The following is a 57,671-nucleotide window of genomic DNA, read 5'->3' on the forward strand; positions in this document are numbered from 1 at the left end:
CAGTTTACGTCAATACCAATGTTTCCAGCCTCAACGGCCGCAGATACCTCAACAACGTACAGAATCAGCTCACTACCACATACCAGAGACTCTCTTCAGGTCTGAGAATTAATTCTGCCAAGGACGATGCTGCCGGCCTGCAGATCTCCAGCCGTTTAACCACCCAGATTAATGGCCTCAACCAGGGTAACCGTAACAGCGCCGATGGTATTGCTGTTGCTCAGACTATTGAAGGTGCTATGGACGAAATGTCCGGCATGCTCCAGAAGATCCGTACTCTGGCTGTACAGGCCAAGAACGGCACCAACACCCTGGACGACCGTAAGGCTCTTGCCAAAGAGGCAACCTCTCTGGCTCAGGAAATTACCCGTATCGCCAAGGACACAACTTTCGGTGGTGCAACCGTTCTCGACGGCGCCGGCGGCTTACTGACCAAGCTTGCAGGCGGTCAGACCGGTGCCTCTGTAGGTGAGCTTATCCTTCAGGTAGGCGCTAACAACGGCGACACAATCTCTTTCCAGGTTCAGTCCATGAAGTTCTCCCAGATTGCACTGGGTGGCGGTATTGCTGATACTGCTCTGAAGAACTTCTACTCCAAGGATAATGCCGTAATTACATTCAGCGATGCAGCAAAGATTGATGATGCTATTTCAGGTATGGACAAGATGATTGCTCTTGTTGACAGCCAGCGTGCTGGACTAGGTGCAATCCAGAACCGACTTGAGAGCTCAATCCGCAACCAGGCTAACGTTTCTGCCAACCAGTCTGATGCCCGTTCACGTATTCGCGACGCAGACTTCGCCGAAGAGTCCGCCAATCTGTCTCAGCAATCCATCATTCAGCAGGCTGCCACTTCCATGCTGATGCAGGCCAATACCCGCCCACAGCTGGGTCTGTCCCTGCTGGGCTAATCTGAGCCTTACAGCTAATCCGAGCTCGGCACTAAGCTGAGCTGCCACGCAAAGCCCCTGACCTTATGGTCGGGGGCTTTGTTTTTTTTCTGGACGGCGGAACATGGACTGGGACAAAATAAATACTACTGATAGCACAAAGTCCCGTACCGTGTTAGTATAATTTATCAGTTTTCCTGCGACCCGGCCCATGCGCACGGGCTTTATACAGGTACCAGCAATGATTGTTTGCACTGTACCATGAGCTGTTTCAGACCTGATCCACAGCTGACCAGGGCCTACAGCAGCGCTGTTCTTTATGCGTGAGGGATTAAGCCATGCTGCCCTGTATCTCAGGCTGCATGAAAGCGGGGCCACGAACTAAGACACTACATCACAGTAGCCTGCCCGCTGAACACCAGTATTCCTCTGTGTTTGCTGGTATGCAGCAGCAAATATACACACAGTAAGCCAGTAACACCGGATTTGCCTTAACTGTCCGGTATAGCCCGTCTTTTCCTGACTGTCAGTCCTACATGTCAAACTCTTCAGTACCAGCACAGCCATATGTCTGGCCAAAGCCCGCTTATGGGCCGGTCCTGCACATTGACAGTGACAGCGGTGTGCCTGAAAGCCAGACATCAGCTATGGCAAAGGTATTTCCCCTGATCTGTCTGACCGGGGTTGGCAGCTGAGTCTGGTGCGCATGCTGCACCTGATTCTGGTGCGCGTGCTGCAGCTGACTCTGGCGCGCGTGCTGCAGCTGACTCTGGCGCGAGTACTGTGGCTGAGTCTTGTGGGCGCACTGTGACGGTACAATACTGATCAGGAGTGTTTTGTTGGCTGTTCAGGTCTGGCCGGCATGAGCAGGGCAGCAATTTTGGACCGGGCGGGGAATGACTGAAAGTTAAGGCATATTGTCCGGGAGTGGCACGCGTCTACGGCGGCAGCACTTTGGTGCTGCCAGGCTGGCGCGCCCTGTAATTACAGGCAGCGCAGCTTACAGACATGGCAGCTGACGGGCGGGCTCAGGTCGGCATGGCACGGCATGGAATGGCACGGCACGGTATGGCATGGCATTGCAGTTATGCTGTGCCCCTGATGCATGCAGGATTAACAGGGAGGCAAAACAGATGCGCAGAGCTAACAAGGCAGCTTTTACCAGCAGACGCTACCGCGAGCTGATGCAGAACAATCGTTTTGAATGCTATAAGCACCTTGATACCAATCCGAGCGAAGACGTAGCCATTTGCCCGCATCATCATGCCTTCTACGAAATTATTTTTGTGGTCGAGGGCGACTTCTTCTATGAGGTAGAGGGACGTCCTTATCACCTCTCTCACGGCGATGTCATTCTCATTGACGAGCTGCAGTTCCATCACGGCCTTATCTACCACACCAAAGGCTATGAGCGCTACGCTCTGTGGATCCACCCAAAGTACATGCAGCGTCTTGCCCGCCGTTTCCCCAAGCTCGATCCTCAGTACTGTTTCCTGCAACTCAATTCGGACAATAACAACATCATCCATCTGGACGATACCACTTTCTCCGAGCTTCAGCAGGACCTCTCCTGTCTCTTTGAAAGCTTCTGGTCCAAGACCCCATCTGATGAAGTGCTCTCCGAGAGCTACTTTGCCATTATCCTGACCAAGCTCAATCAGATTGTGCACCGCCAGCACAGCGCCCAGGAAATCCCTGTTATCAGCGCCACCTCCTCGCATGTCAGCACAGTCTCATCAAGTCTTGATAATGATGCCTTTGCTGGCATGTACAATCAGCCGCGCTACAGCAATATGCCTCCTATTACCCACAGCGCCCAGGCGCTGCAGGAGGCTATTAACCTCAAGGCAGCCGTAGCTGACAGCTCAGTGTCAGGCGGCAGCCTGCAGGGCATGCAGGCTGGCAGCACAGGTCTTGTGATGCCCGATGGCAGCCCGCTGCGCACTACTCTTTCTACCCGTCCAGATCTTTCCAACACCAACTGCAGCACCTCAACTGTGCTTACCAGTGGCACTGAGGGCTACGGCACCGGTATGGAGCCAGGCTCTGACGTGGGCAATTACGGCTACAGTTCCATCTCATCTGTAGGTGTTCATCTGACCAATATAGGATCAGGCATGAACAGTGAGAACCGCGCAGGGACCTGCTCAGCTGCTGCAAGTGCTGCAGCGGGCAGTAATGCCACAGATGGGTTCGTGGCCGGAAATGCAGCTTCCGGAGCAGATGCTGAGTCAGCTCGTGCCTCAGGCGGGCAGCCAGGCGACGGGCAGCCAGGAGGCGATATCGCTGGCGGCGGTACCGCCGGCGCATCCGGGCCAGCAAGGCAGGCTGCAGCTCGTGGTGCTGTGGCTGCTGAGCTTGAGCATCACGAGGGCAGTGAGCCGCCACGTCCTGACTTTATGGCCATCCAGTCAATGGATGACATGCTGGCTGTGGTTAATGCTCAGCATCATCTGCACCCGGAGCAGGTAGGTTATCTCAATGGTATGCCTCTGCAGTATGCCACCGGCAATACCAGTGACGGCATTGAGCATGTCTTTGACCAGGGCCGAGAAATTCTGCCTGACAGCATTGCAGGTTCAGGCAGAAATGAAAGTGTTACACCTTTTGGCTTTAACTCGTCCCTGTGCAGCCAGAGGCCTTGCTTTGCCCAGAGCGGGGGGCTTAACGAAGCCCTGCTTTCAACCCTGTATACAGGTTCATCTCTGGTGTCCTTTGCGCCGTCTTTCAGGGAGGGAGCATCAGCTGAGGATGTTTCCTTCTTTGATCCTGATCCTGAGCTTGATGTGCCTCTGGTATCTGACGGTGCTGGTAACCCAGGGGATGCAGATGAAATTGCGGCTCTTGAATCCCTGCAGGCCGGCTCAAGAGCCGGTCCTCTGCCAGGATGCTCTCAGGGAAAGAACGTTATCAGCAACTGCCCTGGTGCCGCTGCTGCCCGTGCTGCCATGTCCTCTCAGGTCACCAGTGACGATGGCAGCATCACTGGAGTAGACAGTGCATCCTCGCTGGCCGCTGCCAATTCTCGTCTTAAGACCAGAGGACGCAGCCGCTCCCCTGTACCAGGAGCTGGCGCTGCTGGCGCCCACGGCGCTGGTAAACCAGGCGCTGCCGGTACTGGCCGACCAGGACACACTGATATGGCTGCCATGGCGGCCGCCATGGGGGCTGAAACCTCTCCGGGAGCCTCTGTAACTGCCGGTGATGAGGAGGCCATTAATGCAGCTGCTGCAGCTGCTGCGGCTGTAGCTGCGTCAGCAAAACCTGCGCAGGAGAGCGGCAGCTCCGGCGGACGCAGGCGTTCTGACAGTTACGCTACGGATGGCTCTGTATCAGCAGCTGGTGCCGATAAGGACAGTGGGCGTGAGCGTAATGGGCATGACTTCCAGACTCTGATTATGCAGGGAGAGGGACTTACCCCTGCTCCTGTAGTTGGCGATGGCGAGACTGCAGATTTTGAGATACCTGGAGACGATGATGAAATGCATCTTAATCTCAAGCTTTCAGAGAGTCTCAAGCTGTCGGCCTTGCTTAAGTTCATCAATCTTAATATCAATGAAAACCTCAGTCTGGATGAGATTTCCCAGCGCTTTAATCTGAGCAAGTTCTACCTGACCCGTCGCTTTAAGGAGCTTACCGGTCTGTCCCTGCATCAGTTTATTGTCAAAAAGCGTCTGACCCGTGCCCGCTATCTGATTTCAGTAGGAATGGACCCCTATCGTGCTGCCGTGGAAGCCGGATTTAACAACTACTCCCACTTCTCCCGCACCTTTAAGTCCTACTTTGGCCAGAACCCGAGCACTATCCCTCAGGCTAAGAACATTCACGTAAAGAGCGCCACCGCAGCTACCGATACCCCAGTCCCGTCACGAGTGGACCAGGATATCAGAATACGCGACTGACGGGCTATGGTCCCAGAGGATCCAGCGCAGCGCTGCCGTGCTGCGCGCGGCCAGCAGAACTAATAAGCAAAGGCACTGCCCTGCGGACAGTGCCTTTGCTGTCTGCAGCCCCGCCAAAAGCAGTGGCTGTAACGTCCAGGCCTGTTGAGACCGGGCCGACCTTGACCTGTAGAGAGTCTGGACTGTGGCTGACTTTACAGGGCTTGTGATGGACATGCTTACGAAGGCTGCAAGCCTGTCTCTGCTTGTCTCAGCATGCTGCGCCCTATGGCGCCCTTGCGTATGCCTGGCGTCAAGCCAGGGACAGTCAATGGTGCAGCTTACAGGGCCAGTTTACTGCTGCCACTGCCGCAGGAAAAAGGCAGTCTGTCCTTTTCCTCTATGCAGGCCTTTTATGATGGGCATTTGCGTGCCTTATGAGCGTGCCGGGCTGCTTTGTCCGTCACATTGCCGCTATCAGGCTCTATGCAGTATTGCCATATGTGTTTAGAATAAGGCAGCACGCGGCACGGCACGGCCGGGCCGTTCAGGCAGCGGCTTTATTGAACACTGGTCCTGGGAGCCAAAAGCTCCCTTTCTGATTATCCATAGTGACCGGACTGATGTATCCGTCAGACTCCGGGCCGATGGAAGCCGGTGGCTTCGGTGTGATTGAACATATTGTCTTCGGGCCGAAGGAACCAGGTGGCTTCTTGTCCCGGAGCCACATTATGGTAAGCCGTATGCCGGGCGTGCACATTGTTTTGTTATTGGCGGAGAGTGAGCATGTACCCACAAAATCGCGATCAGATCATTGAAGGCCTCAACAGGCTCAATGACACCCTGTCCCGTATGATCGAAGCCCGCGACAAGTCCGATGAGGTCGACGCTGACATTCTTGAGGTCAGAGTCAAGGCCATCAAGGGCATTGTGATGCAGGTTGATAACTCCCTGGGCGAACTGCGTGACCTGCTGGACACCATGGAACACTATGAGGATGAGCGTCATGAAGAGACCCGCCGTATAGTGGACCAGATTGAAGAATCCACGGCCGAGCTGGTCAACTACCTGCGCACTCTCGGCCGCTATTAACAGCACGCCATGAAAGGCAGGCCACACATGCTCACAGCCAGGCTCTATTCGGCCCTCCTGTGGCTTTGAGCGCCTCAGCCCAGGACAGTAGCCATTAAGCCAGCCATAGCCCAGGCTGCAGGGATCCTCCGGCACACACCATATAATGGTTAGCCCTCCTGTGGCTTTGAGGGCCTCAGCTCAGGACAGTAGCCGTTAAGCCAGCCATAGCCCAGGCTGCAGGGATCCTCCGGCACACACCATATAATGGTTAGCCCTCATGTCCAGTACAGACTGAGCTCGTATATCCAGTGCTCATACAGGAGCTGACCGGGCAGGAGCTGGGCAAACAGGTGGCAGCGCCTGGCAGGCAGGGAGTTAAGGCTGGGGCTGCTGTTTGTTGTGAGGACTGGTGGATGGCAATGGCGCCTTTGGGGCGCTTTTTTGTTGATGGCTGCGTCTTATTTCGGTGCATTCACGGCGGTGCAAACGTTACCAGTCATGGTGGCTGCGCTAAAAAGATCCACGACAAAATGGCTTAAACTTGCCTGTGCTGTGCGCTGAGCGCGAAAAATGGCAGTTTTGGAGTGCCCTGGCCAGATGAGTTTCAGATATGCTCTTTGTGGTATTTTTCAGGGCTGCAACGGTATCTTTTGTAACGGGGCGGATTTTTCGTCAGGCGCTGCCAGGATACTGTGCTATTTTGGTGCAAGCGTTACAAGCCGCTTAATTAGCCGCCTGTAATAAGATAAGCTACAATTGCTTTCGTGCATAAATGGCTGTCGCATCAGCTGTTCAGGGCCTGAAGGACCATACTGGTCTGACAGGACTGGTGTCCAGAGGTTGCTCCAGACACAGGAACGCAATGTTTGCCGGGCACTATATATGTGAAATATGCAAACAGCACATATGAACAGCCAGGTTTGTAATGCACCCGATTTATTTGAGAGTTCTGTCAGAGTGCTTTCAGGCCAATTTCAGATTTCTCTCGATTTCTGTCATAGTGCTTTCAGCCCTCTTTGAGATTTCTCCAGATTTCTTTCAGACCGGTTTTGGCCGCGTCTGGCAGACTCAGAGCCGCTCTGAACTCTGACCGGGGTCAGGGGCGGCACTGAGCCCTGCCATGGTACCTGGCTGCCACCTTGTGTGGCTGCCCAGGTACCGGTCAGCAGCTGCTGACCGACTCAATATCCGGAAAACATGTCAGCGTCTCTGCAGCGCCTTACCGGGCAGCAGATAACGCACAGACTTTCGGATGATCTTCCCAGCATGCTGCCTTACAGGTGGCATTGAGTTTTTCGCAGCCCCTGATGGGGCTGAGCTGTCCGGCCCGGGAGGAGCTTTCCTTACAGGCTGGGCTACAGGCTGAATACTTTTTCAGCTTTGTACAGCTCAGGACGTGCGCGTCGACACAAACTGCAACAGACAGCTTCCAGCCTGAAAGGGTTTTTATGGAGGCTGAGCCGGTCCGCAACGGCCGGCAGGCTCGACTCACACATGCTCTGCCTTATGGCATTGGGCATGCTGCAGGCCGGGCTGCCCTGACGGGCTGTTGCCCGGACATGGCGGTGCAGTCAGCAAAGGCTGTGCAGCTGCCAGTTCCCATGTTCTGGCCGCTGCCGCCCGAGAAAAGCTCACATCAACTTGGAATGTAAGTTTACTCATGTGTTCTATTTTTGGCATCTTCGATATTAAAGAGAACCCACAGTCCCTGCGTAACCAGGCTCTGGAATGCTCCAGGCTGCAGTTACACCGTGGTCCTGACTGGGAAGGTATTTATCAGGGCGAGCACGCTATTATCGTGCACGAGCGTTTATCCATTGTCGATCCTGGCAATGGTGCTCAGCCTCTTTACAATGATGACAAGACCCAGGTCCTGGCTGCCAATGGTGAGATCTACAATCACGTGCAGCTCAAGAGCGAGCTCAAAGAGCCTTACAATTTCAAGACCGGTTCTGACTGTGAAGTGCTGCTCCCTCTGTACCAGGAGTTCAAGCGCACCGGTGAGGTATTCCTCGACCGTCTGGTAGGCGACTTTGCCTTTGCCATTTATGACGCCCAGGACAACACCTACTTCATCGCCCGTGACCACATGGGTATCGTCCCATGCTATATCGGCTCTGACAAGCATGGTCACTTCTATGTAGCCTCCGAGATGAAGGCCCTGACCCCTGTATGTGATACCGTCAAGGAATTCCCACCAGGCCACTACCTGTACTCAAAGCAGGATCTTGAGTTCCATCCTTACTACAAGCGTGACTGGATGGAGTACGACAATGTCAAGGACAACACCACCTCCATTGCCGATCTCAAGGAAGCCTTAATGGACAGCGTCAAGCGCCAGCTGATGTGCGACGTTCCTTACGGCGTTCTGCTCTCCGGCGGTCTTGACTCCTCAGTTATCTCCGCCATTGCCAAGCTCTTCTCTGAGCGCCGTGTTGAAGACGGTGGCAAGAGCGAGGCCTGGTACCCACGTCTGCACTCCTTTGCCATTGGCTTAAAGGATGCTCCGGACCTCAAGAAGGCCCGTGTTGTTGCTGATTACCTGGGCACTGTGCACCACGAAATCAACTACACCATCGAAGAGGGTATCGATGCCCTGCGTGATGTTATCTACCACATCGAGACCTATGACGTAACCACCATCCGTGCCTCTACCCCTATGTACCTGATGGCCCGTTACATCAAGGCCATGGGTATCAAGATGGTACTGTCAGGCGAAGGCTCTGACGAGATCTTCGGCGGCTACCTCTACTTCCACAAGGCACCTGATGCCAAGGAGTTCCACGAGGAGCTGGTACGCAAGCTCTCCCAGCTGCACTTATATGACTGCCTGCGCGCCAACAAGTCCCTGATGTCATGGGGTGTTGAGGGCCGTGTTCCATTCCTGGACAAGAAGTTCCTGGATGTGGCCATGCGTCTGAACCCACAGGACAAGATGTGCCCTGGCAAGACCATTGAGAAGAAGGTTCTGCGTGAGGCCTTTGAGGGCATGCTCCCAGAGGAAGTACTGTGGCGTCAGAAGGAGCAGTTCTCCGATGGCGTAGGCTACTCCTGGATTGATGCCTTACGTGATCACGCTGAGAAGAACGTCTCCGATCGCAAGTTTGCTCAGGCTGCTGACCGCTTCCCTGTCAACACTCCACTTACCAAGGAAGCCTACCTGTACCGTGAGATCTTCGAGGAGCTCTTCAAGCTGCCATCTGCTGTTAAGACTGTTCCTTACGGCAAGTCCGTAGCCTGCTCCACCGAGACCGCCATTGCATGGGACGAGAAGTTCAAGAACATGGCTGACCCATCTGGCCGTGCCGTGACCGACGTTCACGACTCAGCCTACGAAATGGGCCACAAGCTCTAATATCACCAGAGCAGAACCGCCAGGACCACAGCACCTGACGGGCACAGGCAGGGCAGGCTTACGCCTGCCCTGCTCCCCAGCCACCTCACAGCTCTCACCGGGAGCTGTGAGGTGGCTGTGTCATTTTCAGGCCACTGTAAAATCGCGCCCCATCAGCCGGTTCTTACCGCCCCAAGGCCATTACGTCAGCCCGGGCTTTGCTGGTATCATATCCCGGCCACGCAGCCCACAGCCGCCGGCAGGGCCGACAAGGCAGGCCCTGCCGGTCGGCTGGTCAGGCGCTGCTTTCTTTTCACCCCCAACAGTCAAGGACAAATCATGGCCAAACAGGGACTGGTACGCATACCTTTTTATCCTCAGCTCAACTGCCTCAGGGATCTGGGCAGTGATATTCCCCTGGTCATGTCAGCTCTGCTGTTCTGGATGAGCCGCGCCAAAGAGCCCACCTTCTGTCCTAAAAGACATAATCATCAGATAGCCCTGCATCTTGGCATGGACCATCAGTCCTTTGCCTCAGCTTTTGAAAAGCTCAATGCTCAGGGTATTTTCTGCCGTCATGAAAAGTTCATTGAGCCCAAGGAAAAAACTGAGGACTCCAGGGTCAAGGTCGAAGAACTCTACGATCTGAACTTTTCAGCCTGCCAGCAGCTGCTGGCGCAGCATGGGTTTGACATCAGCCTCAAGCTGCTTATTAACGCCGCTGATGACAGCTTTGACTGTTATGACGTCATTGAAGAAAAATTTCTGCCGACCATACAGAGCCTGCATGGCTTTTTAAGCGGCGCCGACTATGAGCGCGCTGCCCTCGATATGGCTGCACTTACTGTCTATATCAACGAATTTCACGAAGACTTTGCCTTTAAGGCCATTGCCCCGGGCTGGAAACTGCTGCTGGCTATTCCAATGGGGGCTCAGTGGCAGGACTATGCCCGCGAGCTGTCAGTGCGCTTTATGCGCGCAGGCGAACGAGCCATAGACTTCAGTTTTACCGATGGCAATTTCTTTGTTCCTGACCATGCCGAAATCAAAAGCAAAATTCACATGGTCAAGCACTATGGCAATAAACACGAAGCCCGCATCATGGCGGCTGCCATGATGATGGCGCTTGCCTGCCGCTTCCCTGAACACCTGACCTTTACCTCAGAGCTCAGCGTGAGCCAGCTGATCCCAGCCCTTGCTTTGGTAAAAGAGGCCTTTACCGACCTTGATTTAAGCCCGGCCCTGCGTGAGGACTACTATACTTCCCGCCGCCTGAGCGTCCAGCAGCAGGCAAGCGAAGAGCAGCTCTTCGCCACCTGGCTTGCCTCCCGGACCGGCGCCTGACCGCCAACAGCTGCGCTGCCGCCGGCCATGTCCGGCCCGACCATGGCCCTGTCATGCCATGGCCAGCAGGGACAAGGCCGGGGGCTGACGGGCGTGCTGTAAAAACAAAAAAGCCCCACACTTGGGTAAGTGCAGGGCCATTGAGCATGACCGTTACAACTGTACAGTTTTGCGGTCATGCTGAAAAAATCGGGCCACTCTCCGGACCTTACGTCAGGCAAACGTTTGCACAAAAAGGCGCGTAGAGGTGTGTGATTATAATGGATAAAAAGCTGATGTATTGTTTGCTTACCGTTTACCAGGGCACTCAGTGCATACTGACGAGCCCTGCAAACTACCGGTTATCCGGCACGGCAGTCTGAGGCTGCATTAAGCCGCAATGCGGACATGAGCAGCCTTGTCAGTGCATGCGCACCGGGGCAGACTCTCCTGAGCCCGTTACTGTCAATCGAGCAGCAGACTCAACGACTGTGGGATGTCACAGCCATACTTCCTTACGACACCACAGGTGTAGTCTGATTGTCATGTCTGCAACAGCGAGGCTGATGACAGTGGCAAATCATATTAGATCCGGCAGCTTCATACCATACTGCAGGAAACAGAAACTCGTGTTGATTTGATTAAGTCAAGGAACATTTAACTTAAGAAGTGCCGGTGCCGCTCAGCGACACCGCCACTATATCCTTGTACTTTTTTGGAGTTGATCAAGTTGACCAATCAACTCGATACATATTTTGGCTCATTTACCATATTATTCAAAGCCCTGTTTATGACTTTTTTACAAAATCAGACCAAAAACAGGCAAAAATTAGCACTTTCATAACATCGTCAACTCACATAATTGCTCACAAAGCTGATATTTATCGTATTTGTTCCCGGTATCATCGTGCAAACAATTTATAAAAAAATTTTCACTTAGCACGCAGCAAAATGAAGTCACATCACACTGTCACCCTCATATTGGCATAACTAAATCAGTTTTTCCCTGTTATGTTTTCCGCACCGTCGTATCTGGTCAACGCCCCTGCCCAAAGCCCTCCAGCCCATCATTACCAGCCCCAATCCCCATACATCACCAGTACGTCAGTCATGCCTCAAGCAACACATGGGCACAGCTGACCGGTTCATGCAGCAGCCATTAAGCACGCCCCTGCACCATATTAGGAAGCGTGACCACGCGACAGAGGCTTTGCAGCCGATTCAACAGCGCGACAGAGCCCTTGCAGCGGACTCAACAGTGCAACACTGCAACAGTGCAACACTGCAACAGCACAACACGCCAAACTGCAAGGCTCTGACTCAGCAAATCAGCTGCAAGTGCATTGCAAATATAGGCAGCCTCATGGTCATACTGTCCCAGCTGTTCAGGGCCTCTATACTCAGTAACCACGGACTCTCTCACTGCCCTGCAAGTGCAGTTCTTGTCAGCATGACGGGCTACAGGCTTAAAGTAGCCGTAAAAACTTGCTGACGACCTCTATTGCTCAAGATAAAACAGCACTGTCTACCAGCCACCCTGCCTGCCTGCTTTCCTTCCTGCCAGCCCTCCTGCCTGCAAGTCAGTAAGCCATAGTGTTTCGTCAATGTTGCTGCATGCAAAAGCGTACTGCAGGGTGTGACAGGCGGCAGCTGGCACTTGCTCTTTAGTGCAGGCTGCTGCAGGCAGTTGAGACTGAGCCAGGGTACTTTCCTGGCAGCCTTGCCTGCTGCGGTCTGCAGCGGGAGGATACTGTACACTATGGCTTTTGCTGTCTGTTTGCAGTAATTGAGGTTCTGTTATTGCTGTTCACAGCCTGCTTACCGCAACCTGTCTGTATGACAACGTTTGCATAAATTTTTGCCTTGTGGCAAGTTCCTCCTGGGGCTGGGGAGCATGGTGCCTGTGGTGCCGGTGGCGGAGGGGTGGCTGGTTCCTGCGTGTTTTTTCTGATGCTTTGTCCGGCTTAAAGTGAAGTTTACACATGCTTGATTTCAGGACAATAATTTTGGCCACTGCGAGGGCCGTCGGCATAGCCATGGGTTATGCCTGAAAGTATGTCTTTATTTAAGAGTTTACATATATTTTCTTAAGTTCCGGGTCTGGGTGGCAACGTGTGGTGCTATCTGTAACCATATATGCTTTTTCATCAATGTGTGCACTGTGTCACCAAATGCATTTTATGCGGCAACAAAGCCCAATCGGATGCAGTTTGCAAGCTGTTTTATAGATATGAATGCTGATAGAATATATCTGTCTTTTTATGCGCTGTTAAGCCTGTTATGAAGCGATCTTGTGCACCAGGTTTCATCCTCTGGTAAATGATTTTGTATCGACCGTCACAAGATCGGACTATGCTGAAAAAAGACAGGTATTTTTTCGACCAGGATCATCTAAAATCATGGTTAGACATAAATAGTGAAATGGTCCCCTGTGCACGCATTTTCATTGGTCGGATGTCTGGCACTCAGCCACTCCACACGTGAGCGCAGTGGGCAACAAGTGCCGTATACCTCAGAGGCAAAGCTCACATGCACTCTTTGCAGCCATTGCATCAAAACTCACAACTCTGAGAACAGACAGTGATGTTTATCTTGCGCAACTGAAACTTCCTTATCTGTCATGCCCCATGCCTGATGCCTGCCCGTGGCACTGGCAGGGTTCAGGCTGTCTTGCCGCCTTGCAGTATGGTGACAGATATTCTTTCATTCACATGCCCTGGTGACATCAGATCACATGCCGGTAAAACTGCAAAGCTTACTGAAGTTACGACACTGATGCTGCAAATGTGACTGTACGCCTTTATCTGTTGAGAGGCGGCCAGCCCTGCCCAAACTGACATGTGAATATCGACTTCGTAAATCACCGTTGTACCTGACCTACAAAAGGAACTTTTTGCGTGTCTTAGCCCGCGCCTGCATAACCACTCACTTTTTGCTCTCTGCTTTTGAATATTACCGTTACTGCGTTGCCTGGATATCACCGCTTTACGGACATGCTGCCCTGAGCACAGCTGTCCCGTAACCGGCTGTGCTCAGGGCAGCAGTTTCAAGCCTTATCCCCGGCACAGGGCCTTATCCGGAGCCTGTGCCTGAGCGCCCAGGTTCCATGCCGGCCGCGCCAAAGTGCAGTTAACCAGACTGCACAAGTATTTTTGCAGGATAAAGATCGTGTTACCAAAGGATCAGCCAAGCCAGCAACAGACCGCCTCTGAGCAAAAGCTTCACAGCACAGCTCAGGACGGCTCTGCCGCCTCCCCTGATACTACCGTTGTCTGCCCTTCATCAGAGCAGCGCCAGTCCGCCTCATGCCCGGCAGCTGAGCATGTCACTGACGGCACAGCTGCAGGCCATGGCAATGGCAATGGCGAGCGCAATGGCTACGGCGACACCACCTGCAGTGACAGCACAGGCAACGCAGGTGGTGCTGCTGGTGACGCAGCCGGCAAGGCTGATGAGGCAGCAGGTGCTGCTGGTGGTGCTGGTGATTCTGATGATGCTGATGGCAGTGAGGGCGGAGCGCGGGGCAGCTGCCACAGTGGCCATGCCTCCTTTGATCCTGTGCTCAAGCGCGATTCTTTCAGCCAGTGGTTCTGTGTAGGTGCTCAGACCTGCCAGCACGAGTGCCTCTATGGCGACGGCCAGGTAAGCCCGGTACTCAACTGCATGCGCCGCAATCATCTGCTGGCCTCAGAAATTCTCAATGGTGCTGCTGACACTCATGCCCTCAATCTCTCTGCCAAGACTTTCCTGCCTCCTACCACCATAGCCGAGCTCAAGCAGGCTGCCATGGTGGCCTACGAATGGGCCCGTCAGATGGGCAATTACGGCAGTGGCTGTGCCGTCGACGAGGACAGCGGCACTGGCAGCGGCTATCAGCACAGATGCTACAGCTGCTCAAGCCTGCCATCATGCTCCCGTGGTCAGAGAATCATGGCTGATCGCCCGGATGACGACGATCTCTGGTCTGCCGTGCAAACCATTCCTTTTGCCCCTAAAAATACTTCATCCCTCAGCTCCGATACCCGGCTGCACATATCGGATCCTGCTGTGACCGTAACCGGAATTCCTCATGAAGCTCATGTTCAGGATAACTCCAGGGGCTCTGAATCTGGCGGAAATGTCGGCGTATCTGCACACTCAGCATCCGGAGCTGCCAGTGCTGTCGGCAGCGCTGCCATGGCCTGGCCCGGCAGTACTCTTGCCGGTGGCGGCACTCAGGCGGCTGCCCTTACTGATGCCCATGGTACTGTTATCCACAGCTCCCCTGCTATTGCTCAGGTCATCAGTCAGATGCCTCCTGAGGAGTTCATCAGAATTTCTACCTGCTCGCTGTCATCACGTGCTGCCGGTATTACTGACAGTATGACATCCCGCCCGACTGCCGGCAGTGATGCTGACGGCCTTGAGCACTGCCGCTGTGGCAATATTGGCATTCACTGCGCTCCTGAATCTCACAGCAGCCGTGAGGCAGCCTGCGTAAGCGGTGCAGCTGCCTCCTCACGCACAGTAGCAGCTTCAGAAGCTGCCCGTGACGCTGCTGCAGCAGTAGCTGCCGCAGGTGGTGCCTGTGACAAGGATTTATCCTGCAGCTCAGGCTGGGAGAGCCGCGCCAGCGACCGCTGTCAGGCCGACGGTGCCACTGGTGGCACCGGTGGCGGCTCTGGCGCCACAGGTACTGCAGGCGGCGCTGCAACAGGCGCAGATGATGGCGTGTCTGGTACTCTTTCAGAGCTGGCCGGTGCTGCCGCAGCTGCGGCTGTGCACAGCGCTGCCATGGCCCGCCGCAGTGCCCATCTGCACAAACGCGTATCCCCGCTGCGTGTCAGCGCCCGCGCCCGTGATCATGTGGTACGTCAGTCAGAATACAGCGCCTGGCCAGGTGTTCAAGAGCAGCCTGGCTGGCATGACCGTGGCCTGCATGGCAGCAGCGGCACGGCCGGCAATGGCAGCACTGGCGCTCATGGCAGTGAGCGTCACCAGAGCCCGCTGGGCGGCCGTCGTACCCGCGTGTCCAATATAGACTTTGAGCCTCATGATTTTATGGGACTGCTCTCCAGTGAGGAAAGAGCCGGTATTGATAAGAGCAATAAGGGACTGATTCCTGATCCTGAGAGTCAGCAGCTGGCTTCAGCCCTGCACTATCTGCAGCTCAGTCAGGCCATCAAGATTACCGAGCAGCTCACCGCCCGCTCCACCTTCAGTTTCAACATACCGGCCCGCAGCCCTCAGACCATGGATGCGCTCAAAAACGGCGCTGCCAATGAAAGCCGCAGCCAGGCCGCCCCGGCCCATGGCGCAGGCGCCAACGGTGCCACCGCAGGCGCCGCCGGTAGCGGCACTGATGGCAGTACCGGCAGCGATGCAGGCGTGGGTCAGTCAGGTCACAGCCATGACATGCAGGGTCAGTTTAGACCTGGTGCGGTAAGAACCATTGGCCAGAATGACCACCCGGACTACGTCCCTGCGTACACAGGGGATGACAGCTATCAGAGCCGCCTGATGGCTGCCAAAGCTATCTGGGAGGCTGCCGCACCGCCACATGCCCGCAAAGACAGCACAACCGGCACCACCGGCGCTGCCGGCTCTGCCGGGGCTGATACTGGCGCTGATGCCGGCGCAGCTTCAGGCTCATCAGGCCAGGCAGGCTCCGGTGCGGCCGGTGTACCGGCCGCAGCCGGGGGTGGCGCTCATGCGGCCGGTTTTGCTCATGAGCTCTTTGAAAAAGATGCCGCCCTGAAGCAGGCCAGTGAGTTTGACAGCCGTGCCGAAGAGCTCAACGCCCAGCGCTACATTCTTCAGCATGAAAAGAACAGAGCTGTACTGGATCGCTATACATGGTCAGATGACCACAGCCGTCCTCATATTGGCTCTGCCAATGTCAATGGCTCTTCACTCTTTAACAGTACTGATGCCCCGCAGGCGGCTCTGTCCGAGACTATTTTTGGCAGCCGTGCTCATACCCGTGCCCAGATGAATGTACTGCTGCGCTCCGAGCCTGGCTTTGCACCGGTCGTACCAGCAGCCGGTACCCCTGCCGATGCCGCCGCTGCGGCTGCGAGTGCGACTGCAGCAGCTGCTGACGCCCCGGCCGGTGTTACTGGCGGAGCCGGCACCAGCGGTGGCACATGCGGCACTGTACCTGACAGCCAGGGTTTTGGCTCCTTGCATTCCAGCAGCCTTGAGGGCATGGGCGAGGCCGTCTTTGACCGCCTGAGAAGCATTAACGCCGCCGCCGCCCGCGCCGGCAGTGCCGCCGCAGCTGATGACTCAGGGGCAGCCGCAGCTGGTGCCCCAGGTGCCGGCGCGGCTGGTGATTCAGGTGCCCCAGGTGCCGCCGGTGCCATTGCCGCAGGCACGGGAGCAGCCGCAGGGGCCGGTGTGGGTGCTGAGGTCCCCGGTGAGGCCATGGCCGGCTCGGAGATGGAGCTCAGTGGCAGCGACAGTGAAAATCAGCTGCGTCAGAATCTGCTTAACCTTGAGCACTCCATACATGTGCTGATGAGCCTGATTGGCTGTGGTGTTTATATCCAGGCCATTGGTGCTGACTGTCAGCGTCATCTGCTGTGGGGCAACAAGGGCTTTTATGACATCACAGGCTATGATCCGGCCTTCCTTATGGGCCTTGAGGGAGCTGAATTTGCCAGCAAGATCCTCCACCCTGATGATGTTGAGCAGTACTTCAGCACTTTCTCTCAGACCGGTGACAACTGTCAGAGCGTCAGCCTTGAGTACCGTATCCGTCATGGCCGCACAGGTGAGTACATCTGGCTTGAGGTCAAATCAGCCTTCCTTGGTATTGCCGGAGACAAGGGCCTGTACATGGGCATGATCACCGACATTACCGAGCAGAAGCTGCTCAACGACCGAATGGCCCGCTGGATACGCAAGAACGAGCTGCTGGCCGAGGCCTGTCAGGAAATGATTTTTGAATATGATCAGGACGATGATGTACTCGAGCGCTTTGGCAATTATCAGATTTATGTACCGGCCCGTGAGTCCATTCAGCCTCAGTTCCTCAACTATCTGAGTCAGCAGGACTATATGCATCCTGAAGACCGTGATCTCTTTGAGGGTATTTTCTCCGACCGCTCCCTGCGTGACGGTCATACCCGACGCACGGTCAAATTCAGAATGAAGCCTCAGGGTGTTGAAGAGTTTCAGTGGCACGAGCTTTCCGTAATCGGCTATACCGCTCAGAGTACCGGCCATACCATGCTCATTGGCAAACTGTACTCCATTCATGAGTATGAGATGAAAATTGCCGATCTCAATCATGAAAACATGCTTGATCCTATGACCAGGCTGCTCAACAAGAGCAGTATGGAGCAGCAGGTAGCACAGACCCTGCTCGAGCATCCATTTGAGCATCATGCCGTACTGATGATCGACATCGACGACTTCAAGAAGGTCAACGATACTCATGGCCATGCCTTTGGTGATGAAGTCATCATGATGATTGCCGAGTGCCTGAAAAATGCTTTCCGCAGCAGTGATCTGGTAGGACGCATGGGTGGTGACGAGTTTATGGTCATGCTCAAGAATGTCACTGTGGAGCAGGCTTCAGCTCTTGCCTGTCTGTACCATGAAATCATTCAGGAGGAGTGTCTCAAGCTCTCCATTCCATATCCGGTATCAAGCTCAGTAGGTATTGCCTTTGCCCCTGAGCATGGCAAGAACTACGCTGAGATTTACCACAGTGCCGACTGCGCCTTATACGAGGTCAAGCAGTTAAAGAAGGGCCAGATTGCCCTCTTTGACTTCACCAGTCCACTGCCAATGATCACAAAGCCAGCTACCCGCTCTCTTGGTAATTATGAAGAGCGTGTTGCCCGTCTGACCGCCCGCATGGAAAAGCAGCACCGCGCCTGGCTGCAGGCGCGTGCCGAAAAGGCCGCCCACGAAGAGCGTGCCGCCGCTCTGGCAAGCGGCAAGGCCCTGCCCTCCACCGACAGCCCGGCCACGGCCCTGTCCCAGGTTTCAGGCTCGAGCTCAGAGCCGGCGGCGCCCGCCCCGGCCACACAAGCCGACGGTGAACACGCCATCGAGGCCTGAGGCTCCGGCCCGCCACGGCACGGCACTAAGCCGCCTCCAGGCCACAGGCCAGCAGGCCCGCAGGCCTGCCTGACAGCCAGAGGGCCCTGGCAGGACAGGCAGTCAACTAAAACCTGACAGAGAGCAAATACTGTTTTGCTTTCAGTCAGGTTTTTGCTTTTCAGGCCTGAGCGCTCTATCACTCTGGTTACCACCGTCCTGATAACTCTGCTTACCCCACACCAGGAATTATTTATGGGCAAGGGATGCGTGCATATTGCTCTCATCCCTCCTGCTCCCTCATAAGCCCCCTGGTTACTCATAATAACCATGCCTCATGGCCCGCAGCATGACCCACGTCCGCCACAGGGAAACAGCCCTGAAGCTCCAGCAGCAAAGACAAGCGCCCCTTACCACTGACTCTTACTATAATATTTTGTAGAGTGTTTGATAAAACCAGTGCCACCCCATATGGTATGGCCTTTTACCATGAGGGCATACTGTGCACACCAGACATAAACTGCAGGCCTTACCTGATCTTACAGAACAGCAGTCCTGGTGACACCGTGTCCATGCGACCGGGGCATACTGTGCGCTAAAGGCAGTAATGCAGGCATGACTGCTGTCGAGTATGCCTTGAGGGCAGCTGTCATAGAAGAATGGAGGGCTGCCGCTGTCATGGCAGCATGGAGGGCTGCTGGCCATGCATCCTGAGGCAAATTGACTTTAAGTATCCCTGCAGCTGTCGTCGACAGTGTGCGGCCTGCCCTGCAGCTGCTCCTTGAAATGCTGTTCTCCTGTCCCGCTCCTGCTCGTCCTTTATTAACCTGAGCTGCAATTGCACAATGCTATCCTCCCGTGCCGGGAGCAGACTGCGTTCTGGCACTGCCATTGTGGCAGTGCCTGCCTTACGGAGGGCGTAAGACCAGCATGTCCATGTCTTCCTTTGGGTACATATGGCCTTTGGGGCGGCAGCAGCGTGCCGGTGAGCCATGGCTCAGTCAGGGTTGCATCTCTTAAAGATATCCCTTGCATCATGACAGCTGCATCATTTAACATGGATTAAATGTAAGGGGAGCATAACTGGATATTTTGAGATTATGCCCTCCTTAATCTCACGGGATCGCCATACTCCCGGCCTGTCAAACTGTGCCGGGAGCAAGGTAACAGTATGAGATAACAGTAACGCTGCCCTGCAGTGAGTCCTTACCTTAAGCACAGGTCATTACGTCCCTCAGGGGGATATTGTGACCCTGCCTGTGGAGAACCTGCCCATTGCGGCTGACCTCCACTGCAGACAGGTAACCATGCAGCAGCACTCAAACAGACATTTTCAGCAGCGGGCGGCTTTAATGGCCGCCCTGTAAGCTGCATACCAGGAGCAGGCTATGAACAGCCTTTGGTCGCGTTTTTCCCGCCTTTTTCCCCCTCACAAAAATCATGGGCCCTCAGATGCTCAGGAGATGTCATATGCCCCTGACTCCCCTGACTGCCCTGACATCCCTTATGGCTCTGGCACTCCTTATGGTCCTGACACCCCTTATGGCCATGACACGCCTTATGGTCCTGAGGCCCCTTATGGCTCCGGACCTGACAGCCAGGACTTTCATGATCACTGCACATCAGAGTATTTGCAGCCGCCAGGCCCTGATGCCATCCCAGGCACTGGCAGCAGCATGCCTTGCCCTGACATGCACTGCGGTCAAATGCGCCCTGAAACGCAGGCAGCTTCAGATAGAGCTCAATGGCCTCACGCTGCCTGCCCGAGCGGGCCAGAGCTCCATGGTCCGGCCGGCTCTGTTATCACTGACAATGCTGCCGCCTGTGACCATGGCGCCAACCTTGACCATGGCGCAGCACGTGGTCATGGCACAGCCTGTAGCCATGAAGCCAGGTTGCAAGGCTGTACATGGGAGCCTGAGTGCTCTGATGACTGTGCCAGTAATACCTCTAACAGCGCTGCATGGGACTATGCAGGGTTTGATGTTAATGGCCGTTCCTGTCATAACAGCAAAGGCACAGACAGTTATCAGGCTTGTGGCACTGGCCGCCCTGCTTCTGACAGCCATGATGCCTCTGCCAGTCGCACTGATTCTTTTGGCTCCCCTCATGCTGGCCACCAGACTCATGTCCATGGCGCTGCTGACCGATTGGCCAGTGACAGTTCCTGTAACGCTCCTTGCTGTGCAGGTAACGGCTCTGTGACAGCCACCAGCCATTACAGCCCGGCTAAAGGCTGCCAGGGCAGCAGCGCCCGAGCCCGGGCCTTGCCTTTCCGTGAGGGAGCTGACAGGGCGCAGCCGACCGCTTTGGCGGGCGCGTATCCTGTTACCATGGAGGGCATATGCGACCGTACAGACAGCGCACGCACTGCCAGTGGCTGGCCAGTTGAGCTGAGCGCCTTTGATCCTTTAATGCCTCCGGTTAAGAGCACCTTCTACAAGTGGAACCCGCAGTCCTTCCATGCCCTGTATGCACCGCCCCGCTTTGCTGTCTCACTAAAGCACAGAACCGAGCCTGACAGCTCATCTGAGCACACCATGGCCATCCCAACTGGCAAACGTATACCCCGCTCGTCACTGAAAAAGCTCCGTCCCAATGCCGCCGCCTCCCGCATCAAAAATGCCGGCCTCATGGCCTGTGCCCGGAATAATGATCAGCTCGAGCCAGGTGATCAGCTCACTGATAAGCTCAATCAGGTCAGCTCAGTTTCCTGCAGCGCTGACAGTCACAGCGCGCATCCGGCCACCCCGTCGATAATCGCAGTCGACCAGCTTTCAGCTGAACACACCTCCAGCACACCGGAGCTACCCCCAGATAACAGGCTTAATATTACTCAGGGCAGCTCCAGTGCCAACAGCACCTCTGTAACTCCCGATCAGCTCATGCCCGGCGCAGCCCCAGGAGCCGGGAAGCTGTCCGTACCACCGCATGCTGCTGCAAATGGTGCTGACAGTGTCGCGCAAGTAAGGTCCTCTACAGGCTCTGCTGCCCGGTCCAGTGCTGGCCCCGCCTCTGAATGCAAGTCCATAGCAGACTCTGAGTACGACTATGGTATTTCCCATACACCTGACTCACTATATGAGGGCAGTGATGACACTCTTTCTGAGGGCAGTGATGACACTCTTTCTGAGGGCAGTGCTGACGAGCTTTATGATCCACACGCTGACGCCCTTTGTGCCTCCTGCGCCGCCTCTCTGTCTGAAGGACTTCATGGCGGCTCTGGCAGCACCTCTGATGTCCGGTTCATGGCAGGCACTGCTGTCAGGTCAGGTGAAGGAGTCAGGCCGCAGGGCACCAGCACAGCTTATGGCCACCAGGACGCACAGTCCTGTGACTGTGGAGCCCATGGCGTTCAGCATGGCTCTGCAGATGCAGTCGGCGTCAGCACTGGCTCATGGCAAGCGGCCGGGGCTGACGCGACAGCTGCCGTGACCGGGTGCGGGGCCGGAGCTGCCATGGCCTTAAGGCCGGGCATGAACAGCACGGCCGATGATGAGGACATACTGCATTACAGTATGAGGGCCAGCAATTCTGAAAACCTGCAGGTCAGCCGCAGAGGCATACACCGCTATCGTGTTCTGAGCACACAGAGCATGATGGACATCATCAACTCTGAGGTCATGCTCATTAAAAGACTGATGCAGACTACTGATGAGGAAAACAGGCGCTTTATCGATCCCATGGTCAGAGCCATGGTGGAAATTGGCTCAAGCATGCCCAATTCAGCCTGGTATCACTGCGCCATGTTTATGGGCATAGTGCAGCACAGTGTTAATGTGGCTCTGTACAGTGTCAGTTACTATGCCTGGCGTCTGCGCGCCTCGACTTTAATGGCCCCTGAATATGCCTCAGGCAGGCTGCGCAGTCCCTTTGTATATCCTCCAGCACGACGAAGAGCCATTATTGACTCCAAGGCACGTCTGTACGCCTCCCTGCTCACCCGTTTGCCTGAGGAGCAGGCTGTTGAAGCCCTGCCACAGCTGGCCTGCACCTGTAGCTGCCCTGTGCCCCACCATGAGAACGGTGAGCGCTGGCAGGACGGCACCTTTATTGCCCGGGCCCTGCAGGCTGGTCTGTCGGCCGCCGCCCGTGGTCTGTCTCTAAAACAGCCTGAGCAGGCCATTCTGTCTGTAATCTCCTCATCAGCCCTGTCAGCCCGTAACAAGGCCCGCCTGCGTAGCCAGCACACGGCCGGCTCACAGCGCCACCCATACTGTGCCCCGGCTCCTGTCTCAGGCTCTGGTGCTGCCCCTTTCCCGGGCGCCGCCTCAGTCCCAGCAGCAGGCGCTGCCCCATGGCCAGGCTCTGGCGCAGGCCCAGCCTGCACCAGTCACGCTCATGCAGCTCCATGGTCCCCAGCAGCTGCAGGGGACTCTTTGGCCGTCACAGCTGGTGCAGCCCGTGCGGGCGGCCAGGGACGCTCTGCCCTGCGGCAGGGCAATGGCGCTGGCTGCGCTCCGGCGGCTGCAGCGGCCAGCTTATGGGCCGCTCAGAGCCGTAAGCTGGCCCTGAACTCCGGCGGGCACTGGGCCCTGGCAGCAGCCTCTGTCTGGAGCGGTGAGGCTGCTGATACTGTTGAGGTGGCTGATGCCCGCGCTTTCTGGCACCCGCTGTATAACAGCGCTCTGCCGGAAAGCTCCTATATGCCTGAGAATATCGCCACCTGGTATGGCCTTGATCTCTTTGAGCGGGCCCGTATCTGTGAGCTTATTTTTCTTACTCCGGCCTCAGGTGAGCACCTTGGGCTCTGCCGGGGACCTGCTCACACCAGAAGTGACTGGGCCTCAGGCGCTCACAGTCAGGCCTTTACCCAGGAGGCACAGCCTTACCATGAGGGCCGCGCCCCGGGCACTTATGCCCGGGCTCAAAACCGGACCGGCAACGGGGCTGGTGGACCAGGTGCTCGATGGCCGGGTACCGGCATCACTGGTGCCGGTGGCCCGGGCCTGACGGGCCGGAGCGAGGCTGTGGGCATGAGAGCTGATGGCAGCTGTGTTACCAGTCTGTGGGACCTGTTTGTAAGGCAGAGCATTGCCCAGATAGACCTTGATGTGGTGCATCATAAAGCTGACAAAAGGCCCTGGAAAGTACCTCCTTACAATAAGCGCAGCAAGCTGCGCAAAGGCCAGATCTTCATGCTCTTTGAAGCACGCATGCGCGCCCGGGGCCGCCTGTCTGAGCGTCAGATAAATATTGCCCTGCTGTCGGCCGTGCTGCTAAATGGCTTTTTGCATGACCTTGCCAAGGTGGATCTGCAGGTATTAATCACTGCTGAAAACGGCAGGCAGTATCAGGGCCTGACCTCAGGTATGACACTGCAGGAATTTGCGCAGATAAACGGCAGCCCCTGGCTGTATATGCGCCGCTGCAAAACAGCCCGTCCAGGCTGGCGCCGCCGTCGCCGCCGTGACAAGACCAGGTGGCGTCCCATGAACCACTGTGATGTCGGACACATGCACTGCATTGATATGCTTAAGCGCCTGTGCCCTGAGACTTTGTGGCTGGTAAATCAGGCCATGGATTTATACCGCTTTGACCGCAAGTGGTCAGGTCTCGATCGCATTACTAAATGTTACGACCATACCACTGACACCAGATATGCCCGCCGCCACTCAAAGCGCTGGGACTACCATATCAGAACCCTGATTCATGAGTATGTGCTGATGCGCACCCGCGCCCTTATCATGGTCAGCTCTGAGCTGCGCAGATGCACATCTGCCATGGCGCAGCTGCAGGGCGCCCGCGCCGACCTGCTTGGTCGCCTTGCAGCCGCCTCCGCCCATGCAGCTGCCGCTGACGCAGCCGCCGGCGCCTGTTCAGGCACGGGAGCCGGTCCAGCCGCAGGTACAGCTGCCGCCCCGGGCTGTGCAGCCAGGGGCCCTGAGAGAATACCGGGCAGGCCGGCAATGCGTGGCATGCTGAACACGAGCGGCATGCAGGCCATGCAGGGCACGGAGGGCGTCAAAGCCACAGGCAGCCGGGCTGAGCTCAATGGCCATGGGCGTGACAGTGGTCCATGGGAGCACTGCGTGCATATCAGGCGTGAGCTTAAGGCCGTGGAGAGGGAGCTGCAGCGCTGGAGGCAGGCCATGAGCATCTTTGAGCGCAGTGCCCAGGTGCTTACGGTTAACAAGGGCAGCTCCGATATCTTTATCAGGGGGCGTAATGTGCTGCTGCGCACTGGCAGTGCTGCCATGTACAGCCTGTTAAATACCATGTATGAGTTTATCTACGGCCCGTCCTTTGTCAGCCACTGCTCTGAGTGCTCCAGCATGAAAAAGGCCCTCGTGGAAATGAATCTGCAAAGCTACCGTCTGCTGGTCTACAGCAAAATCAAACGCTATGTGGTGGCGGCTCAGGATGAAATCACAGTACTGCAGGGCTACACTATCTCATCAGCCGGCCTCAACTACGGCCACAATGCCAGCTGGTACATCATTTCATCGCGTATGGATCAGTACTCAATGAGTGATGAGGACATACTGCAGAGCATATGCTCCAAACTTGCAGCCTACGGCATAAGACGTAAGGGCAATATTATCCACACGCCCCCAGGTCAGGCCCAGCGCCTGCTGCAGGCCTGGAGATTTGGCTGCGATCCCGAGGCCCTGGTCGCCAGAAACGAGGCCACAGCCTCAGCCGCAGCGGCCACCGGGGCTGACTCAGAAGCACCTCCCGGCACAGCATGCCCTGCAGCCCAGGCGGCCCCGGCAGACCATGCACCTCCGGCAGATCATGCAGATCCGGATGACTGTGTAGCAGATGCAGACCCGGCAGTACTTGCAGACTGTGCAGCTCCGGCACAGGCAGCTGACACCGCAGCTCCGGCACAGACAGCGGGGCGTGCCCATGCAGAGAACCCAGGAGGGGCGCACAGCCCTGTCCTTAAGGTCAGCAGCAGCGCAGCCCCAGGCAGGCTCTCAGGCCGCGACCGTACAGCGGCCGCTGTAAGCACTGGTGCCTCCCACTTTAAAGGTGCAGTGCCCGTCGCTGCAGAAGACAGTGACAGAGCTGTGCGTTCAGGTCAGGCAATCAGGCCCCATGGCGCCGTCCAGGGTGCTGCCGGGCCGGCTCCGGCTGTCAACAGCTCCCCGGCTGCGCCTGCAGGCAGCAGCGCCGCCCCTGCAGCCGGTACTGCAAGGGCTGCTGCATCGGCAACAGCCTCTGGCGGTGAGTTAAGCTTTGATGACAGTGGCATACCATCTTTTATCGATGATATCTGTCCTGATGATGAGTTTGACTCCGAGGGCCTGTGGACAGTGGTGGAGTAAAGCAAGGCCCGGGGCAGCACGTAAGTAATGGCAAGTCATGATCAGCACAGCCCGGCCATGCCAGCACATGCTGCCAGAGTCCCCTGCCGGGCAGTAAGGCAACCTGGTACAGCCCTGCAGAGCCCCTGATATGATATTGCCCTGCAGTGCCATATCTGTAAGCACCCGGCCACCAGACAGGGCCCGACTGTCATGGCTGCCTCGGCCAGTCATGGATCCTCCTACTGTCCAGTATGTCCTGCAGTTACGCCGGTAAAGGCATGCTCTGCTGTCTTTGAAGGTCACTTTTGCTCAATCTGCCCTCTGGCACAATGCAAGGCGCACCGTCTGGCCAGTACCGGGCAACATGGACGTCCTGCCCTGTAAGCTCATTGCAGGCAGTGCCGCCTGATGGTGCCGTAACCTGGACCGGGGCGCATGGCCCGAGAATGGCCGCATGGCTCGTTGGCCAGGAGATGGCATCATGGCCAGAGACTGGCAGCATGTCGGTATGGCTGCATGGCCGCATGGGCAGAGATGAGTCTGACCTGCTGACTGTCACTTATTCAGGCAGGCTCTGCTGTCAGCAGTGGTCCTGACCGCAGGCATCTGATGCGTAACCTGTATCCATGGCCGGGGCCGGGGGCTTTTGTGTATCCATGACAAGGGCCCTGGGTCGCTATGGGCCGGGCCTTATGCACAGCTTTGAGGCAAAGGCGTCCATTGCGGAGCATTTGAGCCGGGAGCGTGCACCTGGATGGCCCTTTGACTGGTCTGCAAAGCACTTTGTGCCTATACTTGCTCTACAAGGCAGGATCACCCGATCCTGCCTTAAGTTTATTTATGGATCTGTAACCTTTGCCCTCCCATTATGGATATGGCACCTGGTTTCTTTCCTGATCCTCAAATTCCCCTGATTTGTCTCCTGGCACCTGCGCCCTGTAATCAGGCAAGCGCAGGCCATCATGCCGCTGCAGCAGGCCGGCAGCGCTCTGCCGCGCCAAAGCACCCAGGCACAGCGCTGCGCGCTGCGCACATCCCGGCCCTGCCCAGCCCGGCACTGTCAGGGCTATGCCAATGGCCCGTGAACGGGACCGTGTCTGTGGTACGCAGGCAGCAGTCTCACAAGCTGCGGGTTGAAAAGCGCTGGCCTGACAGTGCCCCATAGCTGCTCATAACCCCACGGCCCAATGGCCCCATGGCCCTGAGGCCAGGGCAAAAGCTCAGGGCCCGGAGCACAGTGCAGCAAGGCTGCAGACATACCAGCACCGTGGCCAACAATGGCCACGGCCGGCTCACGTCCCTGCCAGGCTGTGGCAAAGCAGCAGCTTCGTGCTCTTTGAGCACTCAATGGGGCTGAGCATTTCCAGCTTCCGGTGCTGCCGGCAGCTGCCAGGTGCTGCCTTTACTGAGCTGTGCTGCCATGCCGGGCCTTGCTGAGGGCAGATCTGACGTGCCGTGCTGCCGGGCATAGTGCCGGTAACAGGGCATGGGGAAAGTGGATTTTGGGATTATGGGTACAGTGCTGCACAGTGCAGGTCGCACAGTGCATGTCTGACTGACAGGAGTTTATATGTTCTCTGAGTTCCGCCGTGGCTATTACACAGCTTTGCCGCTTATGCTGGGCTTTGTGCCTCTGGGCATGATTCTGGGTGCCCAGGCAAGTCAGGTAGGCCAGTCGGCTCTTACTACCTTTCTCATGTCAGCCATTAACCTTGCAGGTGGCAGTGAGTTTGCCGCCCTTGGTCTGTGGTCCTCTGCCCCGCCGGTGCTGATGATTGCCTTTACCACCTTCCTTATCAACTCCCGTCACATTGTCATGGGTGTTACCTTTGCCCCTTATATGAAGGATCAGAAAGGCTTTCGTCTGTACTTTGGTCACTTTCTGATGGTAGATGAGTCCTGGGCTCTGGACATGCAGGACATTCAGCGTCGCTCTCTTGAGGGCAAAGGCTTTTCCTACGGCTTTCACATAGGCTGTGGTGTTGGTCTGTGGATGGCCTGGGCCTTCAGCTGTTTTGCCGGCGGTATTCTGGGCAACAGCTTTGGTGATCTGTCCCGCTATGGCTTTATGGCAGCACTGCCAGCTACCTTTATTGCCCTTGCCATTGCCATGCGTCCCAGAATTCTCCCTGATATCAGGGCCCGCCTTGGCACCAGTGCCGGTGCGGCCCTGACATATGCCCCGGTAACGGCAAGCTTTTTGGGTGCCGGTCTGACCTCAGTATATGGCAATCCTCATTACTGTGTCGGTGCAGGCATTGTCTGTGGTCTGATCACAGCTTTTATCTGCCAGCTCATTAAAGAAAAGCTTAAAATAACACCCCCTGAGGGCGACACCTCCCTGAGCGCTGCCATGCCGTCCCCGCCAAGCAGTACGACTCAGGATGCCACCGCTGCGGCTGCACAGGCTCAGTCAGCCCATTCAGCCCAGTCGGCATCTGCTCCGGACAACAGCATTGCAACTGATACCAGTATCCCAGAGTCAAACAGGGTGAGCGCCAGCCAGGCTGACAGCACAACTTCCCGACCGGCTCCTGGTTCAGAGGAGAGCATTGCCGGCCCTGCGCTTAAGTAGGCTTATGATCCCAGGGATAATACCCTTGCGCACGGCCTGACCTGCAGGTCAGGCCCATAGCCGCTCCTCTGAGCTACAGTTCCTGTCTTGCAGTAACCTTGCAGGACCTGCGGACTGATGTCATGGTCAGCTCAGCCCCGATAATGAAACCATGCACAGAGAGGGCTCAGCCCTGCACAGTATGCTCCTGCCCTGAGCAGTGCAGACTGACTGTGCTCAGGACAGCAATGCTTATGCAGCTTCAGGCTCTTATCTGAAGTAACAGTGATGCAATAGCCAGCAGCTTACATATGGCTGCATCCGGCATGCTTAAATCAAGGTGAATCCATAAGCTTGCACATGGGTGCATCCAGCAGCCTGTACCAGGCTGCCAGCCATGCCGGGACCAGACACCAGTATTGAGCAAAGAATTAAGTAATGTCCTCCTTGCGGTATGCCTGACCGGGACGGGCCAAAGCGTCCGGGGCGGGCGCTGACAGGAATATCAGGTCGAAGACCTGCTGCCATTACGGCATAATACCTGATGGCAACTTGCCTGTCGGCCTCTGGCTGGAGTGCATATGACCGGACGGCATCTGCCCGGAAGCTTAAGGGCCTTCCTGGCAATACTGCACAGGGGACAGTCGGCTCAATAACAGCCATACTTACGCTTTACAGAATATTAAGGCGCGCAGCACGCCAGGGATAACCTCCAGGGTGCCCGAAGAGTGAAAAATCAGTTGCTGCGCGCGAACAGATGAATAAAAGGACAATGTCATGAGCTCTGTTTTTGCTTTGCCAAATATCTACGAAATGATTACCATTCTGGCCATGGCTACCGCCACCTACTCAACCCGCATCATGGGCTTTTTGTGGCTGCGCAAACGCACTCTCAGTGCCCGCGCCCGTGCCGTGCTTGACTCCAGCCCATGCTGTGTAATGGTAAGCGTGGCCGCTCCTGCCTTTATGACCACTGACTGGAAGATGCTGACCACTCTTTTTGTGGCTCTGGTCATGTCCTTTAAATTCAACCTGGGCATTACTATCTGCGCCAGTGTGGCTTTACTTGCCCTTTTACAGAACTTTATGTAACCAGGCAATACCTCGCAACGGCAAAGGCCCATGCCAGTCATGACAGCTCAAGCCCTGTTATGACAGGCTGTAGCCGGCTATGACGGTGCACACCTGGCCATATCAGACCAGGCCTTTAACTACAGGCCATATCAGGCCATACAGGGCAACCGCGCAAAAACACGCTGCGCTATTGCCTGCCATCATCCTGTGCAGCAGGGTGCAGTTTCTGATGGGCCAGCATGACTGATAACATGCCTGCTGTACTGACAGCAGTGTCTTATGAACAGGGGCTTACAGCCGGGCCTGCTGTTGACGGGCCGGCAAGCTGGAGAAATTGAGCGAGGCAGCATTGTAATGCCCTCTGGTTGCCCGAAGCAGCCGCATATGCAGCTGTATGGCTGTACCGGATAACAAACCCCCATAAGGGCAGCACCGCCAGCATGAGCTCATGACATGAGCTCCAGGCTGTGGACTCTGTGAGATAGCGGTTTGAGCTCGAGGCTGTTGATTCGGTGAGATAGTGGTATGAGCTCCAGGCTGTGGGTGCACAGTAAGAGCGTGGGAGCAGTTTGGCTGCACAGTGTCATGACTGGCCTGCTGAGGCAGCTTTTATTCAGGCAGGGTAACAGACAGTATGGATAATGACATTAAGGCAGGCGGGCAGGACAGTATCAAGGCGGGCCGCAGGCGGTGTTGAGCACAGGGCGTCAGGCGTGTATGTGGAAGCGGGTTATGGATGGGCCGGGTGCCTGTCATGTATATGGATGAGGGTTTGAGCCGTGACTGGGCTCCGAGGATGATGCATGGTGGGGCCGGGAGATTCTTTTGAGTGAAAGCTGATCAGATAATATTAGTGCCTTAAAGGAAATGCAGCGTGGTATTTATGACATGGTGCCCATTCTTATTACCATGTTGCCCTCTGTCATGATAATGAGAGGTAAGGCAGGCAGGTTGAGCTTGAGAGCCTCCCGGAGCTGCCAGGCACAGGGACAAATGGACAAAATCAATGCCCTGAGATGAGCTTTGGCGCTATACTTCATAACCCCAGTCTCAGGGTCAAGTCAGAGGCAGGACAGCAAGTGCCTGAATTTCTGGCCTCAACCTTTGCAGCGCTGTACCAGATTAGATTACATGCACCTTACCTGTCTGAGTAAGGCAGTGCTGCCATGCCTGAGAAGCAGGCATGCACCTTTTGCAAAGACCGATAATGTTAGAAAGCTCTCTGTTTGTAATTGCCCGACAGACTATTTGTTTCAGCTGCCTGGGTGCATGCCAGGATGCGACAGGATCATGCTGTGTGAATGCAAGCGTCCCTGGTCATACAAGCGTCGAGTACGTAGCCAGCTCATGGTATAAGCCCTGATATACGGCGTGAATATGCTTTACAGTGGCGTAACGATAATGCGGCATGAGCCGACTGAAATGTGGCATGTAGAGTATGCACTGTGCAGCCGGGCAGGAAAATATGCTCGAGGTCGTACAGAACAACAGGTCCGCAATAATACCTGCTGAGCTCCTGACGCAGTGACAGCTGAGCTTATGCGCAGGGCGGTAAAGGTGCTGAGCTTTGGCCACAGGGCCGAATGAATTCCTTAACTGTCCGGCCTGATGTCAGACTGGTCAGATATGATGCCTCAATGGCATGGCCCGGATGGCCTGCCTGCCCAGAGCTCAGGAGCCGGCTGCTGCAGAGCGGCTGCTGCAGATCCTTTAAATCATGAGCCATCAGCTCAGGAGCCTGCTGCTGCAGAGCATGCAGCTGATGATCCTTTGCTGCAGAGCATGCAGCTGATGTTCCTTAAGATGAAGAGCCTATGAGCCTTAACTTAGTTTGAGAGAAAGATGTGAGTAGAATTCAGGAAGAAATTCAGCATGCTCTGCTGGCTGTTGCCCCGCTGATGATGGGCCTTATTCCCCTGGCCCTGATTCTGGGTGCCCAGGCAAGTCATGTAGGACAGTCACCCCTTACCACCATGCTCATGACCGGCCTTAATGTTGCCGGCGGCAGTGAGTTTGCTGCTCTGGGTCTGTGGTCAGCGGCTCCTCCCATTATCATGATTGCCTTTACCACCTTTCTGATTAACTCCCGTCACATTGTGCTGAGCATGGCTCTGGCTCCTTACGTGCGTGAGCAGAAAGGCTGGCGCATTGGCCTGCTCTACTTTTTCATGGTAGATGAGGTATGGGCGCTTAACATGCAGGACCTCAACCGCCGCGCTCAGCGCGGTGAGGGCTTTTCCTTTGCCTTTTACATGACTCTTGGAATCAGCCTGTGGCTTGCCTGGGTGCTCTCAGCATTTATTGGCTGCATCATAGGCTCAAGCTTTGGCGATCTCTCCTCTTTTGGCTTTACCGCTGCCCTGCCTGCTACCTTTATTGCCCTGGCTGTAGCCATGCGTCCGCGTGCCCGTCTGCGTACCCTGAATCTGATTGCCTATGTTCCCATTGCCGCAAGCTTCACGGCTTCTGCTTTAACCGAGCTGTATGGCAACAGTAATTACTGTGTGGGAGCCGGTATCAGTGCCGGTGTCATCACTGCCCTCGTTATCCAGCTGCTGCGCGAGCGCGCTCAGGGCCAGCACCCGGCACCGCCCTCACCACCGGCATCAGGCGTGACCTCAGGGTCAGCCTCAGACGTCGCCAGTGCGCCGGCCAGGGCCCAGACAGCTGCAGGCGCAAGTGCAGGTGCGGGTGCAGAGACATCCTCACCATGCGCCGCGACCGTTGCCTCACTGGATGCAGACACTAAGGCTGAGGATGCCCAGGATAACAGCTCGCATAAGTACGGCACCGCTCAGGCTGTTGCCTCAGAGGCCGAGGCCAATGAAGCTGCTGAGCAGCTTGCACCTGCTGCCGGTCATGCAGCACGCGCTTTAGATGAGACAACAGCTGCTGATGCAGGTGCTAAATAAAGCCTTTGTATGGAATATGAGTCTGAAGACGGCGCAGGCCGGGGATGCCATAGTGCTGGCAGACGCTCAGCTTTGTCAGAAGGCGCGGGCGCAGATGAAGCTGCAGCAGCAGATGCAGCAGCTGCCGACATGAGGGGGTGACTGAGCATCTGATGCTGGTGCTCAGTAAGTGCCTGAGGTGGGTACTTATGCTGACATGCATTACCCGGCTGCAAGCTCTGATGTTTGCGGTCATACCTGTTCAGGTAGCTGAGTGAAGAGCAGACGGAGCTGAATGCCTAAAACAGGGCGGGCTCTGTGCAGAAGGGCAGTAAATTACGGTTTATCTGAACTGATGGTCGTTGGGAGGATGTTGGGCTGGCGGGACAGGGCAGACTGTTGGAGCTGGCGGGAAAGGACGGGATAACAGAAATGCAGTCACTCCTGGGCTTATGTGATTTTACACACATTTTTTATTTTTCGTGCGTAACTAAAATTGACGTTTCCACAAGTATTTTCATTTGACAAATTGACATCAGATTTTGTGTAAGCAGACTGTCCCAGTGTCTGATAAAAGTGATAAAACCTTATCAACATGGCATTTTGCTGTGTAATAGCATGATCTGTGGCTGAACATTTAATTTGACTGGAATGCCATTGCTAACGGTCATAACGACAGTCGTGAGTACATGCCGGGCGCCAAAAATCCTCTCAGGTCTTAACTCGCTCCTGAAAACTTATAAAATCAAACAATCAACAGTTTATTGTTTGTCTGTCTGTTTGTGCCTGACGTTACGAAACACGTTTTTCGCCCTCAGGTCCTGCAGTAAACACAGGCGGAGAGGTTTTCGTTTCAGGTTCTGCTGCAGTCCAGTCTGTACAACTGTCAGCGTTAGGGAGTCTGAGCGGGGGCCCCTCTTATACTCCAGGCCCAGGGGGCGGGCGCAAACAGTTCTAAGACAGCTGATTCCTGCTCACAAATTACCAGGCAGTTGTACAGCTCATCATTAAAAACACCTTTGAATCAACAGCAAGGGCCACGCCCGGCTGCAGCTGCCTTTGTCCTGGGCAGCTATATTAGAGCAGCACGGCTAAAAAGGCATGTCTCAGTCAGAATGCCCTGACTTTATGTAAGTACATGCCCTTGCAGGGCCATGTCCCTGTCAGGGAGCTGGCCCTGCAAGGGCTCTGTACCTGGCGGGATTCTGTCCAGGTAAGAGCTCTGCCCCTTCCAGAATTAATATCAGCTCGGTCAACAGCCGCCATAAGGCTGCGCTTTACCTGTCCCTGTAACCAGGTAACGGCGTACGGTGCGCCTGCCCACAGCCCTGCACAGTAAAACTGTGAAGCTGACATGCAGCAAACCAGTTAAGCCCCTTTGCCTTACAGGGGAAGAGCTCAATGACTGTGCCCTTATGTGCATGGTCTTAGCAAAATCAGACAGTCACAGACCAGCCTGATCAGACAATCCTTTACTTTACCCGTCAGGCACAGCTGACGGAGTTGCCTTTAAAGTGCTCACTGCCACCTGCTCACAGCAGCAGGTTACAAAAGTTCCTGTCCCGACTCTGTTCCCGCCCGTTATCTACGCTCAGTCATGAGGCAGCTCATTCCCCTGCATTCTTTCCTCCATGCCGCCCTCATAAAGCTATGACATGCCTGTCCCGGCATTCCCGGCATACACATCATGGCAGCGCATGCACGGCATTGCTCCGCATAGCATAGCTACCAGCTCAAGGCTGCTCCTTGCGTGCCCTGGCTACTGTTAAGTGGTAAACGGCTACTGTTGAGTGGCAACGCGGAGTGGTGACTTGCGACTGTTGAGTGAGCTTATGCAAGCCTTCCACTAACAATGTCTGCCGTTTTCAAGCCGTTCTCACCTTTACTCATGCGAGCATGGCGAGTGACAGGGAGCAATCCCCGGCCGCACAAGTGACCGCCCTCTGCAGAGCTGTGATCTGTCCGGCTTGCTGTGATGGGAGTTGCAGTGCACTGGGAGTTTCTTGCTTAAGATTAATTTGGGCTGATGGATGTGCCTGATTCAGCTTTGATGTGTCCTGGCTGACCTGTCTTTTATTCCAGTGATGCCAGTTCTTCTGAGCAGTCAGCTGCTGCTGGGGGTGATGCGTAAGGCGGCCTGTGGGGGCGGTTTTGACCTGTTATGGGGCTTGAGCCTCGCTATGGTGCAAAAACCATTAGGCGGGCCTGCCTCATGGTTCACTGCAGGACGATACTGTGGGCCTGATTTCGTACTGCAGATCCTGTCATATGGCACTCAAAACGTCCTTATCCGGCCCCGGATCAGGCCCTTTTAATGCTATTTACCAGGGCCCTGCCAGTATTGAGTTTCAGGCATGTATATCACATTGTACAACTTGCTCTGAGTTCAAAGTCTGTATCCTGGAAAGCCCCGTGGACATGCTTTCCATAGATACAGACTTTTAAAGGGGCTTGACTAGTGATAATTCACGGCGCAATGCGGGTTTGAGCGCAGATAAAAACCCCTGTGAGATCGCAATTCGGCATGCTTTAACAACAAAAGTTGCGAGGCAGATCCCGCTTTTGGGATCACGTTTGAGGTTTTTGATTCCAGTTGTGCATAATGTTTTTGACGCTGGCCTGAGCCTTATGCAGCGTGCCTGTGGTCCGAGGGCGGTCTTTGTACTCAAGGCTGCGCCTGAGCAGCCAAAACGATTTGTCTGGAGGACGGTCATGTCCTTGCAGCCTGCTCTGTAAGCTGCACCAGTTCATAGTGAAGTATCCCCGGGTCCTGCCATGGTACTGTCGCACTGACAGCATGCCCTCTGGCAGCTGGAGGGCCTGTTCCCGGTTTAAGGCGCATGGCATGAGCTATGTTAAGGCGCCCCTGATTTTCAGTTTTGTTCCTGAAGTCAGGTCATGCAGTACTTTCTTTCCTGATTTTTAATGCGCTGCTACAACAGAGCTGTCAGCACAGTGAGCCCCGTCAGGGGCCTGGAACAGCTGGTACTGTTAAGCATTCCCTGTATTTCTTAAGCATCCCTGCAGCCTGCCCCAAAGGCAGACTACGCCATATCCTGATTAATGCCCCTGCTGTCTGTCTAAAACATTACACCAGCAGTGCAGCTGCAATTTGAGTTGGCCTTCCGTGCAAGGACAGTCAGCAAGAGCTGATGAGACTTAATAGCTACGGGGCTCTGCCCTCAGTCATCACAAGGAGAAGATGAAAGGGGCAGAAAATACCTGAACTGACTTTGCAGGTTCAGGTCTGAAGTGGTTTCACCGGTCCCTTTGTCTGAAGGTAAATGCCTGCCTGACCAGAACAGCCATTTTATTTTCCGCTGGTCATAGGCTTTTGCTCACTGAACTCAAGGACCTGTTTTTTGTCTTTCCCAGGAGTGTGTCACGTGAATAAAAGTGAATTAGTAGCCCGAGTAGCCGCCAAGTCCGGTCTGTCCAACACTGCCTCACACAGTGCTGTTAACGCCTTTATGGAGTCTGTCAAGGATGCCTTAGCCAGTGGCGACAATGTAACCCTCATCGGTTTTGGTACTTTTGAGGTACGCGATCGCGCTGCCCGTACCGCCCGTAATCCACGTACCCGCGAAGAGATTACTATTCCGGCTTCCAAGCTCCCAGCATTCCGTGCCGGAAAGACCTTCAAGGCCCAGGTTAACGAATAAGACAGTTACGGCAACGTACCTCAGGTACGCCGCTTAACTGCCGGCGTCTGTCCGGGCACCATACGGTGTCCGGTCAGACGCCTTATTTTTGCCTGCCGCCGCAACCGCCACTGAAGCCCATCAATCAATTGCTTCTTCGGTTCATCAACCTGCAGGGCACACCATAAGTTAATCAATCTTCAGGGCGATCCCTCAGCTTGCCAATCTGCTGGGCACTCCATCAGTTCATCAGTCTGCAGGGCGATCCCTCAGCTTACCAGTCTGCAGGGCACACCATCAGCTCATCAATCAATCGCTCATCCAGCCAGAAATCGATCAAGTCGGCCCTCCCACTGCAAAACTCTGCTTTATAAAGCCCATCCCTCCTTTTAAAATCTGCCCGGCATCTGCTCTTGTCCTTGTCCGCCAACTCATGTGCCACGGCCCCTATGTGCAAAGTCCATGGCGCAGGCCTGATAAGCAGGCGAGCCCCGCAGTCAGCTGTCTTAAATAACCAATGGTCCTGCGGCCAACACGCCAGCCTGATGCTTTCTAAAACCAGCGGCTCAAATATATACACAGGATGCGTTCACTGCCTGAGGCCGGTTTAAATCTGCCTGACTCAGTACTGATGTGACCTGATAAGCTGGCGCTCTGTATTTGTGTAAGTCTCGTGCGTTTGCAGATCAGGAGCCAGCAGCTCTGAGCCCCACATGACGGTCATGAGTATAAGGCAGCTAAGCAGGCGCTCATTAAGCACTGCTATAGTGTCCTTTGCTGACCTGACAGCAAAACTCCTGCAGACATGGCTGCCAGGACTTACAGGTCATGACAGCCATGGCCTGGGTGTTATGAGAGCGTAGCCCGCAGCTGAGCCCGCACCTGTCGCCACAAATCGTGACCGGCATCTGAACACTCATGCCCGGGCCTGACTGTACTGAGCCTGTCACAGGTGATGCTTTCTCTGCATTGCTGCAACTGGCATGAAGTCCGGGTTTATGGACCATGGCCAGCTTTTATATGGTACGGGGCTATGCTAATATTTAGCCCTGCTGCAAAACCGGGCCAGTGCCCGTTATCAGGCAGCTTTTTTTTTATTGTGTTAGTGGCAGTTCATCATCAGCACAGTTGCCAGCAGATCAGCAAAGACCATGTTCTGCTTTACTCTGAGCGTGACTTTAAGTTCTGGTCAGGCACGGTGATGAATTGCGGGGAAAAGTTGATGTTATCGGACAAATTACGCGACGGTGCCAATTCCAAGGCCTTTAAGACCTTGCTTGCCCTGATCATTGTTTCTTTCGTGCTCACCGGTGTGGGCGGCTATTTAATCCCAAGGCTCAATACTGATCCTGTCACCGTAGGTGATTACAAGATTTCCGCCAATGAGTGGACCGATCAGTACAACCGTCAGGCCAACCAGCTGCACCGTATTCCTAACGGCTCAGATCTGCTGGAAAATCCTGAGTACGTCGCCAGCCTCAAGAAGCAGGTTCTGGAGCGCATGATCGACAATGTTGCCTTCAATGCTGCTGTATGGGATATGGATGTACGTATTGGCGACGAGCAGGTACGTGATGTAATCCGCAGAAGCCCTGCATTCCAGAAAGATGGCCGCTTCAATAACGAGCTCTATCTGGCCAGCGTTCGCAACATGGGAATGAACCCTGACTATTACGGCGAGCAGCTGCGTGTTTCTCTGATGACCGAGGCTGTTGCCCGTCCTGTTATCACTGCCTCAACCATTCCTCTGCCATTTGAGCTTGATAATGTAGCCCGCATCATTTCCCAGTCCCGTACTGTGGATCTCTACACTGTTGATGCTGCTGACATTGAAAAGGGCATTACCGCCAGCGACGAGGAAGCAAAGGCTTTCTATGACGCCAACCACAACAGATTCATGGCCCCGGCCACTGTACGCTTTAACTACCTGCTCCTGTCAGTAAATGATCTGCGCAAGGAAGTTGAAGTTACCGATGAGAAGCTTGAAGAGTACTTCAACATGTACTCTGAGGACTTCACCCTGCCGGAGCAGCGCCGCGCAGCTCACATTGTTATCCGCAAGGGCAGCAAGGATTACGACAAGCGTCTTGCCGCTGTTGAAAAGGGCATTAAGGACGGCAAGTCCTTTGCTGAGCTGGCAAAGAAGTATTCTGATGACAAGGCCACTGCCTCCAAGGGTGGCGACATGGGCCTGTTCTCACGTGGTGAGATGGCTGCCAATCTGGATGCTGCCGTATTTGCCATGACCACTGCAGGTCAGGTAAGCGACCGCATTGATGATGAAACCGGCGCTCACTTTGTAAGCCTCACTGAAATTGTTGAGCCTCATGCTCCAGAGCTTGCTGCAGTCAAGGACAAGGTCAGGGACGCCTACATCACCGCTCAGGCCCGCGACCTGTACAACCAGCGTGTTACCACCATGTCTGACCTCTCTTTTGAGAACCCGGACTCTCTTGACGTAACCGCTGAGGCTCTCAAGCTTGAGATTAAGAACTCCGGTCTGCTCGATCAGGGCGATACCAAGGCTGCATGGCCTCTGGACAATGCTGCAGTACAGGGTCTTGCCTTTAATGAGGAAGTTTACAACTCAGGCGTTAACAGCCAGGTTATCTCCATCGATGATGACAACTCCATCGTAATCAACGTTACCGAGCACCACGACGCTGCTCTGCGTAACTTCGATGAGGTTAAGGCCGATGCCGTCGCCATGGTCAAAAAGGACAAGCTCAATGTTGCCATCAATAAGGCTCTTGAGAAGGTCGCCATGGCCGTCACAAAGGATGAGAATGCTGCCCTGCCTGAAAACGTAACTGCCAGAAAGGGCGTTGTGCTCTCTCCATCTGTTGATGCCGTAGGTCCTGAGTTCAACCAGGCTGTATATGCTCTGCCAGTGGACACTCAGAAAGCCTGGGTGATTGCCTCCAACAACGGCACCGAGACTCTGGGCGTACTGCGCAAGGTAAGCGAGCCTTCTGCTGAAGACCTCAAGACCTATGCCGAGGTTATGAACGTTCCTTACGCCCAATACCTCAACATGACTGTCCAGAACAGCCTTAACCGTCAGGCCCGCACCCTCAATGACATTGTCTACAATGACGAGGCCATCAACCTGGTAACCAGAACAGCTGAGCAGGAATAGTTCCGCTCTCACTAACACTTTCATCCGCCCCGGCCGCAGGCCGCGTGGCGGCCCGGGCCGGACAGCTTTGCTGCCGGCCCTTTTTCATTTCCCCACCTCCACCGCCATCATAATCTGCCCTGACCGCAAGGCAGGGCACTACCCCGCCTCTGGGGACCAGAGCATCCCAGCAAAACCTGCCATGCCATCAGTCGCGGCCGAAGCTCCAGAATATTAGAATGCATCCATACTGAATACACCTTGTACTTACAGACTGCATCGTGCACGCGCACTGATGCTGCTGGAGACCATGGCAAGGTTTTACGTAGTATGTCAGTTACAGGCAATGGTGCCGCCCTGGTGACGATACAGGGACTCTCTATGAGCTGTGCCCAGCATCAGCAGATAGACTGAGCACGGGATGTCAGAATGTTTTACCTGCAGGGTCAGCTGCAACTCTCATGAAGCTGGCCTGCGGTCGGACAGGTTTGCAGACTTGCAGACAGGACACAGTATGGCCGACTGCGCTGTATGGATTACCGTGAGTCCAGCTGCGCTGTCTGGATTACCGGGAGGCCGACTGTGCTGTATGGATTACCAGGAGGTCGACTGCGCTGTATGGATTACCGTGAGTCCAACTGCGCTGTATGGATTACCGGGAGGCCGACTGTGCTGTATGGATTTCAGCGGGACTGACTGTGCTGTTTGGATTACCGGGAGGCCAACAGTGCTGTTTGAATGCAGGTCATAGTGGTCCTGCAAATGTGCCAGCAGGAAGTGAGCTGATAGTGGTTTCCTTAGAAGAGTGGCAGGACTTACGGGCCGGGGGTGGGCGATTATCACATTGACGGGCCATATACAACTGCAGCGGACTGCCATGTCAGTCTTGCCTGCTCAAGGAGCCTGGCAAGTTTTTGCCTGGTTTTGCTCACATTTATCAAGGTATTTTCATGCCTGTATTGAACATTATCAGCTTGTATGGAAGTGTTGCGATGACGGGCGCAGTTACCGGGTTTTTAGGCTTTTGACCGCATAAATTCAGCACTTTTCAAAAATTATGGCTCATAATCTGTCATTAAAATCCCTGCCTTTCAACCAAAAGTACTACCGGGTTTTCATACCCGGGATAAAGTCCCTTGCACAGGCGATCGAAGCTGAAGAGCTGCTAAGAGAATATTAAACCAAATGTGCAATTCGTGCATTTAGCCTCAAATGTGCACAGTGCCTGATAAACTGGCTGATTTTGGCCTTATATGCGTTTGCATTGCACCATTTTTGACCGTGCCGTGCACCTTAAAAATGAGGCACAGATCGCAAGATTTTTTGATTCTTGTCCAACAAGTGGACAAATCTCATGACAATCAGGGCATATTAAGCAATAAAACGCAAGTAACTTACTTTTGTTGAACCGTCCTTGCTCCCCATAAAGTCGCACAAATTTAAAGTCACATATCTGCAAAGCCAGCTTTAATGTATGCTTATTCACCGCAATAAAACGCAACTTCCCTGACTTTGCAAAATTTTACGCATGATATTGGCGTATTGACGAAAAACCGCAGAGACTTTTAGAATCACGTACAAATACTTAGTTCTATCTGCCTTAACTTACAGGCTTAATTTGTTATCTATAGACAGCAGAACATAAAGACCCGTCAGAGCTTAATAAGGTATCAACAGTACCGGAGCTCAGACTGACGACCACAAAATCTGCTGCAGCCTCCGTATTTGTACCCGCATAACTCACAAAGGGTACTGGTTAGTGATTCGGGAAGGCTCAAACATCTCAACACACTTGCATACCACAAGAGATCATTTTGAATAATGGGCATCAGGGTTAACTACAGGCTCAATGGCTATAGCCTGAAAGATTAATCCCGGGGAACTGGATCCCGGATCAGTTGCATGGCCACAGCAGAACTTCCATGACATAGCCAATGCTATGGCCTCAGATCATACGAGAAACGGCAATGCCCGGGGGCATGAGTGATGCCAGTTATGTATGTACTGCATGGCCATTAAGCTCATACGTTGAGGGCTTTCTAACGACAGCCACTGGTGCACTCATGTGCAGGTGCTTTCCTGCACAGCCAGTCAAACGTCGATAGTGCCCTATGTGTCTGCTGCATACTGCATACTGCCTGTACATACTACATACTGCCTGGCCGCTGCTGCCGGCTCTGAGAGCATCATACCGGCGCTGCTGCGCTTGTGTTGTGTTATCAAACACTGAGGATTACTGGCTGTTAATGATTTATTCAAATTCTCTCCAGGAGCATGGCTCGACCAGCTCCGGGCGATTTCTGCGCTCCTGAATGAGCGCAGCTGCCTGCAGTTTTTCTTTATGAAATTCGCAGCTGTGCTCCAAATCGCAGATCAGACATCCGGCATGGTAAAGCATAAGGAGATACGTGCCTGGTATGACAACAATCAATCTAATCAACCAGTGCCAGCAATGGCACTAAAACACAGAAGGTAACAAGATAACCTGCCATTCTCTGGCCGGTATAAGAGTATTTTTACATCCCTGCCTGCCAAGCAGGACCAAATGGCTCTGTCTTTCTGCCAGGAAGAGCCTGATTTTCCCATTTAACACCCCGTTTTGAGCATCAGTGCCTAACCCTGCGTGTACCCATAACAATATTCACAAAGGCCATGGCCATAACGGTAAAACAGTGACGGAGACAGTGACGGAGACAGTGACCGGGACCGTGACACTGCCCTAGTCAGTGACCGGGACCGTGATACTGATCGAGTCAGTGACCGGGACACAGTTACAGTGCCCTCCCTCCTGTATCAGCTGACTGCTATGCATGAAGTTACATACAGGTCCAGGATGTCTCACTTACCGCCACAGTTCCCCCGTTACACCCACTCTGTATTCATACCTGCGCAGGCACCTTGCACACAGGTATGACAGTAAGCTGCAGAGAGCTCACAAACGGGCGCACCAGGCATCAGAGTACGAGATGCTCATCAGGTGCACAGTCCGTATACTTATGCCGGAATACGGACTGACAGCCGTTATGCCGTGATCTGCTCTCAGTTAAGGGAGCTGCGGTAAAGGAGGTAATAATATGTACTCAATGAAACAGGCATGTGAACAGCTGGGCATTAACTACGACACTCTCAAGTTTTACTGTCGTGCCGGTCTGGTTCCGGATATCAAGCGCAACAGCAACAACTATCGCTATTTCAACGATGAAGACATTGCCTGGATCCGAGGCCTGCTTTGTCTTAAGCACTGCGGCATGGGCATCAGGGAGATGCGCTCCTTTGTAGAGCTGTGTCAGCTGGGCCATCAGAGCATTCCAGAGCGTCTGCAGATTCTGTCAGAAAAGCAGAAAGCCCTTAAAACTCATATCGCCGACCTCAAACTGGCCCTGGACTTTATTGAGTACAAGCGCCGCAGCCTGAATGAGGCTCTGGAAAATCAGCAGGATGCCACCATGCTGCTTACCTCGGACAACAACGAGAAGTTCCGCTTCAGCGAAAACCGCATGCGCTAACGCGTCACAAGCACAGGCTGCCTGCATCAAAGAGGACCAGGCAGCACTCTTCCAGCATAATGCAGAAGTGAAGCAATGAACTAATGAAGTAGTGCTCCGCCAGCTGGCAGACTAATGCTGCCGTCGTGGCACAGGCCACACGCTAACCAGTACTTTATGTAAAGTGCCCACGTAGTAAAGTGCCCTCTTAGTAAAATGCCCACGTATACCATGGGCATTGCAGGCGCTTTAGCTGGCAAAATACATATCATTATGTAAAGCACAGGCCAGTATTATCGTGATTACATGGGTAAGACTGGTCGTTTTACCATATATTATGTAAAGCATCATGAACCACCTGGTCAGAACCTCATACGCAAGTTCAGTGTCGATTAAGATGCTGCTGGTGGCGGATGTGGAAGGACGCAGTATGGTGGCAGGTCATTGGCCCAGAGCTGACTGGTGGCAAACAGTGGGTACAGGTTATGCTTTATTTGCTGTTATACAAAGCACTTATGCTATGAAGTCAGCGCACGTTGACAGTTCACGGCTGGCGCTGCGCAGGGCATGCCGGGCCTCAAGTGAGGTCTGAAGCTTAAGCCTGAAACCTGTCGCTGAAAAAAATCAGGGGCCGACACCAGCCAGGGTGTCGGCCCCATTTTTTCGGGCCCTGTATTTGTCATTCAGCATGCAGGAAGAATCCCTTCGTGTTTGCTAAGGCCAGATTTGTTATGGCTATTGCCCGATGGCATGCATGCCCGCCTGCTGTGTTATCTGCAGCTAATCCAGGTGGTATATAACTAAAACGTATTAACCATCTTCTTAAGCAGGTTGATCGATCTGACGTTATGTCTCTTGTGACCCTCTGCGGACAGATGACGGTAGCCCTGCTCCTCTATACCCTTACAGCATTTATTGTAATTGCCCTTTTTGACTGGATATTCACCAGATACCGCTATACAAAACAGCATATGATGTCCATGGATGAAGTAAAGCGTGAGTATAAAGAACAGGAAGGCGATCCTCATATAAAATCTAAAAGAAAGCAGTTACACAGAGAAATGCAAAATCAGTCTAAACTCGACCGTACCCGTAAAGCCAAGATACTTGTGGTCAACCCAACCCATTAAGCAGTAGCCCTTGATTACGACAAAGAGAAATGCCCACTGCCATACATGCTGGCAAAAGGTGAGGGTGATATGGCCAGGCGCATGATCGAAGTTGCCAAGCAGGAGCGCATTCCAATCATGCGCAATGCCCCTCTTGCCAGAGCTCTCTTTGCTGAGGGCAATGAAGAGGAAATCATACCTTCAGACATGCTCATGCAGGTGGCAGAAATCCTGCGCATCGTAATAGCCATGAGATAGCCATAAAAGCTATAAACAGGGTTCTGTTCCATGCCTGCTCACAAGCACAATGCACTGGCATGCAATTGGAGGCGTGACACGCTCTGCATTCCGCTTTTCATGCCTGCATTCATGCAACCGGTATAACAGCCTGGCTGTCATCAGTCAGCTGGGCACAGCTGGAGTCTGAAGATGCATGTCATTGACTGCTGATAACTACTGCAGCACAACCTGCGTGGAGCCGCAGCACAGTGGTGCGTGTGACAGCTGCAGGTTTCTTTCTGAAAGTCCAGGCTGCCCATGTACTGAAATTTTCCCTGTGCATTGGCCTGTTTAAGCCATTTGTTAAATTTATGGAAAAAGATTTTTCAAAAAACATAAAAAAGCGCTTGCACATGAACGGAAATTCTATATAATGAGCACCGTTCCAGCGACTGAGCCTGATGAAAAGGTTCTTCGCAAGTGCGGTGAGATGTCCGAGTGGCTGAAGGAGCACGCCTGGAAAGCGTGTATACGGTAACTCCGTATCGGGGGTTCGAATCCCCCTCTCACCGCCATAATTATGCAGCGTCGAGCTGCTTTTATTTTATCTGCCTCATAGATACTACATTTCAAACTTCAGCTTCGGCCCCAACCCTGCCTCAGTATCAGTATCAGTATCAGTTCTTCCCATCACCTGCTAAAGCAGTTAAGCACCTTCCATTCCCCTCGCCATCCCCTCCTCATCCCCTTGTAAGCTCCTCGCGGTCCCATTGCCATTCCCTCGCAAGCCTCTTGCAAGGCCGTCGTCATCCCTCGCTATACCAGCGCAAGCCACTCGTCATCCCTCGTCATCCGCTTGCAATACCATCGAGTGCTCTTTGTCTTACAGCTTAATGCCCCCTGCATTCAGGCCAGCCAGCGCAACTTTTCCGATATTTCTTTCGTACACCCAAGCCGCCTCATACCATGCTGCATGCTGCAGCATGCAGCGTCACTGGCATCAATGCGTCTGCCATAATGGGGCCTACACCATTCTTCAGATAAATGCAGGTCATTCAATGCAGCCTGGAGTCATCTTGTATACCGTCCATGACGTATTTGAAATCCCCTTTGAACTCTAATCTGCGGCGGCCGCGCTCTGCACAGGAGGCATAACAGGCCCGGGCAAATTGCAGCAATGATTATAAAAACCCAGTTAAGCCAAGGTATTATGATTGTATCGTTACCAGTAACATAAAATCATTCAGATAGCTCAACAGTACGGCAATGTTACGTAACATATACTTGATACAGCCGCTCAATTTGTACGCTGAAAACGTTGTCATTTGCACTGGTTTGGATCTTTTCAGACATTTTTAGTCTTAAGACTGCTCATATTGGGGATATTGTGTTGCAAAGCGCAGCGCTATGGCTTAAATTAGCGCCCGCTGCCCGCAATGACTGCCCGCATGTACTGTACTGACATCCTGATCTATCTGGAGCACAAAGCAGTAACTCATGAGTGGAGCTGGTTAATGGCAGTGAATAATTTCTCTCTATTTTGTTAAGTATTCTTATGGGGCGTGCCACTGGGCACCTGATGATGCTTCAAAAGATGACGGGCTTTTACCCTGGTTCATGCATGCTGTAGTCAGTCATATCTTACGGCTGGCTAAGACCTGTACAGTGGGCATTCGCTGTATCTGACGAGCATGAAAAGGCTTACATGTGAGCTGTAACTCATCTTTGAATCAGCATTATGGCATTCATGCCATAATAACGCTATCATCTAACAGCTGCCTGAAAAGGTGCGCCGCATATTAAGCAGTATGTCAACCAGCTGCATTATCAGACAACTGCGCCCCTGTAAGCTCCACAAAGTTCTTAAGGGTTAATGAATCACATACTGAGCAGCCAATCTGCCTGACAGGCACAAGGGCATGCCATACCGGTCCGGAGTCCGGTTAAATCAATACATAAGGCCATGGCTGCGGTTTATCTGCCATGACACATGCTGCCCGAGCCTGCTCTCTCTTTAACAGGGCCGGGATTCAAGTTTTAGCTTAATGGAAGTATCTGCTGCATACTTCCCGGAGCACAAGAGCTCCATTTTCGGTTTTTCTTTTATGAACAAGTTTTCTTCACTGTCTACTAGCGTCCTGCTGGCTCTTCTGACATCATCGGCTGCCGTTGCGGCATATGCCAGTGGTGCAGAGACTATTTCCAGCCGCACTACTGCACGCTCAACCGACAGCACTGAGAGTAACAGCCAGCGCCAGGGTGCAAGCCGCGCCCGTAACCCTGAAGAGGACCTTGAGCCTCATTCTCTTCCTGTAATTAATGGCACTTATGGTCAGCTCAGCAATGAGTTCATTATGACCTCTGAAAATGGCACCTATATTGCCATGGCACCGGCATCTGCAAGTAAGGATCCATTCCTTGAAGACCTCGATGACAGTCTGGAGCCGGATGCAGACGGGGCTACACCTGCCCCGCACGGCTCACTGGACTCTTCATCCCTGCTGGCATCAGCTGCCGCCCCTGCACCGGCTCCAGCCAATGCTCTGGCTGAGTCTGCAGCAAAAAAGGGGGCACTGACCTCTGACGAGATTATCAGCAAGGAGCAAAGATCAGACAGTAACAAGTCAGCTGAGGATAAGAGCTCTGCCAGCAGCACTGTCGCTGCAGGCAACCTGCAATTAAGCCTTAAGCGCTGTGATCATGTTATCGCCCTTAACCCTGAGCAGATGACAGCTCAGCTGCCTCAGGCAGCAGCGCAGCCTGCCCCGGCTCCCGGCAGTGTAGATGATCTCAGTGGAGTTAAATCACTGCTTCCGTCAGGCTCCAACTACAATAGCTTAACTGACAGGCCTGACGGTGCTGACAGTAAATCAGCCCTTGCCGGCATGGTCGGATCATCAGACAAAGGACAAGTCAGTGGTTCCGGTGATGCTGACGGCTCTTCAGACACCATGGACTCAGATATGGCTTCACAGGGCCGTCTGAGTGTTTCCTTTGACTATCCTGAGGATATGAAGGAAAGCTATATGGTGGCCGGTGACTCAACTGTTATCAGCTACAGCTCTGATAAGACCAACTTTATGATAACCCTTAAGGTTACTCCTCTTGATGAAAGCCAACCGCTTTCCTACAAGGAGTTCCGTGATGGTCTGCTCAAGCGCTTCAGAGACAAGGAAAACATGCTCTATGGTGAGTACGAAGAGGTCAGAGCACTGCGTAACACCTCTGAGGCCATAGAGTGGCAGAACAAGAACCCAAGCGTTTTTGCTGCTCCTATTAACCCTCACGATCATTATATGGAGCTGGTGTTCTACGCATTCCTGAAAAAGGGCGAGGACGGTGTACTTCCTGATATGCAGAACTACTTCTATGAGCGCAATATCGTAAGCCACAACACCATGGCTACCCTGCGCTGTGAGCTGGTAGGGCGTCAGGTACAGGCCGCCAATGTCAAACAGCAGTTCGAAACCCTCAAGCCTGTTTTTGAGCGTATTCTGGACAGCTACCGCTTTGACTTTGAGTACTGATGTACTCAGGCGAACCGGGCACCCCCGTTCTAAACCACATAATACCTGTGCTTTCAGGGCCGCTATCCATATGGATAACGGCCCTGATGCTTTATAAAACCTGAAATATAGAACCTGAAACTGTCCTGCCAGTCTGCGCAGTGAGCAATACCTCTTCAGTAGCACTCAACACCATACTGAACCTGCCCTGCCATACCCTGCCACACCCTGCCACACAGTCACATCCCAACAAGATAGCGCTCTCAATTTCTGATATCTGAATGATTACCCTCTCTGCGGTCAATCACTTCATAAGCACAGCTATAATGCCCATACCCCCACAAGCTGAGCGAAATTCCCTGCTGATAAGGTACACAGTTTCTCATGACCACAGCAGCAAGAACAGTTTCTCCTGACCACAGCAGCACGAACAGTTTCTTCAATCCGCTTGCAAGACAAAGAACTCCAGCTTCTGGCCTGCCTGTCCCCAGCAGTATCAGTGCTCCTGGATTCTCCAGAAGAAACAATCAATACACAGCAGCTCATATGGCCTTGCCACTGTAGCAGTCAGGACTAATGCAATACAAAATTGTATATGAAGAAACGATACAGCTTATCCGGCTACGATTAGACTCACGCCTGAATTCACAATCTCTCTTAATCGCCTCCCCAATACACTCTACAAATCCATACATAACGCATTTACTTCCTTTGCATATTTCTTAATATTAAATATGAGTTGCATGAGCGGCGGAGCTGATAATAGCTTTGCCATGTAACTGATGAGCTGTCTGACTTTAAAATGTTAATTTTTTGTGTAAACAACTTTGTTTATACATTAAATTTTTCCAGCTCTAAAAATCCTGTTATCCATTGAGGCAGTATGCTCCAATAATGTGCATATTTTGCTACGCAACTACATGCCACCTACACAATCCCCCATACAGATCGCATAAACAACTATTACAAGAAAATGATAACATGTATCTATTAGATATTGACATGCAAGATTTGTATGGTAAAGTGACCATCACAAATTTAATGCAGAAATAAAATTACTGTGTAAACGATAATATAACAAGTTCCGCCGGTGCCCCGTCTCTGTGTGTGAGGGCGGGTTCCACAACACCGGCGGCATCCTATCAGCAGAGCTTGCGGCTCTGAGCTGTGCGCCACAGTTATAAGGCGCAGCAGATGAAAAACCCCTCAATCTGCTCTAATAAAACGAAAGACGAAACGAAAAACGTGGCTGCAGGGGATCTGCCATGATCCCCTGTCGCTTATTAACATAAGAGTACTATCATGGCAGTTTATGTAAATACCAATGTGTCCTCCCTTCATGGAAGATGACAGCTTAATAATGTACAGAATCAGCTTAGTACAAGCTACCAGCGTCCTTCCTCTGGCATTCGTATCAATTCTGCAAAGGACGATGCAGCGGGTCTTCAGATCAGCTCCCGTCTGACCTCGCAGATAAACGGCCTTGATTACTACGCGTTAATCAACAAAAAAGCCCTGAGCTTCGATGAGCGCAGGGCCTTTTATTTTCAGCTCAGACTGGCTGAAAAGCTGTATAAAAGTATTGTAAATCGTCAGATTAGCCTAACAGGGACAGACCAAGCTGTGGACGGGTGTTAGCCTGCATGAGCATGGAGGTAGCTGCCTGCTGGATGATTGACTGCTGGGACAGATTTGCTGACTCTTCGGCGAAGTCTGCGTCACGAATGCGGCTGCGGGCATCAGACTGGTTGGCGGAAACGTTTGCCTGGTTGCGGATTGAACTCTCCAGTCGGTTCTGGATTGCACCTAGTCCAGCACGGGCAGCATCGACTGCAGCAATCATCTTGTCCATGCCTTCAATAGCACTTTGAGCAGCATCAGCGCTGGAGAATGTAATTACATTGTTAGTCTTTGACCAGTAGCCCTTAAATGCATCTTCCTTAACATTAGCCATGGAAAGGATCTGTGAGAACTTGACGCCGTTTATATCGAAGCTAATTACGTCGCCCTTATTTGCGCCAACCTGTAAGGTAAGAGTACCAAGCTCGTTGCCCTTGGCAGCTGCTGCCTTGGAGAACATACTGTCGCCGCCAGCACCATCAAGAACCTTCTTGCCGCCGAAAGTGGTCTGCTGTGCAATACGGGTAATTTCCTTTGAAAGAGCAGTAGCTTCTTTAGAAAGAGCCTTGCGGTCATCCAGGGTGTTAGTACCGTTGGAAGCCTGAACAGCCAGGGTACGGATCTTCTGGAGCATGCCAGTAATCTCATCCATACCACCTTCAATGGTCTGAGCCAAGGCGATACCATCGGAGCTGTTACGGTTACCCTGATTTAAACCATTAATCTGAGTAGTTAAACGGCTGGAGATCTGGAGGCCGGCTGCGTCGTCCTTGGCGGAATTAATTCTCAGGCCAGAGGAGAGTCTTTGATATGTAGTTGTGAGCTGTCCCTGCACATTATTGAGATAGCGGCGGCCATTTAAGCTGGACACATTGGTATTCACATATACGGCCATGAGAGCCTCCTTATTCGTCTAACAACCATAGATAATTCTTACAAATGAAGCATGGACCAGAACTTCGCTTCAAATAAGATCACCACTCTCAACGCAAAGCAAATAGATACTGTTATTTTTACGATTGAAAATGTAATTTTCGCATGAACTGACCTTTACACAAAAATTATAGATACAATAAAGGCACTGTATTTTCTAAGCATTCATTGTAATAAATCCTACTTATAAGGCATTTATCATCTACTTTTTGCTCAGAACATTACGATTTGCGATTGCAAACTTATTTCATAGATTTAAATATTAATGACACAGAAAATAATCCACCAATGACAGCTCCAGGCATAATCACGAAGGCCTCCTCCTCCTCCAAGTGTTCCTCAGCGTCTTTGACAGTCTTATCTAAGACCTCTATGCCCTCACAACGACCATGAGCTAATAGCCCGCCCTAACAGATTAAGCCAACATAAGCTCATATTGCCAAGCCTCAACGAAGCGTTCCAGACCTTAGCCTGTAGACCTGCACTTCTTAATTCAGCAAAGCGGCCGCATGAAATCATGAAGAAAGAAAGACAGGACCATAAGCCCGCATTTCCAGTATGCCCAATCGACCTTGCTACACCTGAGTCCCCTAAAGAGACAAAGCCTCAGACAAACCACTATCCCCATGTTGCTCATTCCAGCTGAGTGGCCGCAGCAAGTGATGGACAATGGCTGCCCAGATATGAAGCACGCTCAGAAAGGACGGTAAATCTCAATGCATGAGCATGGCCCCATAAGAGGCAACTCCTCAGATAAGGCAGTATCTCCATGTTGCTTACTCAACCTCATTGGCCGCATCAGATAATGGGGTATGGCCCGCCAGACAAGAAGACGGCAAAGAATGCACGTCAACCACTAAGCATCTGCAGCCGGGGCAAAAGACAGCTGGTCATCTGAAAGGCACTGTCCCCATATTGATCGTTCCTGCTATACGTATGAATAAGCTGCAATGGGTTGCTCACCACATCTCAACCACGCATAGAGGCAAATGACCATTAGCCACCTGTTGAGCCGCCTTGCAGACAAGCATGCCCTGCCTGATGCGAGTAGACGGACGGGCATTAGCCTGAGTGGCTGCATAAGACTTCTGCCAGTGGATGTGTGGATGTATGGATGAATGGACGGATGGATGAATGGATGAAGGAATGAATTATGAGGATTGGCACATCAGACCTTATGAGGCGAGGCGTGCCTAACTGACGGGATGAGCTGCCGGGCCCTTGTTGTGGCTTTTGAACACCGCGCAAGGCTGCGAAATACAGAACTGAATGATCTTGAGCTGCCCGTTACAGGTTTCTGCTGACCTGGAGTGACAAATGGCGCTGCAAAGCAACGCATTGTAATGCATCTATGTGATCTGGGATAGGGAGAACATGTGCAGGTATGACTGTAAGGCAAAGGTTTGCTGATTTGAAATGCAATGATGGCTGATATTAAATGGGAGGTTCAAGTGAGCTATGGATTCGGTTCAACGCAATCGTTTGCAGGGGAGGAGCACTGATCTTGCAGCACTCATAGTCTTTGTTCTGGAAGTTGCTCAATTTGAAAATGCGATTAATACGGGGTTTTTCGTTTGGATTGAGCTATTTTGGTGGGATTTACGCACAATCATGGACGGCAATATTTGCCGGATATAACGGATTTTCAGGGTCCGTAAATGGGAATCGGTGTATCTATTTCGAGCCTGTATATGCACGCCTGCCGCGCGATAGAGCACTTGGCGGCAAAAATTGTCGCAAATCGTATGCAGGAGAGAAAAGTTAGGAAACCGCCAGAATATGGGATTTTATCTGGGTTAGAAATGCAGGTGAAAATTAGGGAGGAAAGAAAAATTTGGAAAAAGATTAAATTTTTCTGAATCCAGGCCGTCTCTATACTTAGAATGCTGAGGGTCCATATTCCTAAGTCCAAAAACCCCCAGCCACTGAGCAGATCGCTCAGGAGAGATCTTTCAATCGAAGTTAATCTCCGATTGTAAACAGTGCAGGTATTGCAGTACCTGCCGCATTGTTTTCAGGCAATGCACAACTGTTATTCTGTTTGCGCATCAGAGCTTGCTCTGATGCCACCCCTCTTAGTGCCCCAGCGCATTAAGAACTTCTCCTGCCTGTTACAAGTCAGGGTTCTCTGCATCGACTGAGAGCTCCAATTCCTCACGCCTGTTCCTGGCGTAAAAGCATTTCAATCAATCCAGATTCTTGTTCTGAGGCCCAGACCAGAGGTCTGTCTGAAGGGCAATGTGGCGCATCTGAAGACCGATATGCAGTCTGCAGCATGCCTAAGAAAGCTGTTAAGGATGATCTTCCTGAACGTACCTGTCTTAGGAACAGTATATCCATATGAAAAATGTGTGCCATTTTTCAAAAATACTTTACTTTGCAACTTTTGTCCTGGCTCCATTCCCCTCATGTTGCTTTAAAAGCCCTGTTTTATCCAATTCAGAGCAACAGTCCTTAACTCGCAACCACCCTTTCATATCATCATTCCCGGACAAACTTCACTGCACAACCGCCCTAAAAGACCTGGCTTTACCTGGCGGCTCTGCGGCAAATTAATACCTGTCCAAAGGTTAATATTGCCATTTTGTCCCGTGAAAGAATTGCCATTGTATGGGCTTTATCACCTGCCATTTCTTACTGACTGAAGCGTGGAGTTAAGCACACTGCTGCGTGGTTGAGCGCGTCAGCTCAATGGAATGGCTGAAGGGCGACCTGAGATCAGTTGTCCGGTATAAGGAGGATCAGCATGCCCGTGAGCAAGGCTGCTGTAAGATGAGTGGCTGGAGCGGAAAGGAGTTGATTTGAGTTGAGTTGAGCGAGTCGGACTGCTCCGGGCATCTGTATCTGCGACAGAGCAGAACGGTCTTGAAAGGCAGGAGCCAGGCAGCAAGTAGAAAGGGCAAGATGATGCTACATTGCATTGCCTGCAGACATGGCCAGGTCCAGGAACTGGCATGGGGCAAACCATTGCTACCGCACAGGAACAGGCCTCAGCTCATGCCCCGGCATGGGACGTAGCGTGGGTACATGCCCTTGCAAGGCAGCTTGTGGCTGTCTGAGCGGTCAGGCTGCCATGGCTGTAGGGGATGCTACTGCTCGCCTATCTTCTTCCAGGTGACCTCGTTGCGGCAATAAAGAGGCTCAGCCAGGGCCGGGTCGGTGAGATTCATATCACCAAGGCGTGAGCACATGATAATGGCGTCAGCCTCAGGATAGAGGTGAGTCTCCTCTGTGCTCAGGTCAGGCAGGGACAGATCAGGTCTGGCTGAAGCAGCCTCCTTTAGAATAGCCATTCCGGTACCGCCGGTTACTGTTACCGCTCCGGCTTCCACTTTGGACAGCTCTCCGGCAATCAGCTCAAGAGCAGCCTCAGGCCTGATTACCTGCTCGGCAAGCACGGTACTTAGATTATTGCCGTCGTACCGGTACAGAGCCAGATAGACCTCGCCCATGCGGGCATCAATGCAGGACAGGCCATAGCAAGGATGCTCCATGGAGCCCTGTGCAACCATCTGCTTTACAGTAAGCAGCTTGAGGTCGCTGACACCAAATACCTTTACATCAAGACCAAGGGCCAGAGCCTGAGCTGCAGAAACAGCAATACGCACACCGGTAAAGGAACCAGGGCCACTGCCAAAGGCTACACAGTCTATATCGGAGCGCTCTACACCGTTTTCCCTGAGGAGGTCATCAATCATGCCCAGAACCAGACTGGCATGCTTTTGTGGAGCCACCTGACCTTTGTAGAAGATCTTATCTCCGTGGCTCAGGGCTACCGAGCAGTTCTCGGTAGCAGTATCGATAGCTAAGACTGTAGTCTGGCTCATGATTAATCCCTTTGAAGGCAGATAAACAATGCAGCTGCGGGCTGCTCCCGGGCTGCGTAGCTGACGCGCCGCTGAGAATAATAGCACAGCGCTGCCGGCTTTGATCTTTGCACAAAAGTCAGGTGCGTGATAACCTTTTATACCGGTCAATGAGCCAGAGATTTCTACAGATCCAGTCTGACAGCTGCCAGTCCACTATTTCATATGGCTGCCCGGTCTGACAGACGGCTGTCCAGTCTGACAGTAACCAGTACCGGTTCTGTACAGTCAACTGATAACAGGGCTCATTACCTATATCTGCTTAACAGCAGCTTTCTGCTCAGCAGACACTCTGAAACCGTATTACGCTGCACCATATCCTGCTGGCAGAACACATCACACCTCTTAAATTTTTGTCACCTTAATCAGCAACCCACTGTCCTGATGCTCACTGATGACTCTGCATGCATAACAGCAAAACACCATCAGAGCCATCAAATGCGACTGCAAGGTCATATTTCTGGCCTGTGCTCCGGCCTGCGGCCTGCCTGTTCAATGACAGCCTCTGTGCTGTACAACAGCTGGCGCCAATGACCCCATGAGCTAATGAACCATGCTGCAATGCTGCAGTATTGACCATGTGCAGCACTGGTGACATTTTATATTGCACCATACAGATTACTATCCGAGCCTCTGGCATCAGGGCATTTCTACCTGTTTACTTTGCCCGCCCGCGCAGTGCCCCCTTTGCTGCGTTTTCAGGGTTATACCTGCCAGACGGAGCTTTTGTGCATCCTGACTGCAGTTCAGGACCATCCATTGTAGTTCCCCATCACACCATAGTTTAAGCCCGGCACTCAGGGACAGAGAAGATCTGCCCTTGGTCTGCCGTCTTTGCTCATGCCCAAAAGGCGCCCGGCCACTGTAAGTTGCCTGAACACAGCTCAGGCACGACTGACAGCAGCTGGTGCTCATTGCCCGGGGCAATCCCGGAGCAAAGATCAGCAGTATGCAGTACTGGAGTTACACAGACAGAGCGGCATCGACCATGTCACCGGTGCATGTCTCCGTGGTATGTGTATTAGACATGTGTCTGGGGTATGTGTCTCAGGCATGTGGCCGGGCATGCCGTAAAGACTGAGCTCCTTGCAGATGCAAATGCATGAGTCCATGCATGCATGTAAGAAGGCAGTCAGACAGACGGATGAGGTGAGACAGCATTCGGGGAACATACATTGAGGCCCTGGGGCCGGGCTGATGTGACGGATGCATTCGATTTTTGATTATCAGGGTGGCTAGCTCTTCAGGCCACCGCTAAGGACAGCTTAAGCCGGTATTGCTAACCATAAAGGTCTTCACTTGTCTTCAGGCACAGAGTACGGCCTTTATAAAAAGCAATACTGGCAAGGCAATAACAGTAAAACGAAAAACAAAGCCCTGCTGTTATACACCCGGCAGATGCTCTTTCCCGTTTCATGACCCGCCCCGCCTGAAAACAGGCCAGTCTGCAACTGAAAGTCAGGCTCGAGGTTCTTTTCAGACCCTGTGACCTGGGCATATGGACAATTCATGTGGCATGGGCATATGGAGCGCCCCTGTGTCCTGAGTATGGCGAGACTCTGTCATGTCAGTCACGGCATCAGGCAAGGCTGCAGCCATGCCCATGACCGTTCTTGCCATGTCAGAGGGATGAGTATCTGCTGAGCAGCCGGTCTGTTGTGCGCCGGGCAGGACCACAGCCAGGGATTAAGGTTTAAAGATGAGCAACTTACCGTCAAAGCGTTCTGAAGAATCAGCCGTCAGCAAGGAAAAGAGCGACGGCTCCTCTGTCCATGACAGCGCCCGCTCCTCAGTTCTGATGATGGGCGAATATCAGGTAAAAGACCTTCATCAGCTAAGGGAACACTTCAATCTGCAGTCTATTCTGCGCGCCTGGTACAGTGGAGAACTTATTGAGTTCTGCCTTGTCCACCGTTTGGCCGTAGAGTACCGTGCCCTGTTGCGCCTGAAAGATGCCGGGGTGCTTACCAGTCTTGAGCTCAGCAGCCGTCTGTGCCGTATCTTCGGTGTCCATCGCTATCCCATGGAAATACAAAGTGAGCTGTCCCATGATCAGCTGTGCGAGGATGTCAGAATCATTGCCGCCCGCGACAGCAGTGCCCACATGTACTTCAAAGAACATGAAATGCATGAGTCAGCCCGCTATGCCACCAGTGTACGTACTGACTTTGTTAAAAGCGCCTGGCACAGTGCTCAGGTTTCACCTGTTATTGCCGCAGCGCTGTGCGATGAGCAGTACTCGGAAATGGGCTCCAGAATAGCCAGCACCGCTCCTTCATGGATGCCATCTCTGGAGCCCGTATTCCCGCCTCAGTATGCAGTACCGTCACGCAAGGACCGTCTGCCACACCACAGGAACAAAAACAGCTACACAGTGCAGCGCCGTCGCATGCAGCCTGTAACGGACATACTTGGCAACCGTGACAGCAACCCTGTTGACCCGCGCTTTCTGCCAGCTCAGGAGCTTGCAGCCGAAAACCAGCACAGGCACACTGACAGCCTGATAAAGCCCGTAACTCCCTGTGCAGCCACAGAACCAGGCCAGGCAATATCCAGTACGCCCACTGCACACGCATCTTCCTGCTCATCCTATGGCGACCTGCCGGCTGGCACAGAACATCCCGGGCTCTCAAATCCGGCCGCCTCAGCTCATGACGCCTCATGCCCGGCTACATTAAACAAGGATGGCAACGGCTCATCATTATCTTTTGCTTCAGAGTCTGCAGCATCAGAGTCAGAGTCAGGGGCAGATCCATCGGCTGGTGCTTCAATGACAGAGTCCTTAGCCCCATGGGACTTAAATAAGGGCAAGGTCAGCACTGACAAACTTCCTGACCCTGCCGACAGTGCTCCGCAAGAGCAAAAGACAGCTGATGAAGATGAGCAGCCTGCTTTCAGACTGCGAGCTGGCACAGCCTATCGCTCTATACGACAGCGCCTTATCGACAGCCGCCGTGTCTATAATGACAGCATTCTGGTACGCCGTGCCCAGGCTGACTTCAGCCCACGTTATGCCTCCATGTTTGCAGAGCCCAAACTGCCTCCAGTGCACATGCCTGAAATTGAAAGCAGCATGGACCTGTCAGATGGGCAGCCAGAAGAACCAGCACCATCCAGCTCAGCTGGCACCGCAACAGCAGCTGCAAATGCAACGGCTGGAGTAAATACATCAGCCGCCAAAAATGCAGCAGCCGCAGCTGCTCCATCAGCTGATGCTGCACATACTGGCTGCGACAACTCAGACACTTACTCAGGCTCCCCTGCAGGGGATCATGGTGCACGTAACCCCGAGGCTGTAGCCGCCACTGCCGCAGCTCATGCAAAGTCATCTGCTAATGCCCATACAGAGAGCTCTTCAGGAACCGCTACATCATGCACTGCCTCTGCCCCCGTCTGCTCTGCACCTGTTTCCATAGCCGCTGGAGAGGAGTCTGCCTCTGTGGCAGCAGCCTGCGCCGATACCGCCGCTGCAACTGCAAATGGAACTCATGCCGACAACGCATCTGCTGACCATCATGCCGATAATGCCACGTCAGCCCTTGCTGCTGCAGCTCCCTCCGTCAGCGCCACTCAGGACGGTAAGACTGATAACCAGCCTGAAAAGCGCAAGCGGGGACGCAAGCGTATTCACCCTCTTGCTCCTGCCAAAAGCTACAAGCCTGATGCGGCTGTTATGGAGTCATGGAAACGCCTGAAGGCATCTGCTGAATATAAGGAAAAGCAGCAGGACATTGAAAAGCGCCGCGCCCTTGAGCCTGAGCGCTTTGGCCCTGAACGCAATGCGCCTTCCCTGTCTGCCAGTCTGTCTCTCAGGTCAAAGTCCCCTTTGCAAAAGGAATGGGAGCGTCATGAGGCCGCCCCACGCC

Annotated in this window: 21 protein-coding genes, 1 tRNA gene and 2 pseudogenes (1 of these 24 running past the window's edge); 22 read left to right on the top strand and 2 right to left on the bottom strand. The window is 53.4% G+C overall.

Annotated features, from left to right (window positions below):
- The 18 genes and pseudogenes from MXE39_RS04760 to MXE39_RS12935 all read left to right on the top strand — a co-directional run.
- The coding region (locus MXE39_RS04760) for a flagellin (protein WP_246978362.1) at positions 1-911 on the top strand (911 nt) is incomplete at its 5' end.
- Positions 912-2,023: 1,112 nt separating this feature from the next.
- Entirely contained in the window at positions 2,024-4,792 is a 2,769-nt protein-coding gene (locus tag MXE39_RS04765) for an AraC family transcriptional regulator (RefSeq protein WP_246978364.1), read from the top strand.
- A gap of 765 nt (positions 4,793-5,557) precedes the next feature.
- Positions 5,558-5,863 (top strand): hypothetical protein, encoded by a 306-nt coding sequence (locus MXE39_RS04770; RefSeq protein WP_246978365.1) that lies wholly within the window; start codon positions 5,558-5,560, stop codon positions 5,861-5,863.
- Between the two features lie 922 nt (positions 5,864-6,785).
- Positions 6,786-6,935, top strand: coding sequence for a hypothetical protein (locus MXE39_RS04775; RefSeq protein WP_247073822.1), 150 nt, complete (start codon positions 6,786-6,788; stop codon positions 6,933-6,935).
- A 570-nt stretch (positions 6,936-7,505) separates the two neighbouring features.
- On the top strand, positions 7,506-9,200 hold the full coding sequence (gene asnB / locus MXE39_RS04780) for an asparagine synthase B (protein ID WP_246978367.1): 1,695 nt from the start codon (positions 7,506-7,508) through the stop codon (positions 9,198-9,200).
- 318 nt (positions 9,201-9,518) lie between these two features.
- Positions 9,519-10,523 (top strand): hypothetical protein, encoded by a 1,005-nt coding sequence (locus MXE39_RS04785; protein WP_246978369.1) that lies wholly within the window; start codon positions 9,519-9,521, stop codon positions 10,521-10,523.
- Positions 10,524-13,670: 3,147 nt separating this feature from the next.
- On the top strand, positions 13,671-18,554 hold the full coding sequence (locus tag MXE39_RS04790) for a diguanylate cyclase (RefSeq protein WP_246978371.1): 4,884 nt from the start codon (positions 13,671-13,673) through the stop codon (positions 18,552-18,554).
- Between the two features lie 2,288 nt (positions 18,555-20,842).
- Positions 20,843-25,807, top strand: a complete 4,965-nt coding sequence (locus MXE39_RS04795; protein ID WP_246978373.1) for a hypothetical protein — start codon at positions 20,843-20,845, stop codon at positions 25,805-25,807.
- Positions 25,808-27,359: 1,552 nt separating this feature from the next.
- Positions 27,360-28,364: an AzlC family ABC transporter permease gene (locus MXE39_RS04800; RefSeq protein ID WP_246978374.1), complete on the top strand. Its 1,005-nt coding sequence runs from the start codon at positions 27,360-27,362 to the stop codon at positions 28,362-28,364.
- Between the two features lie 756 nt (positions 28,365-29,120).
- A complete protein-coding gene (locus MXE39_RS04805) occupies positions 29,121-29,435 on the top strand; it encodes an AzlD domain-containing protein (RefSeq protein WP_246978376.1) in 315 nt (104 codons plus the stop codon).
- 1,826 nt (positions 29,436-31,261) lie between these two features.
- Positions 31,262-32,329, top strand: a complete 1,068-nt coding sequence (locus MXE39_RS04810; protein ID WP_246978377.1) for an AzlC family ABC transporter permease — start codon at positions 31,262-31,264, stop codon at positions 32,327-32,329.
- 3,365 nt (positions 32,330-35,694) lie between these two features.
- Positions 35,695-35,970, top strand: coding sequence for an HU family DNA-binding protein (locus tag MXE39_RS04815; protein ID WP_246978379.1), 276 nt, complete (start codon positions 35,695-35,697; stop codon positions 35,968-35,970).
- Positions 35,971-37,171: 1,201 nt separating this feature from the next.
- Complete coding sequence (locus MXE39_RS04820) at positions 37,172-39,088, top strand: SurA N-terminal domain-containing protein (RefSeq protein WP_246978381.1); 1,917 nt, start codon at positions 37,172-37,174, stop codon at positions 39,086-39,088.
- A 3,053-nt stretch (positions 39,089-42,141) separates the two neighbouring features.
- Positions 42,142-42,573, top strand: a complete 432-nt coding sequence (locus MXE39_RS04825) for a MerR family transcriptional regulator (protein WP_246978382.1) — start codon at positions 42,142-42,144, stop codon at positions 42,571-42,573.
- 788 nt (positions 42,574-43,361) lie between these two features.
- A pseudogene (locus MXE39_RS04830) lies at positions 43,362-43,919 on the top strand (EscU/YscU/HrcU family type III secretion system export apparatus switch protein).
- Between the two features lie 445 nt (positions 43,920-44,364).
- Positions 44,365-44,455, top strand: a tRNA-Ser gene (locus MXE39_RS04835).
- Between the two features lie 1,470 nt (positions 44,456-45,925).
- Positions 45,926-47,407, top strand: a complete 1,482-nt coding sequence (locus tag MXE39_RS04840) for a hypothetical protein (protein WP_246978384.1) — start codon at positions 45,926-45,928, stop codon at positions 47,405-47,407.
- A gap of 1,281 nt (positions 47,408-48,688) precedes the next feature.
- Positions 48,689-49,024, top strand: a pseudogene (locus MXE39_RS12935) (hypothetical protein).
- Here the strand turns inward: MXE39_RS12935 and MXE39_RS04850 are convergent.
- Entirely contained in the window at positions 48,984-49,901 is a 918-nt protein-coding gene (locus MXE39_RS04850; protein WP_246978385.1) for a flagellin, read from the bottom strand. The pseudogene MXE39_RS12935 and the gene MXE39_RS04850 sit on opposite strands and share 41 nt — an antisense overlap.
- Before the next feature lie 555 nt (positions 49,902-50,456).
- Between MXE39_RS04850 and MXE39_RS12940 the strand changes: the two genes are divergently transcribed.
- The 3 genes from MXE39_RS12940 (at position 50,457) to MXE39_RS04860 (ending at position 51,798) form a co-directional block, all read left to right on the top strand.
- Positions 50,457-50,585: a hypothetical protein gene (locus tag MXE39_RS12940; RefSeq protein ID WP_281503482.1), complete on the top strand. Its 129-nt coding sequence runs from the start codon at positions 50,457-50,459 to the stop codon at positions 50,583-50,585.
- Positions 50,586-51,397: 812 nt separating this feature from the next.
- Positions 51,398-51,577 carry a hypothetical protein gene (locus tag MXE39_RS04855; RefSeq protein WP_247073824.1) on the top strand — a complete coding sequence of 60 codons (180 nt, stop codon included), beginning with the start codon at positions 51,398-51,400 and terminating at the stop codon, positions 51,575-51,577.
- Between the two features lie 20 nt (positions 51,578-51,597).
- Positions 51,598-51,798, top strand: coding sequence for a hypothetical protein (locus MXE39_RS04860; protein WP_246978387.1), 201 nt, complete (start codon positions 51,598-51,600; stop codon positions 51,796-51,798).
- Between the two features lie 1,230 nt (positions 51,799-53,028).
- Here MXE39_RS04860 and tsaB read toward each other — a convergent pair.
- Positions 53,029-53,766, bottom strand: coding sequence for a tRNA (adenosine(37)-N6)-threonylcarbamoyltransferase complex dimerization subunit type 1 TsaB (gene tsaB, locus MXE39_RS04865; RefSeq protein WP_246978388.1), 738 nt, complete (start codon positions 53,764-53,766; stop codon positions 53,029-53,031).
- Positions 53,767-55,504: 1,738 nt separating this feature from the next.
- Here tsaB and MXE39_RS04870 point away from each other — a divergent pair.
- Positions 55,505-57,671, top strand: the 5' portion of a protein-coding gene (locus tag MXE39_RS04870; RefSeq protein WP_246978332.1) for a hypothetical protein. Its footprint extends 1,571 nt past the window's final position; 2,167 of the gene's 3,738 nt are visible here — the first part of the coding sequence; it begins with the start codon at positions 55,505-55,507; the stop codon falls past the right edge of the window.

Origin of the sequence: Anaerobiospirillum sp. NML120511 (assembly GCF_023050955.1) — a bacterium.
Lineage (GTDB): Bacteria > Pseudomonadota > Gammaproteobacteria > Enterobacterales > Succinivibrionaceae > Anaerobiospirillum.

Coding starts and splice junctions, on each gene's coding strand:
- MXE39_RS04825 (WP_246978382.1), top strand. CDS start 42,142: ATGTACTCAATGAAACAGGCATGTGAACAGCTGGGCATTAACTACGAC.
- MXE39_RS04860 (WP_246978387.1), top strand. CDS start 51,598: ATGGGAATCGGTGTATCTATTTCGAGCCTGTATATGCACGCCTGCCGC.
- MXE39_RS04785 (WP_246978369.1), top strand. CDS start 9,519: ATGGCCAAACAGGGACTGGTACGCATACCTTTTTATCCTCAGCTCAAC.
- MXE39_RS04805 (WP_246978376.1), top strand. CDS start 29,121: ATGAGCTCTGTTTTTGCTTTGCCAAATATCTACGAAATGATTACCATT.
- MXE39_RS04765 (WP_246978364.1), top strand. CDS start 2,024: ATGCGCAGAGCTAACAAGGCAGCTTTTACCAGCAGACGCTACCGCGAG.
- tsaB (WP_246978388.1), bottom strand. CDS start 53,766: ATGAGCCAGACTACAGTCTTAGCTATCGATACTGCTACCGAGAACTGC.
- MXE39_RS04820 (WP_246978381.1), top strand. CDS start 37,172: ATGTTATCGGACAAATTACGCGACGGTGCCAATTCCAAGGCCTTTAAG.
- MXE39_RS04800 (WP_246978374.1), top strand. CDS start 27,360: ATGTTCTCTGAGTTCCGCCGTGGCTATTACACAGCTTTGCCGCTTATG.
- MXE39_RS04840 (WP_246978384.1), top strand. CDS start 45,926: ATGGAAGTATCTGCTGCATACTTCCCGGAGCACAAGAGCTCCATTTTC.
- MXE39_RS04855 (WP_247073824.1), top strand. CDS start 51,398: ATGGATTCGGTTCAACGCAATCGTTTGCAGGGGAGGAGCACTGATCTT.
- MXE39_RS12940 (WP_281503482.1), top strand. CDS start 50,457: ATGAAGAAAGAAAGACAGGACCATAAGCCCGCATTTCCAGTATGCCCA.
- MXE39_RS04770 (WP_246978365.1), top strand. CDS start 5,558: ATGTACCCACAAAATCGCGATCAGATCATTGAAGGCCTCAACAGGCTC.
- MXE39_RS04850 (WP_246978385.1), bottom strand. CDS start 49,901: ATGGCCGTATATGTGAATACCAATGTGTCCAGCTTAAATGGCCGCCGC.
- asnB (WP_246978367.1), top strand. CDS start 7,506: ATGTGTTCTATTTTTGGCATCTTCGATATTAAAGAGAACCCACAGTCC.